We start from the raw sequence: 57,671 nt of genomic DNA on the forward strand, positions 1-57,671 counted from the left end.
GCCGAGGCTGGCGGGCAATCCGCTCTATCACTGGAGCCATTTGGAGCTGCAGCGCCATTTTGGCATCAAGGAGCGCCTCAGCGGAGACAATGCGGAAGAAGTGTGGCACCGTTGCAATGAACAGCTTGCCGATCCTTCCCTTCATGCCGCCGGCATTTTGCGGCGGTTCGATGTTCGCGTAGCCTGTACGACCGATGATCCGGCGGATGGGCTGGAGGCGCATCAGAAGCTACGCCGAACAGGCGATAGCTTTACTACCGTAGCGCCTACATTCCGGCCGGATCGGGCGCTGGACATTCAGGCTATGGATTTCGCGCAATACATAAAGGAACTGGAGCGGCGGGCGGGGCTCCGGATCGAAGATTATGACGACCTAATTCAAGCGCTAGGTCTTCGGATGGATGAGTTCCACCATAACGGATGCCGGTTAGCGGATCACGGCTTCGGAGATTTTCCGTATGAAGCCGCCACGGAGCGGGAAGTCCGGACGATTTTTGCTAAAGTACTTCAAGGAGAGGCCATAACAGCTCTGGAAGAACGGAAGTACCGCACCTTAACTTTGCTGCGTCTGGGTGAAATGTATAATGCGCGCGGGTGGGCCATGCAGCTGCATATCGGTGCCATACGCAATAACAACGACCGGATGACCGGGCGTCTTGGCAAGAACAGCGGCTTCGACTCGATTCTCGATTATCATCTGGGCGCGGCCTTAAATGCTTTTTTGAATGAATTGGACAAAATGAACCGTCTTCCTAAAACGATCGTCTACAGTTTGTATCCTTACCATTACGAGCTTATCGCCACAACGATCGGAAATTTTCAAACCGGGGAAATCGCCGGGAAGCTCCAGTTGGGCGCGGCATGGTGGTTTCACGATCAGAAAGAGGGCATGCTTCAGCAGCTCAAGGCGCTATCCTCGACCGGGGTGCTCAGTACCTTTGTCGGCATGCTGACCGATTCGCGCAGCTTCATGTCGTTTCCACGTCATGAGTATTTCCGCCGGGTCCTTTGCCGGCTGCTGGGTGAATGGATCGACGAGGGGGAGCTGCCCGCCGATTACGATTACATCGGGGAAATGGTCCAAGACATCTGCTTCCACAATGCACAGCGCTATTTCGGCATCCCGGTGAACGAAGCTTGATTTGGGTAAAAATCGGCGCGATCTGCACATGGAATGCAGCGGCATCGTTTGGTACTTTGATGATAGCGTTATCATCAGGACAGGGAGAGGGTGCACAATTATGATCACTAAGGAACAATCGGGGGCTTTTTATACAGGGCAATACCGGAATCTGCTGGCGGAGTACGGCTATGGCGAGCAGGAGATCACCGAACGGTTGGAACAAACCTGGCAGGAGATGTTCGAGGGAGACGAAGATACGCGAATCTATCATGAATCCGGTGAGGATATGGGTTACATGATGGATACGGGTAACCTGGATGCGCGTACCGAAGGAATGTCTTACGGCATGATGATGGCCGTCCAAATGGATCGCCAGGATGTGTTCGACCGGCTCTGGAAATGGACGATGACTTATATGTATATGACGACCGGTGAAAATGCAGGCTATTTTGCCTGGTCCTGCGCTACCGATGGCTCGCGGTTGTCGGACGGGCCGGCGCCGGACGGGGAGGAGTATTTCGCGATGGCGTTATTTTTCGCGTCCCACCGCTGGGGGGATCGGGAAGCGCCGTTCGATTACGGTACTCAAGCCCGGGATTTGCTTCGGACATGTATTCACCGGGGTGAAGACGGCGTAGGTTACCCGATGTGGAACCCGGATAATAAGCTGATCAAGTTCATTCCGAACTGCGAATTTTCCGACCCGTCATATCACTTGCCGCATTTTTACGAATTGTTCGCATTGTGGGCCTATCCGGAAGATCGTTCGTTCTGGAAAGAGGCAGCCGAAGCCAGCCGCGATTATTTGAAAAAGGCTTGCCATCCCGTTACCGGTCTAGCTCCGGAATATGCCCACTATGACGGGACACCGAACCATGTGCGGGGCTTCGGACACTTCTTCAGCGATTCTTACAGAGTGGCCGCCAATTTGGGGCTGGACTGGGAATGGTTTGGGGCGGATGGTTGGGAACGGGAAGCGGCGGACCGGATTCAGGCGTTTTTCGCGGATAAACAGCCGGACAATTACCGCAGATACACAATTGAAGGAGAACCCTTCGAGGAAAAAGCGCTGCATCCCGTCGGACTTCTTGCCACGAATGCAATGGCTTCGCTTGCGGCAGAAGGGCCAAACGCTCGGGCGAGTGTGGAACTGTTCTGGAACACGCCACTACGGACAGGGGTGCGCAGATATTACGATAACTGTTTATATTTGTTTGCCTTGCTTGCCCTAAGCGGAAATTTCCGTATCTGGATGCCGTGATAGTCTATAGAAAACGGAGAGCGGGAGCCTATGGCTCCCGTTTTTTTCTGTTTAGTTAGGAATCCAGTCTGATAGTGGCGGCTAGATACTCCCAGGTTGCAGGCTAAGTTTTTAATTGTTGATGCGCTTTAACGATTAGGGCCGAGATGTCGACGATTCGCTTACGCTCATTCATCGCCCGTTTACGCAGCACCTCGTAAGCCTCCGCCTCGGAGATCCGGTTTATTTCACACAAAATCCCTTTAGCGTGATCGATCCACTTCCTTTCCTCCAGTCGGGATATGAGTTGTGTTCGCTCCTCCATCCATTGCCGGCGTTCCAAGAAATGCTTGGCACCGAGATGAAGCGCCCAATGAAGCTCATTGGCGGACATGGAAGGAGTCAGGATGCCGTCAACCGGAATGTCGTCCTCGCCCTCACCCTCATTCTTACTCGATGCTAAGGACGAAACAGCTGTCATTTCACTGCACCACCACATTAAGGGGACAGCCTTCAACTTTGCCGTTAGATTGGCCCAGACACGGATGCCAGGAATAGGCATTTGAAGGACGACTGCGTCCGCCTCCCTGATCTTCCGGCGAAAATCCCTCTCCACACTGGAGGCCAATACATCGTATCCGTAAGCTTTCAGTATGCGTTCAGGCTCGCAAAAGGGAGCGGAAGCACTCGGAGGAGACGCTTTTTCTCCTATCGGGGAGGTCTGATCGCGGATAATCAGCAGGAAATTCATCGGAAGGATGCCTCCTCTTTATTTCATTGGCCGATTTTCATTTCGAGATCATTTGAAAGGCAACAAACCTAACATGGAATCAACCTGTAGGAAACTTTCTTTATATTTTCTCGCTATTTTTCTGAGTTGGGAATGAATCATCAAGCCAATAATTTGTACTTTATGTTATAAAATGTGACATGATTTCCAGTGAATTATTAATTTGTGTTATATATATTGACATGGATTAAATTGTTGGTTATATTAACCTCAATAAATTAAATTTAATATTCTTTACGGACACAATGACGTGTCGGTATGAAGCGGCAACGGAGCCTGTCTTCGCAATTTAGGGATCAGCATGAAGGGTATATTTTCATGTCTGTTCCCAGGCGGAGCGGGCTTTTTCTGTTTCTTATTAGTTCGCGGGAAGAGGAAAGATCGGGAGGAGAGAACCGGATATGGGTGAGAAAAAGAGATTGGTACTGGTAGGAAACGGGATGGCGGGTGTACGTACGATTGAGCATGTGTTGAAATTGGCGCCGGATACTTATGATGTTACTGTCTTCGGAGCGGAGCCTTATCCGAACTATAACCGGATTATGCTGTCATCGGTACTCGCGGGCGGGTCCAATATGAAGGACATCGTGATCAACGACTGGGATTGGTACAAAGAGAATGGGATCCGACTCTACACTGGGGACGCTGTTACCCGAATTGATACCGGGAATAAGAAGGTCATTTCCAAAGCGGGCGTGGAAGCGGGATACGATGAACTGATTCTGGCGACAGGCTCCAATCCGTTTATTCTCCCGATCCCCGGAGCGGATAAGGAGGGAGTGATCGGATTCCGGGACATTCAGGACTGTAATCGGATGATGGAAGCCTCAAAAAAATATAAAAAAGCCGCCGTTATCGGAGGCGGGCTGCTCGGATTGGAAGCGGCCAGAGGACTGCTTCATCTCGGGATGGATGTAACGGTGATCCACATTCACTCTTATTTAATGGAACGTCAGCTGGATGAGCCTGCGGCCAAAATGCTGCAACTGGAGCTGGAAGCCCAAGGCATGAAATTTATAATGCAAAAACAAACGGCCGGTGTACGGGGAGATCGTCGGGCCGAGGGACTTGATTTTGCGGACGGCAGCTCCCTGTTGGCCGATTTGGTCGTGATGGCCGTAGGTATTAAGCCGAATGTGGCGCTGGCGAAAGCGTCAGGCCTGAAAGTGGAGCGCGGAATTGTGGTCGATGATTATCTGGAAACGAGCATGCCGGGCATATACGCTGTCGGCGAATGCGCGGAGCACCGGGGGATCGCCTACGGACTAGTGGCTCCATTGTATGAACAGGGCCAGGTCCTTGCCAAACGGCTGGCCGGGGTGGAGACGCGCGGGTATGAGGGTTCTGTCACCTCTACGAAATTGAAGGTATCCGGGGTGGATGTGTTTTCGGCAGGGTTCTTCCAAGATGTGCCCGGAACGCGGTCGCTGCGGATTCAAGATGATCTGGACGGAACTTATAAGAAGATCGTATTGCAGGACGATAGGCTGGTCGGGGCTGTCTTGTTCGGAGATACCACAGACGGAGCTTCCCTGTTCTCGAAAATTAAGAATGGGGAGTCGGTTGCCGGAAAGGAAAAGGAGCTTCTGCTCGGATTTCCTGCGGGAGGTGCCGGTGCTGGAGGAGAATCCCAAGCGGCAAGATTATCGGCTATGGCCGACGATGAAATCATCTGCGGCTGTAACGGTGTCAGCAAGGGCACGATTGTCGAAGCGGTGAAAGGCGGTTGCAGTACGGTCGGTGAAATTAAGACCTGCACGAAGGCCTCCGGCTCCTGCGGCGGCTGCAAGCCGCTGGTGGAGGGGCTGCTCCAGTTGTATGGAGATGGAATATCCGGTGAACCGGTCAAAGAAGGAATCTGTGGGTGTACCTCTTTGGGCCGCGAAGAAATCGTGGAGAGCATCAGAACGATGGGCTTGAAAAGTGTCAAAGAGGTCATGAACGTACTGGAATGGCACCAGCCGGAAGGCTGCTCCAAATGCCGGCCCGCCTTGAATTACTACTTGGGGATGCTATGGCCGACGGAATACGTAGATGAGAAGGAGTCCCGATTCGTAAATGAACGCTACCATGCCAATATCCAAAAAGACGGCACCTTCTCAGTTGTGCCCCGCATCTATGGCGGCGTGACTTCACCGGCCGACCTTAAAAAAATCGCGGAGGTTGCAGAAAAATATGATGTTCCGATGGTGAAGTTTACCGGAGGACAGCGGATTGACCTGCTTGGGGTGAAGAAAGAAGATTTGCCTAAAGTATGGGCGGAGCTGGATATGCCTTCCGGCCACGCCTACGGCAAAGCATTGCGTACGGTAAAGACCTGCGTAGGTTCGACCTTCTGCAGGTTCGGCACCCAGGATTCGATCGGTATGGGAATTCGGCTAGAGAAAGCTTTTGAACGGCTTAACACGCCGGGGAAGGTGAAGCTTGCCGTTTCCGGTTGTCCGCGTAATTGCGCAGAGGCAACGATCAAGGACTTGGGCGTCGTGGCCATCGATGGAGGCTGGGAGATCTATGTCGGCGGAAACGGCGGCGTGAAAGTAAGGGCGTCGGATTTGCTCTGCACGGTGAAGACGGAGGATGAAGTCATGGAATGGACGGCCGCCTACTTGCAGTATTACCGGGAGCAGGCCAGCTGGAACGAACGTACGGCACAGTGGGTGGAGCGTGTCGGGCTCGGTACGATCAAGGCGGTGCTGGAGAACCGCGAGGAACGGGAGAAGCTTGCCGGTCGGATCGAAGAGACGCTAAGCCGCACGACAGACCCTTGGAAGGAGATTATCGAAACTGAGTCGCTGCGCAAAAACTTTGAGCCGTTGGCCAGTGTTCAGCCGGTAATCGGATAACCGATTGGCGGCTCGAGGAACGAACGGGCTTGTTACGGGAAGTGTTATCCATATTGTATAGGAGGGGAACGGCGATGATAACGAAAATTAAGGTGGCCCAATTGCAGGAGATTGATGGGCAAGGAGCGCGTACGCTTGCGGTCGGGGATAAGGAAATCGCCGTATTCCGGCTTAGCGACGGGAGTGTTCGGGCAATCGAGAACCGTTGTCCTCATAAAGGGGGGCGGCTTTCGGAGGGGATGGTGTGCGGTTCTTCGGTTCACTGCCCTCTTCACGATTGGAAAATCAATCTGCACACGGGCCGAGTTCAAGAGCCGGATCATGGAATGGTAACCGTTTATGAGACCGAAGTGGACGCCGAGACCGGCTCCGTATATATCACCGTGGATTAAAGAAGGAGGATGAGACCGATGGATTATGTAAAGCCTGCCGAAGTGCTGGAATCGATGGTTGAGGCAGGGGCGAACAAAGCTTCGTTGACTGTTTCTCAGATGCTTGTCAAAGGGTTTCTGGCCGGAGCGATTTTGGCCTTTGCCACGACGCTTGCTTTTACCGCTACGGCACAGACTTCGCTGGGGATGGTGGGAGCGCTGATTTTTCCCGTCGGTTTCGTGATTATCATTCTGCTCGGGCTTGAGTTGGTGACCGGCAGCTTTGCGCTCATCCCGCTCGCGGTTCTGGAACGAAAGACAACATTCTCAAGGATGCTGGCGAATTTCGGCTGGGTCATTCTCGGTCATCTGCTGGGTTGTGCTGTATATGCGGTTCTGTATGGCCTGACCATTACGAAAATGGGTACCGATATGAGTCACCCCATGGTGCAGACTCTGATCCAGGCCAGCGAGACCAAAACGATCGGTTATGCATCCATGGGTTTGTCGGGCATGGGGCTGGTAGTTATCAAGGCGGTGCTGTGTAACTGGATGGTCACGCTGGGAGCGGTGATGGCGTTGACCTCACGTTCTACGACAGGAAAAATTGTGGCGATGTGGCTGCCGATTCTAATCTTTTTTGGCCAAGGCTTCGAGCACGCGGTCGTCAATATGTTCGTCATCCCAGCGGGAATGATGTTGGGGGCGGATGTCAGTTTGTCCGATTGGTGGCTGTGGAACCAGCTTCCCGTTTTGGTCGGTAACCTTGTAGGCGGCGTGTTGTTTACGGGACTGGGATTGTATGTCTCTTATAAAAAGAAAGCTGCTTCCAGCTCCAAGCTTGCGGTTGTTCGCAGTACCCCGGAAGTGCCGGATCATCGGTTGACTCCGGCGGCGGCCCCCGGAACGGGGGATGGGGTATGATCCGGCCGGGGTTGGTAAGCATCGTAGGCGCGGGTCCTGGCGACCCTGAATTAATCACGGTCAAGGCGCTCAAAGCTCTTCGCGGGGCGGAAGTGATCCTGTACGACCGCCTCGTGAACGAGGAATTGCTCTTGTACGCCGATGCCCGGGCGTTGCGGATTTATTGCGGCAAGTCGCCGGGACAACACGCGATGACGCAGGAGATGATTCAGCGGCGCCTGATCGATTACTCCCTGGAAGGAAAACGGGTAGTTCGCCTGAAGGGCGGCGATCCGTTCGTCTTCGGGCGCGGCGGGGAAGAGGCGCTGGCACTGGCCGCCCGCGGAATTCCGTACGAGGTGATCCCGGGTATCACCTCGGCGATCGGCGCGGCGGCAGCCAGCGGCATCCCGCTGACACATCGCGGCATAGCGGCGTCGTTCGCCTGCGTAACGGGCAGCCGCTGCCCGGGGGGAACGGATGGGCCGGGCGGAGGCGGACCGCCCATCCGCTGGGATTTGCTGGCCCATGCCGTCGATACGCTGGTGATCTACATGGGAGTGGGCCAGCTGCGGGAGATCCGCGCCGAGCTGCTGAAGCACGGCAAGGCCGGCACCACGCCGACGGCGCTGATCGAGAGCGGCACGACCGGCCGCCAGCGTACGTTCGTCAGCACGCTGGCGGAAGTGCATAAGCTGGCCGCCGCCGTCCAGCTGAGCAACCCGGCACTGATCGTGGTTGGCGAAGCAGCTGCGATCCGGGAGCAGCTTCGCCAGCTTCAGCATCAAGCGGCGGTTAGGATCGGTTAGTGAAAAAATAGACTCAAAATGCATCTGTGTACAAGACGCATTTTGAGTCTATTTGTGTTTGCTGCGAAAGCTTATCCGTTTTTGATTTCGGCCAGCAGTTCGTACGAACGGAGGCGGGCCTTGTGGTCGTAAACCTGGGCGGCGACGATCAATTCATCGGCCTGGGTCTCCTGTATAATCTCCTCCAGCCGGGCGCGTACCGTCTCGGGCGAACCAATGGCGGCGAAGCCTAGCTGCCGTTGAACGAGCGCTTTTTCCTGCGGTGTCCAGATCGACTCCATGCTGTCGACCGGGGCGCTAAGCTGCCCGGTCCGGCGGCGGATCAGGTTCAGGAACTGCTGCTCCTGAGATGTCGCCAGCCTGCGTGCTTCAGCGTCGGTATCGGCTACGATGACATTAACGCCGGCCATCGCATACGGCTTCTCCAAAAATTCCGACGGCCGGAAATGGCCGCGGTACAGATCGAACGCCGGCAGCAAGTAATCCGGCGCAAAATGGCTGGCGAAGGCGAACGGCAGGCCTAGCGCGGCGGACAGCTGGGCGCTGAAGCCGCTGGAGCCGAGAAGCCAGATCGGGACGTTCAAGCCTTCGCCGGGAATGGCCCGGACCCGCATCGACGAGCCGGATACGGGCTGGAAATAATCGCGGAGCTCGCGCAGCCGCTCCGGGAAATCCTGGCCGTCGCTGCCCGGGCCGCGACGCAGCGCTTGCGAGGTCAGCTGGTCGGAGCCCGGCGCCCGGCCGAGGCCGAGGTCGATCCGGCCCGGGTACAGCGACTCGAGCGTGCCGAACTGCTCGGCGATCACGAGCGGAGAGTGGTTCGGCAGCATGATGCCGCCGGAACCGACCCGAATCTTGCTCGTTCCGCCGGCGACATGGCCGATCACCACGGACGTAGCCGAGCTTGCGATGCCGGGCATGCTGTGGTGCTCGGCAAGCCAGAAGCGGAGATAGCCCCATTTTTCGGCATGCTGAGCGAGGTCGAGCGTATTTTGCAGAGATTGAGTCGCCGTGCTTCCGGCGGTAATCGGTGCAAGATCCAATATGGACAGGGGAATCGTGGACAGCCGTCTGTTATTGGAATCGGTAGCGGAATGGAGACCATAATTAAGATCAGACATGAATTCGATACCTCCTGATAAGTTAGTTTTGCTAGTGAACAGCGGGATCATACTTTAGGTTCCGGTTTAAGGAAAGGTATGCACTCTTCACGAACTTTAGATCACTATCATACCAAAAGTAACTGGAGAATTGAAAGTTATGGGCTGGAACCAAAGGCAAATGCCTTGTTTTTAGTGTTGTGTTGGTGTTGTTTGGCGCAGTTGCACAAAGTTTGAGTGCTTGCATCCCACGCGTACGTGTCTATATGGGGCAAAACTCCCCTTATGAACAAATTTAACTGTAAAACCTGCAGCTATTTTTTTGATTAGGGAATGATTGAGAAAAATAACTGTAAAACCTACAGCTAATTTAGCATGTTTTACAGTTTAGCAGGCTAATCGGGGGAATTAACTGCAGGTTTTACAGCTAATTAGTTATTTTGGCCTGAATCAGTGAAATTAACTGTAGAATATCCAGTTAATTTCTCCTGAGGCAGGGATAATCATCCGTGAGTTCCAACTTTGTACGAACCGGGTCGGCCTAGGATTTGCGCCAGTTCCAAAGTAATCTAATTACTCGATGTAACTATCCCACTCCCGAGCTACCTTACCGCCGCAACAAGTAACTATCCCGCTCCCGATCAACCTCGCCGCACCAAGTAAATGTCCAACTCGCGATCAACCTCACCGCATCAAGTAACTATCCCACTCCCGAACAACCTCACCGCATCAAGTAACTATCCCACTCCCGAACAACCTCACCGCCACCAAGCAACTATCCCCTCACCCGAAGGACTTGTCCCAAGTGTGTCCGGGGATTTTCGCCTCTATCTTAAGTCGGCTAACGAATTGTTAAGCAAGCTCCCAAATGTCCTGCATACCGGGCGACCTTGCGACAACAAAAAAACGGCCCGCCAAGCACCAAGTGCTTTCGAGCCGTTTTTCGCCAATCCTTTTTCTTTTACTTATTCTCTCAATCCATTCGGTTCGATCCACCAACCCATTCTCTCCAATCCGCGAGAGCGGATCGGGAGGGATCAGCCTTTCACCGCGCCGGCGACAACGCCTTTGACGATGTATTTTTGCAGGAAGATAAATACGACGATGGATGGCAGGACGGCCATCACCATGGCGGTCATTGCATACTGCCAGTCCGAGGTGTACTGCCCGACGAAGGTGTAGGCAGCCAGGGTCAGCGTTTTGGTGTCCGGCGAGCCGTTGACCATCAGGAGTGGAAGCAGGAAGTCGTTCCAGATCCACATGACGTCGATGATGATGATCGTGGTCGTTACGGACTTGAGCAGCGGGAAGATTACGCTGAAGAACAGCCGGAATCCGGATGCGCCGTCGATAGTGGCACTTTCGTCGATTTCCTTAGGGATGCCTTTTACGAAACCATGATAGATGAACAGAGCCAGCGGTGCGCCGAAGCCCCAATACATGATACCCAGTCCCCAGGTACTTTCAGAAAGATGCAGGTTTTTCGCCATTTGGAGGACGGTCAGCATGATGGACTGGAACGGAATAAGCATCGGCATAATGCACAGGAAATAGATGATCGAGCTTGTTCTGGATTTCGTCCGTGCCAGTTTATAAGCGGCGATGGAGGAGACCAGAATGATCCCTGCCAGGCCCAGGATCGTAATCACGGCGTTGTTCAGGAACAGCCGCGGGTAGTTGATGAAATTCCAAACGTACGAGTAATTCTCGAACACCAGGGATTTCGGAAGCGCGATAACGTCGGTCATGACCTCGGAGAAGCTTTTTAAGGAATTGATTATGGTCAGGAACAACGGATACAGGAATATCAAGGACAAAATGACCATCACGACTTCAAGGACGATGCGTCCGGCTCTGTTGGTTTTCATTAGGCCTCAACCTCCCTGCGTTTGAAGATCGTCAATTGAATGACGGTGATGACGAGAACGGCCACGAACAGAATAAGCGCTTTGGCTGTGCCGTATCCGTACAGATTGTTCTGGAAAGTGTCGCGGTAGATATCGTAAGCCACGGAATAAGTAGTTCCGCCGGGTCCGCCTCCGGTCAACGACAGGATGACGTCGAATACTTTGATCGAGTTGGTCAGCGCCATAAATACGGAAATCGTAATGGATGGTGCCAGCAGCGGCAGCGTAATATTGAAGAACCGGCGAACCGGGCCGGCCCCGTCCACGGTGGCCGCTTCTTTCAAGTCATCCGGTACCGATTGTAAACCGGCAATGTAAATAACAAGATAGAAACCGATCGATTGCCATAAGGAGACGAACAGTACAGAAATAAACGCGAGCCCCGGTTCACCGAGCCAACTGAGCTGGAAAATGCCCCAGCCGGTGCTTGCCCCCAACGATTCGAAGCCTTGCATAAAAATAAATTTCCAGATAAAGCCGACAATGACCAAGCTGAGAATGTACGGAATAAAGAAAGCGGCTCTCAGCCAGTTCGTCGATTTCAGCTTCATGTCCAGCACCAAAGCCAGCAGAATGGCCAGTACATTAACCAGAATGATATAGAGAACGGCATATTTCACGGTGAACCAGGCGGCGTGAGTGAAGTTCGCGTCTCCCATAAAAATTTGCTTAAAGTTGTCAAGTCCGACAAATTTAGGATGCTTGGAGATCCCGTTCCATTTGGTCAGGGAGTAGCGAATCGTCATAATGAACGGATAATAAAATACAGCGATTACACAAATCAGGATCGGTAGCGTAAATGCTCCGAATTCAAGTCTTTCGGCCCGTCTTCTCCCTTGTTTAAACATAAATGCACCTCTTTTTTCCCGGCGATCACGTAGCGTCGCCTATGGATTTCTTTATGTCGGGTTCAAAGTTGACTTTTTGAACATCGTCTATAATGTATTATAGAGCAGGGAATAATCCGCCCTAAATGGATTTAAGAAAACAGTTAAGGGTAAAAAGGTGAACTGTAAAAGAGTGAACACGAAGCTTTACGCCGAAGGATGAGTGCCATGATCGAACGCATAAGAAGAGCTTTCAGAAGCCTGATCGACATAATGTCGGGCCGGCTGGTCAATAAGCTTATTTTGTTTTTTTCCACGATAATTATCCTCGTTGTCGGATCTTTGACCATAATTTCCTATCAGATCATCCAACGGGAATCCGTCGACCACAATATGTCCAGTACGGCAAACAATTTAAAGCTGGTCAATCAGAACCTGGAGGATTATTTGGCCGGGATCGAGCAGCTGTCGCTGCCGCAAATCCGGTATGACGACCTCATCCGGGCTATCATCAATGAGGATGAGGATTACGCCTCCAAAATGTATTTGGAGGATTACCTGCGGAACCTTTTTTATTCACGCAATGATTTAAACAGTATCTACATCTACCTGATTGGCCAGGGAAAATACTATTCAATTACCCAGGAGGCTTACGATACCAAGCTGAAGGTTAGCTATGAGGCTCAAATCCCTTATCAGGACTGGTACAAGCATGCCATGGAAAGTCCGAACAACCGGTCCTACCAATCCTTTGCCGACTTGAATGAGAACCCGGGGTATTCCGCGATTACCGACCCCGGGTTTATGGCTTATCACCGCGTGATCCGGTCTATCGCTTCCAGGGAGCCCAGGGCGGTTATTTCTTTTTATTTGAAGCCAACCATGAAGAATGAAATTATGAAGGATATCCCGTTTGAGAACGGGGAGCATCTCTTGTTCCTGGATCCCGACAACGTCCCGTTTCACTCGGACGACCTGGAATTCTATAACCGCATGAAGCAGGCGGACTTGCTGCCTCGATTGGAGCAGCAGAAGGAGCGTGAGCCGATCACCTGGACTACGGGGGATAAGAAGTACCTGATCGTGTACAACGTCGGTGAACAGGACGGGTGGAAGCTGATCAAACCGATTCCTTACAGCAACATCTACGAGGCGGCGCGAAAAACGCGGGACTTGAATTATCTCATAGGCTTATTGTTTCTTTTAATATCCGTAATTCTTGTGACGTTGATCTCTAACGCGATAACTCAGCCCCTTAAGAAGCTGTCCCGCCAAATGAGGCGTTTCAGCGAAGGGAGCTTTGATGTGACGGCGCCGGTGAAGGGACGTGACGAGTTGGCTTATCTGTCCCGGCATTTCAACCGGATGGTCACCCGCACCAACGACTTGATCAATGAACGGTACAAGATGAAGCTGGTGGAGAAGAACGCGATCCTGAAAGCGCTGGAAGCCGAGATAAATCCGCATTTCTTGTATAATGCGCTTCAGGCCATTTCCACCAAAGCCTTAAAGAGCGGGGATGATGACGTTGCGGAAATGGTGGACGCGCTGGCCTTCACGCTCCGATATTGCATAAGCGGGAAAGACATCGTATACGCTAAGGAAGAGCTGCGGCATATAGACCGTTATCTGGCTCTGCAAAAGGCGAGATTCGGCAGCCGGCTCGAGGTTGAAGTCGAGTGGGACGAGTCGTTGATGGAGTTGCAAATTCCAAAACTGTCAATCCAATCGTTAGTTGAAAATTCGATCAAGCACGCAGTTGAAAAGGTGTCGATAGGAATCACGATCAAAATTAGCGCCGGGCTGGAAGAGAGTCATGCGGTAATCCTAGTGGAGGATAACGGCCCCGGTATTTCTCCGGCTCGTATGGAACAAGTATTGCAGTCCTTCCGCACGGAATGGGAGGAGCAAGAAGGAGAGAATATCGGACTGAAGAATCTGAACACCCGGCTGAAGCTGCTGTATGGGGAAGAGGCCGGTTTAGAGATAGAGAGCGGAGAAAACGGAACGAAAATGAGGATGCTGATTCCGCGGGGAGGCCAGAGTCATGTATAAAGTGCTCATCATTGATGACGAGGAGCCGCTGCGCGAGGCGATTTCAATTCTTGGCGATTGGGAAGGGCTGCAGGTTGACGAGGTGTTGGAGGCGACGGATGGAGTGTCCGGGCTGGAAATGCTGAAGGCGCACAAGCCGGATCTGGTAATCGTCGATATGAAAATGCCGGAGATGAACGGGGTGGAATTCCTGCGGATCGTAGAATCGGAATACCCGGAGCTGCTGACGATCGTCATAAGCGGGTACAACGATTTTGAATTTACCAGGCAGGCCATTCACTCCAAGGTGGTCGATTATTTGCTGAAGCCGATTAACCGGCAGGATTTGAATCAGGCGCTGCGCAAAGCGATCGGGCTTTTGGAGGCGAAGCGGCAGGTTCGAAGTGAATCCATTACCCGCAATATCGCCTACAATATGTCGCTGCCGAAGCTGAAGGAAAAAATTTATTTATCGATTATAGAACGCAGTTTGAAAAAACAGAGCAACAAAGCCTTTCTGGCGCTGATCGGGGCGGAGGACGAAAACCTCCGTTACGGAGCGTTTGTGCTGCGCATTCTTAATATGGAGTCGATCCGCGACAGCCGCTTTAACTCCGATACCGAGCTGCTGTATTTTGCCGTCGCCAATGTCATTAACGAGATGTCGGACGATCGTCTGCAGTGCTTCAGCTTCGCGAATCCCAAGCAGGAGCGGGAAGTCATAGCCGTCTATACTTCACGTGGCGGATATCCTCAAGAGCTTCTGTTTCAATCGGAACAATTATTAAAAAAAGTGGTGTCGACCTTAAGCTCGCTATTCGGCATTATCTCGGCTGGCGGGGTGGGGACGCCCTGTTCCGACGCCCTGGAGCTTGCCGATTCTTATGAAGCGGCCAGTTCCTCGGTGCAGGCGGTCGATCTGTTGAAGCTGACAGGTAAGGCGGTTATCGGTCCTCAGGACAAGCTGCCGAACCGGGATGTTCATTCCTTGACGGGGCGGGTATCGATACTGCGCAGTACACTGGAAGCCGGGAACCTGAATCAGGCAAAAACCATACTCGGAGAATTTATTAAGAAAGTAAGGACTTCCGGGCTGTTCAGCTTGGGGGATGCCGATCGCATGATCCGCGAGATGGTGGTGCTTTTTAACGATATCGCGCTGGAACTGGGCGTGCCTGCCGACAAAATGCCTTCTTCCGGAGGAGAGCGGGCACTTCGGTCCTTCCGTTTGCAAACCGATTTCGCTACTTTCGATGAATTCGAGAGCCTGCTCATGCGAATACTGGAATACTACAGCGAGCAAATCCGCAAGTCGATAGCCGGGGATCGCTCGTTCAACGTGGATGATATCAAGGAGTATATTGATAACCACTATTTTGAGGATATTAAGATTTCCATGTTTACGGAGAAGTACTTTCTCAGCCGGGAGTATCTGATGAAGCTGTTTAAGCAGCAGTTCGGTTACGGAATTCATGAATATGTGCAAAAGGTTCGGATGGACAAGGCCCAGCAATTGCTTGACGATTCATCCCTGAAAATTCAGGACATTTCAGAGATGCTCGGGTACAAGGATAAGAACTATTTCAGCAAAGCCTTCCGGAATTATTATTCCGTTTCGCCGTCCGAATACCGAAATCAACGTGCCGGAGAGGGCAAAAAGTGAACTGGATGACAACTTCACTTTTTTACCCTTAAATCATCACTTATCTACATTTTTATCCTGCTGCCTTTTCATTAGAATAAGGACCATAGCAGGCAAGGCCTCTAGACAACATACACAAGAAAGCGGGGTTTGAATTTATGAAAAAGAAGATTTGGGCCGGCCTTTTCAGCTTGACTCTGATCATGGGATTGTTATCCGCTTGCAGCGGAAATAACGGTGCCAATGAAGGGGCAAACGGAGCAAATACCGGAAACAACGGTGCCGCTAACGACAACAAGAAAGTTACGATCAACATGTTCACCGCTTCTCCGGAATATACGAATGCGTTTAATGCTTACATCGAAGAATACAAAAAGGTAAAACCGAACGTTACGATTAATCTGGAAATCATGCAAGCCGACTACAACACGGTGCTGAAGTCGAGAATCGCAGCAGGCAGTACGCCTGACGTATTCCAGACGACGGCAGGCGGGGACATCGACACCTATGCCGAGTACAGCGCAGATCTTACCGATGAGCCGCTGACGGCAGCCATGACCGACGCCGTTCGCGCCAACATGAGCTCCACGGACGGCAAGGTGCTCGGACTTCCGGTTAAGGGCAATCTGTTCTCGCTGGTTTACAACAAGAAGCTCTTTGACGAAGCGGGAATTACGGAGTTCCCAAAAACAACAGCTGAAATGGACGACGCCATCGCCAAGCTGGAAGCCAAAGGAATTACGCCTTTCGCCAATGCTTATAAAGAATGGTGGGTATGGAAACACATTTTCCAACATTTTGTTGATGCCGCCGCTCAAGACGCAGGCGTGACTCCAAAAGAGCTCGTTGACAAGTTCATTGCCGGTGACGCAAAAATCAAAGATTATCCGGTTCTCTACAACAACTTCTTCGCTTATGTAGACACTACGATTAAACATGGTACGGATAAGCCGCTCGAACGCGACAGCAACGCGCAAGTCAGCGACTTTGCTTCGGGTAAAGCCGCGATTCTGAACGGTAAAGGCGCATGGGATGAAGAAGCGATCAAGAAAATTACGCCGGACATCCAAATCGGCATCGCAGGTTACCCTGTCAGCGACAAGGCCGAGCAATCCATGATTATTACCGGTGCCGACCAAGCGCTGCGGATTAACAAAGATTCCAAGGTCGCTAAAGAAACGATCGAATTCTTTAACTGGCTGTACACTTCGGAATACGGGAAAAACTGGTTCTCCGGCGTAGCCAAAGTAATTCCTCCAATCAAGGATGCTCCGCTTCCGGATTTGGATATGCCGAAACAAATGGACGAAATTTTGAAGACTCAAGCGTCGGGCGATCTGGCCATCAACTACTCGCTGGATACGTTCCATCAAAAATTCGGTGAAATTATGCAAGCTTACATCGGCGGCAGCAAAAACAAAGACCAAGCCGTTACTGAAATCGAGCAAGCTTGGGTGCAATTGGGCTCTGCTCAATAACACAAAGGCCGCTTCAACTAAAACGCAGCACCGGGCGGTGCTGCGTTTTGTTTATTTTTGGATACGGTAGTTATAGAATTAGCTTCATAGGATTACGTCACCTTTACGGAGGATTACAAAGAAGGCAGGTGTGAACGACAATGTCCCAAATTTATAATTTTTCGGAAAACGGACTTTATCTGGTTCTCGAAGTAACTGGGGAGAAGGATGTGCGGCTGCTTCATTTCGGGGCAACTCCCTATGATGAGCAGACAGTGACTGAAGCGCAAAAGCCGGGCTTCCGGCTGATGGAACTGCAGCTTACCGGAGAAGACCGCGCAGAATATCACGGAAGAACGCATCGGGCGACCTATCCGGGCCTGCGCATGCAATATGACGGTCATGAGGATACCCGGAATTCAATCGGGCGCAAGCTGGAAATCAGCTTGAAGGACCCGGTGACTTCGCTGCGGGCGGTCCAGCATTTTCAATTCTATGACGGAATTCCGGTAGCACGGGTCTGGGCGGTCTTGAGTAATGGCGGAACGGAAGCCTTGGGCGTGGAGTACGTTTCCAGCTTTGCATTGACCGGGATCGATAAAGAAGGACAAGCCTCCCGGGATGACAAAATGAAGCTGTTTCTTCCGCACACCGGCTGGCAGAGCGAGCTTCAATGGAGATCCTACCGGCTTCCTGAGCTCGGATTGTCGCATTTGACGGACCGGACTTCCAAGCGGGTGTCCTGCAGCAATACCGGTTCCTGGTCGGCTGCCGAGTATATCCCGATGGCGGTCCTGGAAAACGAGGAAGCGGGATCGAGTCTCTTTTGGCAAATTGAGCATAACGGCTCCTGGCACTGGGAAATCATCGATCAGTATAATCATCTTAATTTGCTCATCAGCGGCCCGACTGAGCATGATAATCACTGGTGGGTTCAGCTTGAGCCTGGAGAACAATTTGTAAGTGTACCGGTTGCTGTGGGGACGGTAAGCGGAGGCTTTGAGCAAGCGATCGGGGCGTTGACCCGGTATCGGCGGGTGATTCGCCGACCCAATGAAGATAACCGTAAGCTGCGCGTCATCTTCAACGACTATATGAACTGCCTGTGGGGCAGCCCGACAACGGCCAAGCTGCTGCCGCTTATTGATGCTGCGGCTGAGGTAGGGAGCGAGTACTTCTGTATCGATGCCGGCTGGTATGCGCCGGGTGAATGGTGGGATGGCGTAGGAGAATGGCTGCCGTCCGAGGAACGATTCCCTGAGGGAATCAAATTCGTGCTGGATTACATCCGCACCAAAGGAATGATCCCAGGTCTATGGCTGGAGCTGGAGGTCATGGGCATCAACAGTCCGAAGCTGAAGGATACGGATGACAGCTGGTTTTTCATGCGGCATGGCAAACGGGTTAAGGACCGGAGCCGCTATCAACTGGATTACCGCAATCCGCAGGTGACCGCGCATGCGACGGAAGTGATCCGCCGCCTGGTCGAGGATTACGGGGTCGGCTATATCAAGATGGACTATAACATTAATGCGGGAATTGGGACCGAACAAGAAGCGGACAGCTTCGGAGACGGGCTTTTGCAGCATAACCGCGCCTATCTGGAATGGCTGGACGGAATCTTCGCCCGCTACCCGGATCTGGTCATCGAGAACTGCTCCAGCGGAGGTATGCGGATGGACTATGCCATGCTTAGCCGGCACAGTATTCAGTCCACCTCGGATCAGGAGGACTACGTCAACTATGCGGCCATTGCGGCGGCATCGCCTTCCGCATTGACTCCGGAGCAGTCGGCGATCTGGTCGTATCCGCTGCGGGAGGGCGATGACGAAGAGGTCGTGTTCAACATGGTGAACGCGCTGCTGCTTCGGGTTCATCAGAGCGGACATCTTGCCGAGCTGAGCCCGCGGCGCCGGGAGCTGGTCAAGGAGGCGCTCGACTACTACAAAACGATCCGCTGCGATATTCCGGAGGCGCTGCCGTTCTGGCCGCTCGGCCTGCCGACGCAGCAGGATGAATGGGTCAGTTTCGGACTCCGTAAGGATGACCGCGTGTATCTGGCGGTCTGGCGGGTACGGTCCGAAGAGTCGGGCAGTCGGGCGGAGAAGGTCATCCCGCTGAATTGGCTGAAGGGTAAGCAGCTGGATGTACATTGTGCTTATCCTCAGGGCTTTGCGGGTGAGTTTCATTGGAACCCGGCGGACGGGGAGTTGAAAGTCAGCTTGCCGGCCGTGAAGACGGCGAGATTGTTTGAAATCCGCATAAAAGAATAAGCGGAATGAAGAAAGGACCGTATTCACAACCTATGGGGGAATACGGTCTTTCGTTTGGGTTGACATGAAACCAATTGGTTTCATATAATGAAATCACGAAATGAAACCAAATGGTTTTTAATTTTAGATTTCTGGTTTGTGTGTTCTGGTTTTGATATCAATCTGAAGGGAGAATTTATATTTATGGAACATAACGCAAACAGCACATTGCCGGACATCCGGCATACGATTTTATTGCATGCAACGGCAGAGAAGGTCTGGGAAGCAGTAGCAACTGCGGAGGGGTTGTCCTCCTGGTTTATGCCGAATGATCTTAAGCCGGTGGTCGGGCATGAGTTTCATTTGCAGGCAGGTCCTTTCGGGGAGTCCCCGTGTAAAGTAACGCTAGTAGATCCTCCGAACAAGTTGTCCTTTAATTGGGGCAAAGACTGGACGCTTACTTTTGAACTGGTGGAAATAGAGGGGCAAATTGAGTTTACGGTGATTCATGGCGGCTGGACGGCGGATCATGTTACGGAGTTCGGCGAGCCTCATACAATCGTGCGCGACCGTATGGACCAAGGCTGGGGCGGGTTGGTCAACAAGCTGTCCGCCTACGTCGGGGGTTGACGATGCCGGCCGCCGCGCCGAAGCAGGATGTGTTCCAGGCGGTCGCGGATCCGACCCGGCGCGAATTGTTGAGCCTGCTCGGCGACCGCGAGCTGCCGCTAAAGGACCTCACCGGCCATTTTCCGATGAGCCGGACTGCCGTCTCCAAGCATCTGCGCGTTCTTACGGATGCCGGATTGGTAAGGGAACGGAAGGTTGGCCGGGAGACCCGTTATCGGCTTGACGCCGATCCGCTGCAAGAGCTGAAGCGCTGGCTGTCCTACTTCGATCGCTTCTGGGAGAACAAGCTCTCTATGCTGAAGCATTATGTCGAAGCGGACTCGGACAGCGGCATGGCAACGGAAGCGGCCGCTCCTCTCCGTCTGGCCGAGGCAGGGCCTTCGCCCTCGTCTTTGCAGGCTCCGGCTAATAAGGCAACATTGCCGCAATCGGACAACGAGGAGAGATCCGGGGAGTGAATAGCTCCGCGACTGAATCTTGGCCTGCCAACGAATTAAATTAACGGGAAAATCTACAGCTAATTGGTCCGTATATGCTCCATTAGCCGAATTAGCTGCAGAACCTACAGTTATTCCGAGCGTATTTAGCCCAAAGTAATAAAAACACAAAAAATAACTGGAGGTTTTCCAGTTATTTTTTTTCTTATCTAGAGATCGGGTGAAATTAACTGCAGAAATTCCCGTTATTTTTCTTAAAGCCGACTTATGCGCCGCCTATGTACATAATCCTTCTAGTGTTCTGCTAGTTACCCTTCTGCAACAGTTTCTGAAGAAACATATCCACGGCTAAAGTGGGGGAAGCCTGCTTGTTTCGGATCAGGGAGAAATTGCGCTGCAAAGGAGCGCCGTTGGTTTCGATTTCGAGCAGCTCACCAGCGGCAAGCTCTTTGCGGACGACCCAGCGGGAGAGCAGGGCGATGCCGAGACCGGCGGCGACCGCTTCCTTTACGCCTTGGCTGCTATTGAAGACATAGGAATGTCTCATGCTCAGGCTGCGCTCCTGCAAGAAACGGTCGCTGAATGCCCGCGTGCCGGAGCCGCTTTCCCGCAAAACCCAGACCCTGTCCTGCAGATCAGACGGTTCCGCCCGGCGAAGCGAGGACAAGGGATGTTCGGGAGCAGCGACTACGATCATTTCATCCTTCATGTAAGGCGTAACCTGCAGATCGGATTGATCGGGAACTTCGCCTTCCACCAGACCGAGATCGAGTTGGCTGAGCCGGACGCCCCGGGTGACCTCCTCCGTATTGCCGATCATGACTTGCAATTCCACTTCCGGATAGGCTGCGGCAAACTCCGCCAGCGGACGCGGCAAAATATATTCCCCGATCGTAAAGCTGGCACCGATATGAATGGAGCCGGTCACAATCTCATGCAGCAGCCGGATTTCCTGCTTCGCATCTTCATACAATGCCAGAATCTGCTTCGCCTGGCGATACAAGATCTCGCCTTCCTCCGTCAGCTTCACATGCTTAGGGGAGCGGTTCAACAGCTGGGCTCCGAATTCATTTTCAAGATTGCGGATATGCATGCTGACCCCCGGCTGGGACAAGTTTAGCAGTTCGGCCGCCCGGGAGAAATGGCTCTGCTCGGCCACCGTTACAAATACGCGAAGTGTTTCCACGATCAAGTCCTTCACTTCCTCTCTCACTCCATTTTATCTCTACCCCATGATCGCAACAATCCAATCATTAGTATTTCTGATGATAGGGATAGCTGATTCGTATTTCACTTTCCTGGCCTGCGGAGATAACATGAACGTACAGACCGCGCGGATCCTTTCTAACTCAACAGGCTTGGAGTGAACAACATGGCACAAACGGTACAGACATCCATGAAAGCACGACCGTATAAACGGAGTCAAAAATCAGGTTTTGTGCAGGGACTTGGCTTGACCTTGCTGCTTGCGGCGGCAGCTAAATGCTTGTCGCTAATTCCGTTTTTAAATATTATGGGCCAGCTTGTAATTGCGATTATCCTGGGCATGGTTTGGCGGGCCGTGTTTGGCGTTCCGGTCAAGGCTGCGGGAGGCGTTTCATTTTCGAGCAAAAAATGTCTCCGCTTCGGAATCATTCTTCTCGGCATGCGGCTGAACTTAGGGGATATCGTCCGGGCCGGACCCGGTGTGTTCGTCATTGCATTACTTCATATAACTGTAACGCTGCTCGTCGTATACGGGCTTGCAAAATGGCTCAAAGTTGACCGCAAGTTAGGTGTGCTGACGGCCTGCGGCACCGCAATCTGCGGAGCGGCCGCCGTTGTGGCCATCGCCCCGCAAGTGGATGCGGGAGACGAAGAGACGGCAATCAGTGCCGCGATCGTAGCCATCCTTGGAACGATGTTTACGCTGGCCTATATTTTGCTCTATCCGATCCTGGGGCTTACCCCTGAAGGATACGGGGTTTTCTCGGGCGGGACGCTCCATGAAATTGCGCACGTTATCGCAGCGGCCGCTCCCGGCGGGGAATCGGCTGTCGACCTGGCGGTCGTGGTGAAGCTCACCCGTGTAGCGATGCTGGTTCCAGTGGCTCTTTTAGTGGGAGCCTGGATGCAGCGCAAAACCCCTCGGCGTTCGCGCCAAGAGGACCAAGGGGAAACCGCGCGAAGTGGAATTGTCGGCACCATCCCCTGGTTTATATTCGGCTTTCTTCTGATGAGCGGCATAAATACTTGGGGAATCGTTCCTCCGCAGGCGGCAAGCATGATCGTAACTGCGGCCTATCTCCTGATCGCCATGGCGATGGCCGGTTTGGGGCTGGGCGTCGATTTCTCGGCATTTCGAAAATTAGGCATCCGGCCTTTCTGGGCCGGACTGCTCGGTTCGCTGGTGCTGTCCGGGCTCGGGCTCGCGACTGTCCATCTCTTCGGATTCGCGTAAACATACCGTTATTTTTGTTCAAGCCTCCCTCAGGTATATAATGGAGAAGTAGTCTGCTTCTGTTATGCCAGCCATCATATTTCGAGGAGGTTGTAACGATGAAGTACGCGAATTTAGGAAGAAGCGGTTTGAAAGTAAGCCGTCTATGTTTAGGAACGATGAATTTCGGACCGAGTACCGAGGAAAAGGAAGCGTTCAAAATCATGGACGCGGCCGTGGATGCAGGAGTGAATTTTTTTGACACCGCCAATGTGTATGGCGGAACGCCGCACCGGGGCTGGACCGAGGAAATTATCGGACGCTGGTTTGCCCAAGGCGGCGGAAGAAGGGAAAAGGTAGTGCTTGCGACAAAGGTTTATGGGGGAATGGGTGACCCGAATGAGGACCCGAACGGCGGCGCAGGACTGTCCGCCTATAAGATCCGCCGGCATCTCGAAGACTCATTGCGCCGGCTTCAAACTGACCATATCGAACTGTATCAGATGCATCATGTAGACCGGAGCGTATCCTGGAGCGAGCTTTGGAACGCTTTTGATATACCGTTAAAGCAAGGCAAGATCGGTTATGTCGGCTCCAGTAACTTTGCCGGCCGCGATCTGGTCAAAGCGCAGTATGAAGCGAAAGATCATCGTCTGCTTGGGCTTGTCTCCGAGCAGCACAAATACAGCCTGCTCTGCCGCCTGCCGGAGCTGGAGGTTCTCCCGGCCGCCGAGGAGCTTGGCATCGGCGTCATTCCATGGAGCCCGCTCGACGGAGGCTTGCTCGGCGGCAACTGGAATCCGCAGCCGGGCTCGCGGACGGCAAAGCAGAGCGAGCGCCAGGAGAAGCTGCGCCCGCAATTGGAGCGCTTCACAGCCCTCTGCAAGGAGTTCGGCGAGTCGGAGGCGAACGTGGCGCTCGCCTGGACGCTGGCCCATCCGGCGGTGACCGCGCCGATCATCGGGCCGCGTACGCTCCAGCAGTTTGAGGATACGCTGCGCGTCGTTGAACTGGAGCTGAGCGAGGATACTTTGAAGGCGCTGAATGAGATTTTCCCGGGACCGGGCGGAGAGGCGCCAAAGGCATACGCCTGGTAATCTCAATTTAGATAAGCAGTTAAGGGCTACCCACCGTAATATGGGAGCCGTAACAGCCGACATAAATTTATGCTGCAACAATAGAACAAATCCCGATAGGCTCCGCCGGAAAGGCGAATGCTTATCGGGATTTGTTCGTTTATCACGTATATTCGAGGAGGTAACAGTTAGCTTGTTATCCGTTCATAACGCTGCCGCCGTTGGCGCCGAGCACCTGGCCGGTATAGATGTTCGCATCGTCCGAGGCGAGGAACAGCACCGATTTGGCAATCTCCTGCGGGAATGCGAGCCGGCCGAGCAAATAGCGGGCATCGTTCTTGTCGCTTTCCTCCAGAGAGGAGCGAACATCGGTGAACGTGCCGCCCGGAGCGACAGCATTCACGAGCACATAAGGGGCAAGCTCCCGAGCGAGCGACTTAGTGAAGGCGGTCACTCCGCCCTTGGCCGCAGCATAGTGCGACAGATCGGCTGCGCCTTGGCTGGCAAGGTCCGAGGTGACGTTGATGATCTTGCCGGACTTCTGTTCCAGCATCCGGCGGGCCGCTTCGCGTGAAGTATAAAAGGCGCCGTAAAGATGAATTTTGATCATCCGGTCCCATTGTTCGTTCGTCATCTCCGTCAGGCTGGAGGTTTGAGCGATCCCCGCATTGTTGACGAGGATATCGATCCGGCCGAACGCGCTGTCCAGCGCGGCGAACATGGATTGCACCTGAACAGGATCACTGACATCGGCGTTGTAGATTTCGGCCCGTATGCCGTGGGCTTCCGCTTGCCGCTGAACGTCGGCGGCTTCCTTATCATCACCGTAATAGTTGATGAACAGGTGGTGCCCCGCTTTGGCGAGCTCAAGTGCGATCGCTTTGCCGATTCCCCGGCTGGCGCCGGTAATCAAGGCGACCTTAGGTTTTGCTTCATTGCTGATCATAGTAATCGGTCTCCTTTGACTCTAAATAGAAAATGAAACGGGTTAATATTTCATAAGGACCAATATATCATTGATTTTCATGGGGAGGGAGTTATTTTTTATAAATAATTGTTAAAATCGAAGGTCTTGTGGAATTAATCACGAATCGCTTGACGACGATAGGGGATAGATGGAGAATACTAAAGGGCTGAACAACATGAAATGTTTACCTAAGAAGGGAGAGCCACATGAATAAATTTTTCAAATTAAAACAGCATGGCACCAATGTGAAAACCGAACTGCTGGCAGGGCTGACCACCTTTCTGGCCATGGCGTATATTCTGGTCGTCAATCCCGCCGTCTTGCATGCCGCCGGGATCCCGTTCGACCAGGTGTTCATGGCAACGGTCATCGCTGCCGTCGTCGGCACGCTGTTCATGGCGCTGTTCGCAAATCATCCGATCGCCATTGCTCCGGGGATGGGGCTCAACGCTTATTTCACCAGCGTGGTCGCATCTACCGGCTTGACTTACCAAATCGTGCTCGGCACCGTATTTATTGCCGGGGTTCTGTTCCTGCTCTTAAGCCTCACCCGGCTCAGAGAAGCGCTGATCCGCGCGATTCCCGACTCGCTGAAGTTCGGAATCACTGCCGGTATCGGCCTGTTCATCGCCTTTCTCGGCCTGAAAATGTCCGGCATCGTCGTCGCCAGCCCGGACAACCTCGTCACCTTTGGCGATCTGCACCGTTCGGTAACGCTGCTGACGATTTTCGGCGTCTTCGTTACGCTTGTGCTCATGGCACGCCGGATACCGGGTGCCCTGTTTATCGGTATGGCGCTGACCGCGTTGATCGGCTATTTTACGGGTCAGCTCCATTTTGACAGCGGCCTCGTTTCGGCGCCTCCGACGCCGGTCTTCTTCGACATGGACATTGCCGGTGTCTTCACTCAAGGCTTATACTCCACCGTATTCGCCTTCTTGCTTGTGACGCTGTTCGATACGACCGGCACATTGATCGGCGTGGCTGAACAAACCGGCACCATGCAAAACGGGGAATTCCCGCGCGCCAAATCGGCGTTGCTGGCGGATGCAACGGCTACGACAGTCGGCTCCATGTTCGGCACGAGCCCGACGACCGCGTTCATCGAATCGACTACCGGCGTCGCTGCCGGCGGGCGGACGGGCCTGACCTCGCTGGTCGTGGCGGTTTTGTTCCTGCTGTCGATGTTTGTGTCGCCGCTGATGGGGGCGATTTCCTCCTTGCCGGCCATCACCGCTCCGGCGCTCATCATCGTCGGGTGCTTTATGATGGAAGGATTGGCCCGCATTCAATGGAAATCGTTTGACGAGGCTTTTCCGGCCTTCGCCATTTTGCTGATGATGCCGCTGACAGCAAGCATCGCGACCGGTATCGCCGTCGGGTTTATCACCTATCCTGTGATGAAGCTGGTTAGCGGAAAAGGACGTGAAGTTCATCCCCTGCTTTATGTATTCGGGGTGATCTTTATTATTCAGCTGGCATTCTTCCCGGCGCATTAAAACGGATACAATGAATAAAATTTTGTCACCAGATTTAACCTCATTGTGATCCTTTTCCCTTTGGCGGGTCATATAATGAATATAGAAGCAACACGCTATGTTTCATTGTTTGGGAAATGGTTATTTATACTAAAAGGCATAATCCCGGAGTTAGGCGAAAGAACATTCGCGATCATGCCGAAGACCGGAAAGGCGGGAACTAAGCAATGAGAAAATTAATGACGGTTTTGCTCCCCATATTCCTTGTCGTCGTAATGTCTTCGCTAACTACGTCCAGCTCTGGAGCCGCCAAGTCGGATAAGTCGCCGGATGTTGTCCGGGAATCGCAAAATTTAACGGTCTATATCGATCAGTTGGAACTTCGGCCGGACGGCGGTGTGCTCACGGTTGATCCTATAGAATGGTACTCCGGGAAGGAAGCCGAGGACGTGTTCGCCAAAATGGAACCGGATGCCGGCATCGACGGTCCGCCTGACGGCTATTATATCGTAAATGAGGACGACCGACTGGAGCGCTATCCGGTCGCTGCGAATGCCCAGGTCCTTATGCAAATCTATGATCATACAGGAAATCCCGAGGATGTCGATATTTCGTGGAATGAACAAATAAGCTTGGAGAAGCTGTTCAGCCTATTCCAGAACACCGGGGTTCTCGATGTAAGAGAGTTTCCGTATCATTTGACGATAGAGAACGGGCAGGTAACAAGCATCGTCCAGCAATACGTGCCTTAAGCAAGTATATTATTAGCGTGATTATGAAAGAATATAATGATAAGAATAGAAATCCCCTTTCTAGTAGACAAGAATATGAAGACATCTGTCAGGATGGTCTTCCTTGTTGAGTGGAAGGGGATTTTTCATTAGATATTGCTTACAACCGACGCTTGAACATGCAAAAATGTATTCGGTAATAAACCCGAATTTATTTCAGGCAAGTCATTGCCTATGGACAACTCTAAATGAGGATGGTATTTTCTAGGAAACAAAGAAGAGAGGTGTGAGAGATGGGAACTTTAAAGAGGTGGTTATCCGGAGCATTGTGCCTCGCCTTACTTCTATTTATCAATCATCCTGCTTCATTATATATAAGCGAATCCAATAGTGTATTTGCTGACGCAATGGGAACGGTCTACTATGTGGCTACGTCGGGAAATGACAACAATCCGGGAACTTTGTCGGCGCCCTGGCGAACTATCCAGAAAGCGTCGGATTCTGTCAGACCGGGTGATACCGTGTATGTTCGAGGTGGTGTATACAACGAATTCGTAAACATCAAAGTTTCCGGGTCGGCGGAATCCGGCCGGATTACGTTTCGAAATTATGAAAAGGAAACCCCGATTATCGACGGGACAGGGCTCTCGTTATCACGAAGTCAGGCCTTGGTGCAGCTTTCTAATGTTAATTTTGTTACAATCGCCGGCTTTGAAATTCGAAACTTATCCACGTCCAGCTCCTCAGCAGATCCGGCCGGTATTCGGGTAAAGGACGGAAGCAGCCAGATTGAAATACTGAATAATAATGTTCACCATATTGAGAATACCTCCAAAGATGGAAACGGGCACGGCATCCACGTACTTGGGAATACATCCAATGCAATTACAGGATTGGTGATCAGCGGAAATCAGGTCCATCATCTGATAACTGGAAAGAGCGAGTCGCTGACATTAAGCGGCAATATCGACGGGTTCTCGGTAACCAATAACCGGGTTTATGAGAATAACAATATCGGCATTGAACTAGCCGGATTTTATGGGGCTTGCTCTGGTTCATGCGTGGATCAGACTCGAAATGGGGTAGTTTCCGGGAATATAGTCTATCGCATCGATTCTTCCGGGAATAAGGCTTATGGAACCGGGATTCACGCTGCAGGTGGAATATACGCTGATGGCGCGACAAAGGTGATCATCGAGAGAAACGAGATTTACAATAGTGATTTTGGGATTGAACTTGCCAGTGAAAAGCGAGGAAAAACGACCAGCGGCATCGTTGTCAGAAATAATTATATTCACGACAACTACGGCGCCGGACTGATTATGGGAGGCTCAAGCTCGAGCAACGGCGGAGCGTCGCAGAACGTAATTGTGAACAACACTTTCGTGGAGAATGACAGTTTGGGACAAGGATATGGAGATATCACTCTGCAATGGAACAATACTGACAATCAGTTCAAAAACAACATTATTTTTAGTAATTCACGAAAGCTGTCGGTTAATAAACTGAATAGCAGCGGATCGAATAATCAATTTGATTATAATCTGTACTATAACTCGACAGGAACGGCGGGAAGCCAGTGGAAATGGGTAGGAAAGAGCTATAGCTCGCTGGCTTCCTACAAACAAGGTACGGGAAATGATACCCGTTCCTTGTTCGGAAATCCGCTGTTTGCGAATAAGGCGGCCCATGATATTCAGTTGAAAAAGGGGTCGCCTGCCATCGATAAAGGGTCGGCATTGAATCCAGGAGAACATGATCTGACGGGATCCGTCAGAATTCGGGGAGCAGCCATCGATATCGGAGCTGTAGAGTTCTCTGGGTCGAATATTGGCACTCCCGCTCCATCAATTACGATTGACGGCGATGCAGAGGACTGGAGCAAGATTCCAGTACATTCTACAGGATCTGGTAAAGCTTCGTCGATGAAGGCAGCAAAGGATGCCTCCTCTTTATATATTCTTGTTCAAGGGAGCGAGTTAACCACCAAGAGCCAGTTGTTCATTAATGCGGATAATAATATAAATACGGGATTTAAAGCGCCTTATTGGAAATCGAGCGGAGCGGATTATCTTCTCGAGAACGGCAGATTGTACCGGTATAACGGTTCGAATGGAACGGTTTGGAAGTGGGAATTTTTGAAGAGCTACTCGGATTCGCCCAATTATTTTCTCTCGGACGATCTATTGGAAGTCTACTTGCCTTGGAGTGACCTTGGAAAACTCACACAAAACAGTATTGTAAAAATAGGCTACGTATGGAACGACTCCGATAAGTATAAGTTGCCCAAGAGTGGAGATATGACCGCGGTTCAAGAGATTCTCAAATGAAACTGCTTTGCTCGTAAAACAGTTAAATGGACCTGAATAAATTGGCCCGGTTTTGGACGGATCAGGATATGTCTTTTTTCTGAAATCCGTCTGGAGTCGGGTTTTTTTAGTTAAAAATTGGTAGTGCATATTTAACATCTATGATATTATATGGATTCAAAGACAGTGACAAATATTACAAAATTGAAGATTTCAGTTGACGATCTCAGTAAGAAGAGGTGGTAGAATGAAAGTTTTAGTAACAGGCGGATATGGCTTTATCGGATCCCATGTTGCGGAAAGGTTTCATAAAGAGGGTTACGAGGTCTTTATTATCGATGACCTGTCATCCGGTAAACTGAACAATGTTAACTTCAAGCACCGGGGGTATCAGTTATCCGTCGAGGATCAAAAATGCGAGGAAATCTTCTCATCAAATCGATTTGATGCCGTCGTTCATCTGGCCGCACAGGTAAATGTGGCTACCTCTGTTGAGAATCCCAGGCAGGATGCCAAATCGAATGTCTTAGGTCTGATAAACATGCTCAGTCTGGCAAGTAAATATAGCGCCAAGAAGTTTATATTTGCCTCCTCAGCCGCGGTTTATGGAACAAGCGAGGATGTCCCTCTGCCGGAATCAGCACCATGCAACCCTATTTCGCCTTACGGAATGAGCAAATGGGTGGGCGAAACTTATTGTCAGAAGTGGAGAGATCTGTACGGCCTTGAAACGCTGTGTTTCCGGTTTTCCAATGTATATGGCCCGCGTCAGAACAGCATTGGAGAAGGTGGAGTAATTTCGATATTTGCAGACCGGATCATTGCAGGGCAAAACATACATATCCACGGCGATGGGGAGCAAACCCGGGATTTCATCTATGTAGAAGATATAGCCGATGCTATTTACAGGGCGTCGTATTCGCAGCTTATGGGCGTATATAACCTATCTACCCAAACAGAGACTTCTGTAAACAGTCTGATCAGATTGTTTGAAGAATTGCACGGGACGGAACCCGATCTGATTTATCAAGGTGCCAGAACCGGAGATATTCATAGGTCCGTGCTCAATAACGAAAATATTAAGAAGGATCTTGACTGGACGCCAATGTACGGGCTCAGGCAAGGTTTAACCAAAACGTACGAATGGTTTAGACAGCAACACTCCGCATCCCTTGAAATTACACACCAAGCACCAAACCCCACATCACGTACTCGCTATTTTATCCAAGTATTCAAACCCTATCTTGAGAATTTACTCGCTTTCATTTTGATATCTTGGCTCACTTTAAGTCAGTGGGATATGGCCTATTCATTCATTGACATCAAGATGTTCTACATAACCATCATCGGAATTATGTATGGCAATCGTCAGTCGATTATGGCTGTTGCGTTGTCCGTTTGTTTGTTGACCTATCAACGGCTGCTCAATGGGCATGAACTCGTCTCCATGCTGTACGATACGGACTTTTTCTTTCAAATTGCCATTTATTTATGCATCGGCCTCGTGGTCGGTTATGCGGTTGAACGCAAAAACGGTAAGATTGCCTCCCAAGATATCGAAATTAAAGAGCTTGGCGAGAAATACGAATTTCTTAACGGCGTGTACCGGGAGGTCCGGGAAGTTAAGAACGAGCTGCAACAGCGAATTATGAATAGCGGGGACAGCTTCGGCAAAATTCACTCGATTACTAAAGAATTGGACAGTTTGGAGCCGGATGAAATCTTTGTCTCCACGGTCAATGTGATCGAATCTATTATGAATACACGAGCCGTGTCTATTTATATCGCAAATTCGAATCGCGATTACTTAAGGCTGGTGGCGCATTCCATGAATATTGGTGAGGAAACGGCAAAATCGCTGAAAGTGGAGGAACATGATTATGTCGGTCGTGTGTTTCTCGGCGACCAGATTTATGTCAACCGGGAACTCAAACCTGGTGTTCCACTAATGGTCGCTCCGGTTCAAAGACGCGGCGAGACGGTAGCCATCATTGCATTGGACGATATTCCGTTCGAGAATTTTTCTTTGTATTATCAAAACTTGTTCAAGATTACGGTGGAACTGGTATCCTCCTCTCTATCGAGAGCGTTCTCTTATGTGGAGGCGACTGAAAGTTTGCGTTATGTGGAAGACTCTTCGATCCTGACGAATGAAGTGTTTCAGTCGATTCTGAGGAATAAGAGAATGGCCAAAGAGAAGCTTAACATCAATTACTCACTTCTGGTCCAAAGCGGTCACGTTGATTCACTCAGAGACTTTTCACATAAGCTTAAAGGCCTGCTGAGGGAAACGGATTATATCGGACTCGGAGCGGCGAATGAGCTGATGATTCTGTTATCGAATACGGGACCTGAGGACGTTGCACGGATTTTGGAACGGTTCGCGGAACGGAATATATTCTTGAAAATACTTGAAGAGGAAGTTACCTATGGTTGAGTGGCTGCTTATCGTATACATACTCATCTCGGGTATCTTGTTATGGGCGCGCTATCGCCAAACACCGCGTAACTGGATTCTGAGGTGGGTACTTGTCGCCGCATTCCCTCTGATCGGGTGGTTGTTTCCGGTGTTTTGGCCCAAATCATGGTTACGGCCGGCGAGTCCGGAGCAAATGGAGGAATTGTTCGAGCATGACGGGAAGGGGCAGCAGTTATCGGCGATCCAAATGGAGTTTAATTCCGCGGAGGAACTGAACGTGGTCTCTATTGAGGAGGCGCTATTGGTTAATGAGCATGCAGACCGGCGCAGAGTTATGATTCAAGTGCTGAAACAGGACGCCTTTAAGTACATGGATATTCTTAAAAAGGCAATCAGTAATGAAGATACCGAGACTTCTCATTATGCTGTGAGCGCCGTAATGGAAATCAAAAGAAAGCTGACTCTTTCCATGCAGGAGCTCTCCGTCCAATATGAATCGAATAAACAGGATCCAGCAGTGCTGCAGGCATACGGAGAAGTGCTGGATCAATATATGAATAGCGGGTTTCTGGATGAGAAGACGCTGAGAAACTATAGAGTCTCCTATATTCAAGTCCTGGATGAATTGATCGGAATTGATCCGGGGATGGAATCGGCTTATCAAGGGAAAATGGAGTCGGAGCTGGAGCTTGGGCTCTTGCGGGAAGCCGAGCGTACCGCGCAGTTGTACCTAGAGAGATTCCCGCAAAGCGAGGAGGCGTATCTTGGCTTGGTAAAGATTTACTATCATATGCGATCCTATGATAATGTACAAACCGTTCTGGAGTTACTGAAGAAATCGCCGCTTACACTTTCCAATCGGGCTTTAACGCTGGTGAGGTATTGGTCAGGAGGCGCCTACAGTGAAAGACGGATTTAATTTAAAACGAAACGTTTACGTCATCTTGGCTGCCGTTATCGTGTTGGCATTGGCGCTGCAAATTGCCCGTTCCCAGTATGTTCTGCAATTCAGCCGCAATGGTAGTATGGCGGAGGAACGGCAACTCCGCGTGGCGACTGCAGAGGAGATTCAGGCGCTGGAGTTCTCGGGTCCGGATTACTGCATCTTCTATGATTCCGAGGATGAATACAGTGTAAGTGTCAAGAATAACACGAGCCGGATGCTGCAGTACATGAAGAAGAAAACAGCGGTTACGGACACATCCTCAGGCTCAGCGATCCGTCTAGAGGGCTGTGTGGCTGCTATCATAACGAATCAACAACTGGATCCGATCGGAAACATATTGGCTGTTTCTGATTATGTGCAACAGGGTGGTTATGTGCTGTTTACAAGCCAGTTGGAGACAGACTCTGCCTTTTATCAATTATATCGGAAATTAGGCATCGTTTCGGTGGGGGGGACTTATCCTGCTAAAGGGATTGAGCTGAATTCCAATATATTAATCGGAGAAAAGGGCTATAAGTCGAATGATCCCTATTTCGTAAACATCTCTAACGTGGTTGAAATCGACGGGAGATCAGAATTACTGGCGTCGGCGATGGACGGCAATCCGCTGATCTGGAGAACGGAATACGGCGACGGCGCATTCCTGGTTATGAACGGGACGATGCTGCAGGAGAAGGTGAACCGTGGGTTATTCTCAGGGGCGATCAGCATGCTGGAACCGGATTATATTTACCCGGTTTTTAATTCTAAGCTGATCTATATCGACGATTTTCCTTCTCCCATCCCGGAAGGGAGCGTGCCTTCCATCTATGACGTCTATCACAAGGATATCAAGCAATTTTATAGGGAGATCTGGTGGCCTGACATGCTGAAGGCTGCCAAGAGAGCCGGGTTAAAGTATACGGCGGGAATTATTCAATCTTATCAGAACGATGTGGAAGGACCTTTCCAATATCCTGCGGACGAAGATCGTTACAATTTGATTTCGTACGGGCGGGAGGTCATTAAAAGCGGTGGTGAAATTGGAATTCACGGCTATAACCATCAGTCCCTGCAGATGGATCTGCGAATTGCGGATTATTACGAGTATAAGGTCTGGAAGTCCCAAGAGAAGATGGAGCAAGCCGTAGCCGAGGTGCTGGAATTTGCGCATCGCGCCTTTCCTAATTACCAGATTATGTCCTATATTCCTCCTTCCAATATGCTGGATTCGGTAGGACGCGAAGCCTTGAAGCAGGCTTGGCCCAATTTAACGGTCATTTCTTCTTTGTACGAAGAAGATATTAACAAGGTGTCTTACGTTCAAGAATTCGAGGTCGCTCCGGACGGAATTATTGAAATGCCGAGAATTTCTTCAGGTTATATGGATTCTCCATTCGAACAGTGGGCGGAGGCAAACGCGATTACCTCTCTCGGGTTCTACTCACACTTTATTCACCCTGACGATATCCTCGATGAAATGAGAGGCCAAAGTTTATCGTGGGAGGAATTGTATAAGGGATTTACATTGAAATTGGAGCGACTCCGGACGACTTATCCGTGGCTCCGGGCCATGACTTCCACAGAAGCTGCCTTGGATATGGAGGATGTACTGGGCTCCACAGTGAGTTGGGAGAAGGGCGCAAACAGCATTAAGGGAGAAGTATCCCACCTTGAGCAGGATAATTTCTTCATTTTGCGGACTGAGCGCCGTATAGGCCGGCTTCAGAATTGTACTGTAACAAAAATCGACGATCAGGTATTTCTAGTGACAGTGACCGAGGACAAATTTGAAATAGGATTGGGCGATTGAACATTATGAGAATTTGTATAATAGCCGAGGGATCGTATCCCTATATCACCGGAGGGGTGTCCAGCTGGATTCATAGTTTGACGTCGCAGTTGGCGGAACATGAATTCATTATTTATTCGATTGGGGCACAGAGCAAAAATCGGGGAAAATTCAAATATCAGCTTCCGGCCAATATCATCGAGGTGAAGGAAGTGTTTCTGGATGCCTATCTGGATGAAACGGGCGAATGGGGAAGCCGATTCCGGATTAGCAAGCAGGAAGAAGAGATTTTGAGTTCGCTAATCAGCGGCAGGGCGACAGTGGATTGGGGGGGATTTTTTGATTTGATTCGCTCCCGCCAATTTCACCATACGGCTGATTTTTTGTCCAGTAAGAACTATTTCGATATGGTTGAGGAGATTTGCCGGACGGAGTATGAACTGGTGCCGTTTACCGAAATGTTTTGGACGATTCGTTCGATGATCCTCCCGCTTTTTCTTACGATTCGAAACGAAGTTCCCGAGGCGGATATCTATCATAGCGTCTCGACCGGTTATGCAGGTGTTATTGGAACGCTGGCCAAGCATCTGTATGGAAAACCGCTTATTTTGACGGAGCACGGCATTTATTCACGGGAACGGGAAGAGGAAATCATTAAGGCGGATTGGGTAAAGGGATATTTTAAAGATTTATGGATCAAGTATTTCTATACCTTGTCGAGCAGTATTTATGAAGCGGCGGACCAAGTGGTTACCTTGTTTAACCGCAATAAGGAAATTGAAATGGAACTTGGCTGCGACGGTTCGAAGATCGCCATCATTCCGAATGGAGTCCACATAGATAGCGGCTATACCAATAATCAAAATTCGGATGAACAAACGATAAGAATCGGGGCTGTTGTCCGCGTTGTTCCGATCAAAGACATCAAGACGATGATCCAAAGCTTTGCTTTGATTAAACGCGAGGTGCCGAATGCCACATTGACCATCATGGGTCCAACAGAAGAGGACGACACCTATTTCCAAGAGTGTCTTCAAATGGTGGAATCTCTTCAGGTTAAGGATATCGAGTTTACAGGTGAAGTCAAAGTGAAGGATTATTTGGGGCATATGGATATTCTCCTGCTTTCCAGTATTAGCGAAGGACAGCCTTTGGCTGTATTGGAGGGCATGGCCAGCGGCAAGCCGTTCGTATCCACAAACGTGGGTAGTTGCAAGGAACTTCTCTATGGAGTTGATGACGGCATCGGGCCTGCCGGTTTCGTAGTACCCGTCATGCATTATGAATTTATGGCCCAGCGGGTTATCGAACTTTGCAGGAGCCGGGAACTTCGGGAAGAGATGGGGAGAAACGCGTTACAAAGAGTGACGCTTCATTATCAGCACCACGACTTTATTGAAAATTACCGAAATTTATACGCTTCTTTGAAGGAGGTGCGTTATGGCCGGCATCGGGTTTGAATTAAGAAAATTGTTTCGTGAACAAGGACTTCTCAACAACGTAAAGGCCTATGCCTTCTCAGCCTTAACTACTGTCGGGCCCATGATCCTAAGCATGTTTCTGATTGTAGTGCTGCAACGGTTGATGACCTTCAATGAGGCGAGCTACTTGGATTGGGAATTGTACATTGCCACGGTGCAATACGCCTTCATATTCTCGATTATTATTACGAGCGGTTTATCTATGGTATTGACCCGGTATATTGCGGATATGATCTTCCAAAAGAAATATGACCGGATCCTATCGTCTTATTATGGGGCCTTAGCCGTGTGTCTTCCTTTCAGCGGATTAACGGCCTGGCTCTTTCTTCGGGGCGTAGCGGCGACTCAGGGTTATAAATTAGCCGCGTATTTATTTTTTATGATTCTGGTAGTGATCTGGTTTCAGTCGGTTTATTTGTCGGCTCTCAAGGATTACGTAAGAATAGTGCGAACCTTCGCTGTTGGAGTGTTAGTCTCGGTAGTCGCAGGCTGGATTCTGCTAAGTTATACGGAAATAAACCCGGCAACGGCGGCATTGGTCGCCATTGATGTTGGATTCGTGCTAATCGCACTGTTGTCATCCTTTCATTTTGAACAGGTATTTCCAGCGAGACAGGAGCGGCTTTATTTTGCTTTCTTCTCGTATTTTAGGAAGTATCCGTCCTTGTTCTTTATCGGCACATTTATGTATGCCGGGATCTATGTTCACTGCTTTGTGTACTGGTTTAGCTCTAAGGGGACGCTGGTTAGAGATCAATTTTGGACGTCGCCGTTTTATGACTTGCCGGTATTTTATGCTTTTGTTTCGGTCATTCCCACCTTGGTCACCTTCGTGGTCTCTGTGGAGACCCGCTTTTATGAGAAATTCAGAACGTATTACAATCAGGTAATTCATGGCGGAACTTATCAGGAGATGAGCAGGGCCAAGAAGGAGATGCAGAGAACCTTGATGCTGGAAATCAGCTTTCTGACCGAAGTGCAGTTGTTGTTTACGATAATCTCGCTTGCGCTGGGAATGAAATTCCTGCCGGGAACGGGATTTACGATGGAGCAGATCGATATCTTTACGATTCTGGCCCTTGGTTATTTCCTATTCATCATCATGTTCGTCCTATTGCATTTGTTAATGTACTTTGATGATCGCAAAGGAGTTCTTTGGATTAGCCTATTGTTCGTCGTTCTGAACGTGGCCATTTCTTATGCGACTTATAAAACAGACAGTGACGGATTAGGGATGTTTATCGCCTCCTTTTTAGGGTTGGCTGCGGCGATCTACAGGCTGATGCAAGTGCTTGGCAATATTGATTACTTTACCTTCTGTATGCAGCCCATGCACACTATGCGGCCAAAGAACCAGACATTCCGCAAAATTCCCGGAAAGTCGCTCTCTATTATTGTTTCGGTCTCGCTACTCGCTGTTTTGCTGAGCGCTTGTACAGCAACATCATCAATTGATTCCGGCACTGTCTCGGGCGAAGCGGTAGCAGCCTCCGTCGTCGGGTCGGAGAAGATGGAGCAGGATATCAGTCGTCTTCAAGAAGATAAGCGGGTTTATGAACGGGATGAAGATTCTTCGATAAAAGCGTTGTATGTAACGGTTCTGCCGCAGAACCAGGAGAAAGCGAAGACCGGGCTCAATTGGTATGCATTGAATCGGATTACCGATCATTACAGTCAGGATAATATGAAGGTCATTGTTCAGGAGGGGGCCGTCGACGGCAGCGGACCGCAGCAGGGGATGTTCGGTTACGGAATCAGCGAGTTCAACGGCAAAATTAGTCTGCGTGGTAATACGGCTCGGTATGCTTCGCAGAAGTCTTATAAGATTCGCCTGAATGAAGAAGCGGGAACCTGGTTGAACCAGCGGACGATTAATTTGAACAAACATGCCTTTGACTTCTCAAGAATTCGCAATAAACTGACGTTCGACCTCTTGGAGAAGGTTCCGGATATCACCAGTTTGAGAACTCAATTCGTCCATCTGTATGTGAAGGACTTATCCGAAGGGGCTAATCCTGGCGGCTACGAAAATTACGGACTCTATACTCAAATCGAACAACCGAATGAAATGTTTTTAAAATCGCATTGGCTTGACCCTTACGGTCAGCTTTATAAAGTAGCCTTCTTCGAATTTTTTCGTTACCCGGATCAAATCAAAGAACTATCGGACCCAGGGTATGACAAGGCAGCTTTTGAGTCGATTCTCGAGATTAAAGGATATGAGGACCATGACAAGCTTATTGCTATGCTGAACGATGTCAACGATATGTCGATACCTATTGATAAAGTTATTGAAGAGCATTTTGATTTGGATAATTACCTGACCTGGCTGGCCGTAAATATATTGACGGACAATATGGATACGGACGCGAATAACTTCTATCTGTATTCTCCTTTAAATTCGGACAAATGGTACTTTCTCCCGTGGGATTATGACGGGGCTTGGGGTGTCCAGCGAATGGAGAAGAGTATCAGTGATTACCAGAACGGGCTCAGTAACTATTGGGGAAGCGTACTTCACAATCGTTATTTCCGAAGTGAGGCTCATATTCAGCAGCTCAAGGATAAGATCGAAGAAGTGTCCAAATACATTAATAAGGATACGGTGACGGCCCAAATGGAGCTTTATGAAGGTACGGTCAAACCTTATTTGGAAAGCGCACCTGATATTAAGTTTCTGCCGCAAATGACGAGCCGACTATCGGAGGAGATGGAGTATATCGCCCAGGTTCCGGAGATGGGGAAAAAGCTGTTTCTAGAAGATTTGGAGAAGCCTAAGCCATTTTATTTGGACGATGTGAAGACCGAAGCCGACGGTAAACAGACGTATAGTTGGGGGTTGTCTTATGACTTCCAAGGGGATGACCTTCTATATGACTTATCCGTAGCTAAAGACCCTGAATTTACTCAGGTTGTCACTACTAAAAAGGACCTTTCTAATAATACTGTCACGCTGGACGGGCTGCCGAAAGGAATCTATTACTGGAAGGTAATCGTGCGTGATACTCAGGGGCATTCGCAGATCGCCTTCGACAAATATTTCGATACTGAGGAACAGCCCTATTATGGAATAAGGGAATTTGAGGTGGAATAACTGTGCAATTTCAAGGAAGAAAGCTGCGTCATGAATTCAAATATTATTTGAACACACACGAATACCTTTCTCTCAGCCAAAAGGCCGCGGCGTTGCTTCGGATGGATAGCCATTCGCCCGGCCGGGAGGGCTACGGCATACGCAGCCTGTATTTCGACGGGGTTCATGACCATTCGTTGCACGATAAGAACAATGGAGTTTTTGCGCGAGAGAAGTACAGGATCCGCATATATAACGGAAGTAAGGACCATATTTCTTTGGAGCGGAAAAGTAAGTACGGTGATTATGTTTGTAAGGATGCAGCCCGGCTAACACACAGGGAATACGAGTCTATCATGAACGGAGACGCAGAAATTCTCTCAAAGAGGGAAGAAGCGTTGGTACAGCAATTTCGGACAGCGTTGGTGCATCGAGCGTTTCGCCCCGTTGTAATCGTCGATTATATTAGGGAAGCTTATGTATACGATCTGGGTAATGTAAGAATTACCTTTGATAAAATGCTATCGGCAGGTGTTAATACCGTAGACTTGTTTGACGACGCCATGGTGTTAAGAGAAGCGATTATGGGCCCGCTGACCATTATGGAAGTGAAGTACGACTCATTTTTGCCCGTTCATGTCCGTCAAATCATTGAGACGGAAAAACATGTCCGTTCTTCTATTTCAAAGTATGTCATTTGTCGGGAAGCCCGGTATCGGCACTTTAAAGAATAATTACAGGGGGAAACAAAGTGGGAGATAACCTGAATTTTGATAACATTATCAAAAAGAGCGTTCTAAATCTGGAGGCTTTTCGTAATATATCTTATATTGACGTTTTTTTAGGACTTCTATGTGCTTTTATTATCGGGATGTTTATTTTTTGGGTTTATAAAAAGGCATTTCGAGGAGTTGTATATAGTTACAACTACAATGTATCCTTTGTTCTAATGACGATGATTACAGCATTGGTCATCATGACGATCAGTACGAATATCGTGCTTTCGCTCGGAATGGTAGGGGCCTTGAGCATCGTGAGATTCCGGAACGCTGTAAAAGACCCTCTGGATATCGTATATATGTTTTGGGCTCTTGCGGCAGGAATTGCATCGGGGGCGAAGTTGTATCCGATTGCCTTATTCGGTTCGTTACTAATTGGAGTGACCTTGTTATGGCTATCTCGCCGCAAAATCAGAGAGCAGCCTTTCCTGCTGATCATCCGCCACACAGAAGAGGCTGCGAATGAGGTTAGGGAGCAACTGCGCAAGTTACCGTATCGCCTAAAGTCAAAAACGGTAAGAAGGGAATTTACCGAACTTACGGTTGAACTGCGACTTAGGGACGACAATACGGCGTTCCTTCATTCGATTTCCGATATTAATGGAGTTCAGGATGCTTCTTTGATCAATTATTCCGGTGATTACGCTCAATAAGGCAGATAAAACTGCTGAAAATCATAATTTTTCACAAAACAGTACCCTTATAATTCCCAAAGGTGTAATATGGAAGTAAGAAAATCTAGTTCTTTATTACTATTTTTGGAGACGTGAATTAGATTATGAACAGGGAACAAGAAATTCACCGGCGAAATGTATTGATACTGAAGCTGCTGTGGGGCTTCTATGCAATTTCTCTAGTGGTAAATCTGGTTGTGGACCAGAGCATCTATGTCCTATATCCCCCCGTCGGCCTGGGGCTGGGTATTGTTTTGCTGCTGCTTGTGGCAAGCAAACGTTTCTCGGAACTGACGATGTTTTTGATGATTACTTCGTTATATGTGTTTTTGCTGGCGCTTACTTTAAACTATCCTTATTTGGTCAACTTCATTTTTCTAGGCCTGATTCCTTTGTTTGCTTTAATATATCTTGATTATCGGGCTGTCTTACTCGCTGGTGCTTTGTACCTTGCAACCGCTATTTATATGTTCAATGTGCTGCACGATGAAATGTTTGCGGGAGTTGACCGCAGCGATATTGCCTATGTCGTCGTTTTTGGATTGTTTGCAACCGCATTCTGTCTCTATTTCACCAAATTCATCAAATCTCTCTGGCTGAAGGCAGAACAGAGCGGCAGTCAACTCCGCAACATTTTGGAGAATGTTGAAATCGCCACCTGGTCATATCATTTGAGCGGAGGCGTCATGCAGCTGTCCGAAGGTATCATTCATATTACCGGAATGCCTGCGGAAGCTTTTGAGGGCGACTATCGGATGTTGACAGATATTGTATTGCCTGAGGACAAATCGCGGATTATGAAGGCCCAAAAAGAAATGGTTTTGGACAAGAAAAGCGTTACGGTAGAATGTCGGATTGTCCGCAGCGATGGAGAGTACCGGTGGACGCAGATCCGGGGGAACCCCTTTTTTAACAGTACCGGGCATCTTGAGCGATTAGCGGGAGTTATAATAGACATAACAGAGCGGAAGAGGCTGGAGGAACAGGTAGAATACCTGGCCTACCATGATGAACTGACCGCCTTGCCCAACCGGGCCATGTTCAATATGCGGTTTGAACAATACATAAATGAAGGTATGAATCCTCTAACGATTATGTTTATCGATCTGGATAACTTCAAAGAGGTGAATGATGCTTTTGGCCATAGTGCTGGTGATTTACTTTTGAGGGGAATTGCCGAAAGATTGACCGGACATATTCGGGATACCGATATGGTATGCAGGCTTGGTGGAGACGAGTTCTTACTGCTGCTAACCCACAGCGATTCGACGCATGCGTCCAAGGTAGCAGAGCGGATCATTTCAAGTCTTTCCATTCCTTTCAATTATCAAGGCTATTCACTCATCGCTACGCCAAGTATAGGGATTTGCGTATATGAGGGCGGTCCATGTGATTTGGACCAGCTTATCCGGGAAGCCGACGAGGCGATGTATGAAGCGAAACGGGAAGGTCGCAACCGGTATTTTATACATTCGGCTCTTTCCAGTATGAGTTCATATCCTTGAATTATCAATTGACCCAGTTTTAGCTCAGCAAGTTGAGCTGAAACTGGGTCTTTTTGGGTTGGGTCGTGCTAGATCATATGCATTATTCTAGTTCGCGCTAAGCCACGCTATGCAGATGAGAAATTGATGCGATAGTGCAGCTATTATTCCCGAATTGGGCCGTAAGAGAAGAATTTCTGCATTTATACAGGATTTCCAAGCACAACCGCAGTAAAAGGAGCCATTTTAATAAAAATGATGTATTTTTGCAGAAATGCTCTACGATACAAGAATTAATCGGATTGAAGGATGTATAATTGCAGTATTTATCCTCCAATTCTACTCCATAATCCGGTTTATAATCTCGACAAGGCATGGGGCTGTAGCTCGTATCTGACGACATATTTTCCTTCTGCTCCGGTTACAGGAGAGAGTAGCCCTTCCAAACATAGAGAATGCAGAATTCGCACTGCTGTTCGATGGTTCACACTTAAATGGGTTTCCACATCGATAGGACGAACAGGACGCGCAAGAAGACAGGCCAACCGTAGGGTTTCTCGTTCCGCTACAGTTCTGATACTGACGGGGGAAGTTTCCGGGTGAAAACGACTTAGCACCATTCTTAGTAAAGTAATACATAGGTCAGGCCGATGAGCGACGTCGTCGTAGGCAAAAGAGATAACATGAAACCCCAAAGCCGTCAGAAATGTTTCCCTATTCAATTCATAACAATACTTTTGCCTGTCCATATCCCGAACATGCGCCCCGAAACCCTTGATTTCAATGACTAGCTTTATATGCTCGGTGAGAAATACAAAATCGCAGAAATAGGAAAATCCACGCCAATCCAGTACTTCGTATTCCGGATGCAATCCGGAAAAGTCTCCCCGTAGTGGCCACCAGACGTTGCTGCAAAATAGTTTTTCAGCTTCACGGTGACCTCGCTCCAAGCGGCCTTTACGTTCTCCGGTCCGACTTTGTAAATGATGCTTAACATAAGCTGCATGTGCGGTCTCAAAACTCATACGATATCCCTCCTAAAAAAGATAAAACGCCCCATCTTCACTCTTATGGAATGAATCGGGGCGTTCTTCGCCATTTTGGATTATTATATTGGATTATTCTATCGCTCCCCATTATTCTTGCGGTCATAATAAATCGCGCCGAGCCACTGACTGGCGGCGAACAGCACAAACATTCCAAGCACGAGCAGGAAACGGTTGTCCCCTTTGCGTAAAATAAACTGCATGAGGAACAGAACCACGGCGATCTCCGTCCACATCAGTCCCCGCTTGCGGAGCGCCTTATAATCATAGGTGCCCGTTCTTAATTTACGCAGATTGATCCAGGCGAGGATTACTAGAATAAGGAAAAAGATCAATGAGCCGATAAGATCTTCTCTTTGGAATGAACCCATTAGCTGATACCTCGCTTTATTGTAGGATGAGTGCCGTTGTAAGCATTGTATCTTATGAGAGATAGCCCCGCAATTCAGTATTCATGGGATCTGGATCAAAGCAGATCCGTCCCATTGCCGAACGAACGAGGAGAATTCCTGACTAGGCAGCGGCTTGCTGAAATAATAGCCCTGGAATTGGTCGCACTCCAGCTCGGTCAAGTATCTAAGTTCATCCGGCGACTCGATCCCTTCGGCCACGACCCGCAAATCCATATGATGGCCGAGCTCGATGACCGCACGAACGATGGATGACTTCTTCGAATCCTCCACCAGGCCTTGAATGAAGGAACGGTCCAGCTTCATTTCGTTGATCGGCAGACGGTCCAATTGACTGAGCGAGGAATAGCCGGTACCGAAATCGTCCATCGAGATATGAATGCTCATCTTGCGCAGGTCTTCCATGACCTGTACACCGTACTCGACATTATGGATCAGCGTGCCCTCGGTAATCTCCAGGACAAGGCATTCCGGCGCCAGGCCCGTTTCATTAAGGATGCGGGTAATCATCGGAATAAGATTGCTTTGATAAAAATGTCTCGCCGATATATTTACCGCTACCGGAAACTTGGCGAGTCCTTGGGATTGCCACGATTTATTTTGCCGGCAGGCTTCGCGAAGCACCCATTCGTCGATGTCGAGGATGGTTCCCGAGTTTTCCGCCAGAGGAATGAATTTCGCCGGCGAAACGACGCCAAAGTCCGGGTGCATCCAGCGGATCAGCGCCTCGGCGCCGATTACTTCGCCGCTTCCCGCATCGATCTTAGGCTGATAATACAGCGTGAATTGCCCGCCGTGCAGCGCACTTTTCAAATCGTTCTCGAGCTGCATATTTTCCGCGCGCTGATTTTCGATCAGGCTGTCATAAAAATGGTAGAATCCATCGCCCTGTTCCTTTGCAACATACATAGCAATATCCGCGTTGCGCATAATCTGATCCATTTCGTCGCCGTCGAACGGAAATACGCTGATCCCGACGCTTACGGACATATATAAGCTTCTTCCGTTAATATCAAATGGCTCATCCAGACAGTCACAAATGACTTGGGCGGTCCGCTGAACATCCGAAATATTCTCATAATGCAGGACGAACAGGAACTCGTCCCCGCTTAGCCGGAATACTTTGCATTGTTCGGAAACGATGCCGGAAAAGCGGCCGGCGACCTTATTCAGGAGTCTGTCTCCCACGGTATGGCCCAGCGTGTCATTGACCTGCTTAAAGCGGTTCAAGTCGGCAAACATCACGGCAAAAGGCAAAGTGCGGTCAGAGTTGTCAAGATCCAGCGATTTGGTGTACTCCAAAAAGTGCAACCGGTTAGGCAGGCCGGTCAGCTCGTCATAGTAGGCGAGGCTGTGCAGCTTCTTTTCCGATTGCTGCAGACGGTTGGTTTGTTCTTTTAACAGCAGATTGTTATGCTCGGAATCCTGGACCATATGTACAAGCTTGATCGACATTCCCCGGAAATTGCGGATCAGCGACCGAATCTCATAAATCCGGCTTTTTGGCCATTCCGTCTTGTGGGCGGTGAATAGTTTTCCCGGCAGATTCGTGGTCAGTGCCGTCAGTCCAGTCAAACCCCGTAACAGCTGGCGGTTTATGATTTGGCCAACAATAGCTGCGCTAATAAAGAAGAGAATCAGGAACGCAAATTGGCCTGTGTACTGCCCGTAGACTTGCTCTTGATAATGCCGCATAGGCACCAGAACCGTCAGGTGCAAGGGCAGCGGGCCCAGATCCGTATTGTAAATATAGTCGGCTTCATGCCATTCCTGATCAGGCAGAATCCGGGCCTTTTTCTCAGGAACGTGCAAGTAAAAGTTATCTTGAATTTTATAGTCCGAATCGGCGGGTTCAAAACGAGCCAAAGCCGCGGCATTGTCGTTGTTTCCGCTATCCGCGAGCACTTCCCCGGATAGGCTGGTAATGATGATCCGATATTGGTCTTCGGACGCGTACCGCTGGGCAAGAGTTTGCAAATTTCGGGCTTCCGGCGTGTCCGGGGATGTTAGCTGCATAGTATTCGCTTCAAAGTTTCGTATTTCCTCGTAGATGTGTCTCCCGGTGTTTGAGGCAAGCTGAAGCGAATAGTTGGACAACGAGGCATACGTATTCCAGCTATTATTGACGATGTAGAACAGAAAGGGCAGGGCGATCGAAACGATCATAATATGGAAAAGAACCGTGCTGAAATAAAGCGGTCTTTGTTGAAAGGCTAAGCCCTTTTTTAGCCGTCGATTAGGCAGGTACCTCCACAAAATATCCGCGAACAGAACATTGAACAATCCGTTGGCCGCCAATATAATGACCATCAGACCAATTTCTATAGAGATGGTTTGATAGGTAAGATAATAAACGCACAGCATGGCAGGGGCACCGATTAACAGCCAAAACAGGCCGTCCGCCAGAACTATCCGGTCCCGCTTGGACCAGCGCATCAGCAAGCCGAGTACGATCAATTCCAGAAGGAATATAGCTTGGGAATACGGCTTGTCCCAAACAAATATGGATACGGCATAAACGGCGGTCGCAGCGGAGAATCCGTAAATGGTTCCATAATACCGGGTGAGCAGCAATAGTACCATATTCGTAAAAGTCAGCGATAATCCGAAGATAAGGTGCAACTCGTGAGACTCACAAAACAGAGCGAGCGCTAGTCCTGCCAGAAATAAAGCCGGCAGAAGTAGAGACGATAATCTCTTTAGCGTCATACCTGACGATCCCCCTATAGCGAAAAGTGGTGAGAGTAATGGTTAGATTCAGGTGAGTAGGAGATAAGAGGTACAAAGTGTTACGATGCAGTGCTTAGTACCTAACTTCTTTCTACACAAACCCGGAATATCCTTTATTTTCTGACAATTCAAATGGAAAACACTTCCGATTGGGATTGTCAAGGACTTTTAAAACAGAAGATATTTCAAAAATTAGATATCATCTTTTTAAGATAAGTAAAAGGATGATGGAGATGGCGATACGAAAATTTTTCAAACTGGTGGAGATTCAGACAAAAGCGGCCAGCATGATCCCCTTTTTGTTGGGAACGGTCTACGCCTTGTTTCGTTTTCAAGAATTCCAGGTCGGACACTTCGTTCTGATGCTGCTTTCACTGCTAAGCTTTGATATGGCTACAACCGCGATCAACAACTATTACGATTTTAGAAAAGCTTCCAAAAAGCACGGGTATGGATATGAGGTCCACAACGCGATCGTCAAGTATAAGATGAATCCCGGTGCGGTGGTTGCCATTATTGTTATTTTGCTGAGCATAGCCATTGGGGCGGGGATCGCTTTGTTTTTGGAAACAGGACTGCTGATTCTCCTGCTTGGCGGATTGTCCTTTGCGGTCGGAATTTTGTATTCGTTCGGGCCGATCCCGATCTCCCGCATGCCGCTGGGCGAAATTTTTTCCGGGCTGTTCATGGGATTTGTCATTATGTTTATCTCGGCTTATATCCATGTGGAGGAGAAGTTGGCTTCTCTGACTCTTGAAAATGGGACCGTTCTGCTGCAGGTTCAGCTTGTGGAGGTGATACTGATTTTCCTCGTCTCTATTCCTGCGATTCTGGGGATTGCAAATATCATGCTGGCGAACAACATTTGCGACCTGGAGGAGGACATTGAGAATAAACGCTACACGCTGCCGGTCTACATCGGACGCAATCATGCTTTGCGGCTGTTCCGGATTCTGTACTATGCGGCTTACGCTGATATCTTGGTCTTGTTATTCTTAGGCGTATCTCCATTCCTACTAGTGCTTGCGTTGTTGACGTTGATCCCTGTCCGTAAAAATATTCGCAAATTCTCGGAGGTGCCGACCAAACAATTTACCTTTGCGTTATCGGTGCAAAACTTTGTTCTAACTAACCTAGCGCGCATCGCGGTATTGGGACTTGCGGTTCTGATCACGATGTAACTTACTTACAGCAAGACCGACCTTGGTTTGAAATCTGCGAGAAGATGCGGATGACTTGGGTCGAGTCCATATCGAAGCTAATACCGGGAGACCGCTGTTCGTGCGGTCTTCCGGTTTTTTGTAGTAAAATGAAAAGATAGCTTTGCTTGAGGTTATACGGATGGAAAAAAAGTAAAGGAGATGGAGAACATGGGCGAGGAACAGCAGGGTGACAGAAAGAGGAAAATCACCTTCGGCATCATGGGCGGAGGCTGGCGGGCCGAGTTTTATTTGCGGATTGCGCAGGCGCTTCCCGAGGAATTCGCAGTCAGCGAAATCTGGATGCGCGACGAAGCCAAAGCGCGGGAAATGGAAAGCCGCTGGGGTATTAAGACAACCTCCGATCTGGACGGGTTTCTGGGCCGGCGAGACTTTTCATTTGTTGTATTGACCTTATCCCGAAGCGTAGCGGCGGAGTACATAGCAAAGCTGGCCGGAATGGGGATTCCGGTACTCACGGAGACGCCGCCTGGGGGAAGCCTGGATGAATTGCTCCGGCTGCACGATAAAGTCAGCAGCACCAATCTTGTACAGGTGGCCGAACAGTTTATCTACCAGCCGATGCATGCCGCAAGGCTGGCGGTAGTCCGCTCAGGAATGCTGGGCGGAATCTCCCACGTCCAGGTATCGGCGGGCCATGGATACCACGGGATCAGCCTGATCCGGCACCTGCTCGGAGTCGGCTTTGAGGACGCCGAAATTAACGGTCGGCAAATCGTCACGCCGCTGACGCAAGGTCCGAGCCGCCGTGGCTTGCCGGAGCGAGAAACACTGGCCGACTCCAAACAGGACTTGGCCTTGCTCAGCTTCGGCGGGCGCAGTGCCCTGTTTGATTTCACCTACGACCAGTACTTCTCCTGGATCCGGCGGAATAGGGTACTCGTCCGGGGGCACCGCGGCGAGCTCGAAGGGCGGGAGGTCCGCTACCTTCGAGATTTCCGGACGCCGGTGACGATGGAGCTCCGGAGGATCGACGCCGGTCAGGACGGCAACCTCGAAGGTTATTTCCATGAAGGAATCCTTGCCGGGGCCGAATGGATGTACCGGAATCCCTTCCCCTTGGCCCGTCTAAGCGACGAGGAAATCGCCATCGCCACCAGCCTGCGAAACATGGGCGAATATATCGAAGGCGGACCATCCTTCTACAGCTTGGCGGAAGCCTCGCAGGATCAATATTTGAGCCTGCTTATGGCGGAAGCGATTAATACCGGAAAGACAGTTACCTCTGTCCGGCAACCGTGGGCGATAAAGGCGGATCGCGGTTAAGGAATATGCCAAATCAATCATCAGAACGATAATATTCTAAATTAGTACTGAACTAGGTATGAGCAAGGACAGAACCAAGTAAGATCCAAGTACGAACCAAGTACGAACTAATGCCGAACTAATACGAATCAGGTTCTAACTAGCTCCAAACCAGATCCAAACCAGATCCAAACCAGATCCAAACCAGATCCAAACCAGATCCAAACCAGATCCAAACCAAGTCTTAATACGTAACCGAACCTAGAAATAACCAAATGTCCTCTCGAGGCGAACAAAACTGACAAAAATGTCTTTCAAATAGTGGACACGGTTCAGTAGAAGACATATGCTGCTCCCCTTCAATGGATGTCTGTATATGGTAGGTGATCGAGGATTGGATGCTAAATATAGTAGTAAATAATCGAGGAGCCATTTTAGGCTTGTGTCCACCTTCAGGTGGACATTTTCCTATTTTGTCCTCTACAAGAGAACAAATTGAGAAATAGTCTATGAAATATGCTAAATGTTGATGAGAGTCCCTGTAACCTTCGTAAAAAAAGCTAAAAAACCAGCCTCCGCAGCAACACCGCGGGGGCTGGTTTTCGTAGAGAGTTCTAAAAGCGTCTTTTTGATTTCGGGGCGATCATGACGCCGGCGCCGATTACGATCAAGGCGATTGCAAGCAGAGGCTGGCCGAGAATCATCCGGTTATACAGTGTTCCGAGCGAGAAGACGGCGAAGAATAGCAGGGAAAGCGCGCCCAGAATATTGATTGGGATCAGCAGGTATTTGTTGCGGTTTCCAAACCAATAGAACTCAAACAATCCGATAGCAGGGGCTAAGATAAAGCCTGGCCACAGATACTGCCAGCTGTCGAACAGGGTGGATAACTGGCAAACCAGTCCGACGGTAAACAGGATGCCTCCCGGAATCAGCAGTCCGATGGCTCTCCGTTCCGTTAAGGAGAAGTAGAGCCAGTGGAAAAACAGTCCGAGCGGTATGATGAACATGGTAGGCCAGAAATGCCCGAATAATGAGCCCGTGCTCATTGCTTCCTTACGGAAGAAAAATAAGTAGCAGCCGAGCAGGATCAGTACGGGGCCGATCCAAGATCTTTTATTCATGCGTATCGTATCTCCTTCGTCTATGTATTCATCTTCTCACAGCATACTATAAAAATTGCCGGGTATCTTCAGTCTATGGGGAAGTAAAAACCTGGACTTTGGTCCAGTTCGTGGCTTTCTAAAAATTCCCCGCTCGTCTATGAAAAAGATCATGTATAATTGAATAGTGATATTTTTAACACACTATAACATGGGAGCGTGAATTAACCGGTGAACATATGGACAACTTTCAGGAAAGCATCCCGGTTTCAAGTGATTCCCGTGATGCTGGTTCCTGTATTTCTCGGCGCGCTGGGGGCCTTTATGTGGAAAGGCGTGTTTCACCCGGTGCTGTTTGTCATTACACTGATTGGTGCGGGGGCGGCCCATCTGTTCTCGAACATGATCAATGATTTATGGGATTACCGAAATGGAGCCGACGTCGCGGCCAAAGAAACACCGGAGGTGATCTCGACGAACTCCGGTTTTCTGTCCGGCGGACTGATGTCCGAGCGGACCTTTTCGGCGATTACCTGGTCGCTGCTGGGTCTGGCCGTATTGTGCGGCGTAGTATTGAGCGTGTTCAGCGGCTGGCCGGTACTGGTCTTTGGTGGCTTGGGCGGGTTAATCGCTTATTTTTACGTGGCTCCTCCGATCCGGTTTGGATACCGGGGCAAAGGGCTGAGTGAAGTGGCTATTTTGCTGTCTTTCGGCGTGCTACCGGTGATGGGGGCTTATTATGTGCAGACACAGGATTTAAGCATCGATTCCGTGCTGCTCTCCATGCCGATCGGCTTGCTGACGACGCTGGTGCTGTTTAACCACCACTTTTTACATTGGCAGGCGGACAAGCAGGCCGGGAAAAATACGCTGGTCGTCGTCTGGGGCGAAAAGCGTGCGCTGAACTTCTCGAAAATGATGCTTTTTCTGGCCTATGCCTTTCTGATTCTTTGCGCGGTGATCGGGACTTTGCCGCTATATTCTCTGCTGGCGCTGCTCACCATTATCCCCGTGTATCGGGTGTATGGCCGGCTGAAAGAGCATAATCCTTCCGCGGCCTACTTGCCGCTGATGGGGGCATCATTGCAGGCCTCGATCCGTTGCGGGTTGATTATGATGGCGGCCCTGTTGGTGCAGGGCTTGATCCAGCTTTAATGCTATAACAAATCACATTTACAAAGATCACTTCTAAGAGAGAGGGCGACAATTCATGGAACAACAAAAAGTATTCGGCGATTTTCATACGATATTGAATGAGGGACAAGTTTGGAAAATAGGCGGATTCCCGCTGCCCGACGGGTCATTTTGGGAATATCGCGAGCCGGAGGCCGTAGTTATCGTTCGTAACGGTATTCTGTACTGCCGTGCTCCGCTTAGCCGTCAGAACCATCAAATTCAAATTTTGGACAATGCCAAGCATATGTACTATTCCGTGGAGGACGTCGTAGTTCCTGAGTCCGGCGAGGTCAGCTTTGAACTGCAAATCCGTGCCCGCTCGCAAAATACGGCGCCTGGCGATTTGTACGATGGCTATGTATCGTTGAACCTGCTTGACTTCACGACCGGCGCGGCGCTCGATTTCTTTGCGGGCAACGACAAATATGCAAGCGTCTATGCCGTTTTGCCTTTCCCGGGCGTGGAAGTGCCGGCCAGCGACAAGACGAAGTATTTTTGCGTGTTTAAGGAAGATACGGACTTCAAAGCGCGGGAATTCAACACTTATAAAATTACTTACAATCGCGGGAACGACGAAGTTGTCTTCTTCGTGAACGGCACGGAAATTCGCAGAGAGAGCGGGGTACCGATCAAATTCAACCGGTTTACCATCGCGCTCGGAATTATGACGGAAAAAGACCTTACCCCGGAAGGCAGCGTATCGGTTCACGGTCAAACCGTAATTGCGGAATGGTCGCCTGTAACGGTAACGATTAAGGAATAAAAACCTGCCCGTTGTCAAAGGCTAGAAACGGGCAGGATGCCTGCTTCAAATGCAACAGGATGAAGTTGACATCGGGAGGTTACAGACATGGCGAGCAAACGCGAGCAGCACAACCGGCGGGTCGGCAACGGCAGCAGCAACGCCCAAAATGCTTCAACAGGCAACGGCGGAGAAGGCCGGGCAGGGCGACTTAGCCAAATCAAGAATCATGCTAGCCCGGGGGATGACGTTCCTAATGAGTACATCTCCGGCGAGGATCTTTACGATCACTAAAATTATTAATTTGTCCTGAAGAATCAAAGGAGCCGTCCGCCTCAGTAATGTGCTGAAGGGGACGGCTCTTGTTTAATAGTGCAATTTATTTCTGGGTTCCATGCTGTTTGGTTGGCAGTTGGCCGGCGGGATTTCCTTTGCCCCGTTTCCGGTTGCGTTCGTCCTTGTCCTGCTTATCATGGACTTTTTCGACAAACTCATGCAGGTTCTCCACAGAATTTCCTCCTTCGCAAGAGCATGATGAAATCTCTTGCGTTACTATGCCACAATCGGGACGGTTTCATCCCGAATGGAGGGGGCTTGGAGCCGGAGCTTTACTTCGCTCCGGCATGGCTCTCTTCGCCGTGCCAGAGCTGGCGGAAGCTGGGGCTCACGGCGAGCAGCTGCTCCGCCGTGCCTTCGGCTTCAATCGTGCCGTCCTTGAGCACGATAATGTGGTCCGCGTGCGAGAGCGCGGCCTTGCGGTGCGACACGACGAGGCAGGTGGCCTCGCCCCTGTCGCGGAAGAGCCGCTCCCACAGCTTACGTTCGGTTTCGACGTCGAGCGCGCTCGACAGGTCGTCGAACACGTACAGCTGTGCGTCGCGCACGAGCATCCGGGCGGCCGCGGTCCGCTGGACCTGGCCCCCGGAGAGCTTCACCCCGCGCGGCCCGACCATCGTGTCGAGGCCGTGCTGGAGCTGCGCCACGTCATCTTCCATGACGGCGGCGTGCAGCGCCTGCTCCAGGCTGCCGTCGGTGCCCGGCAGCCCGAGCAGGATGTTGTTCCGCAGCTTGTCGCTGTACAGGCGCGGAATCTGCGCCGTATACGCGCTCTGCGGCGGAACGAAGAAGTCCGCCGGCGTCTCGACGCGCCGGCCGTTCCAGGCGATCTCGCCGCCTTCGGCCGGCAAGAGGCCGAGCAGTGCGCGCAGCAGCGTCGTCTTCCCCGAGCCGATCATGCCGGTGATCACGGTAAACGATCCGCGCTCAAGGCGCAGATCGATCCCCTGGATGCCCCGGCCCGTCTCGGGGTAACGGTACGTCAGGCCGCGCACCTCCAGGACCTGCAGCGGGTCCGCCTGTACCGTCCCCGCTACATCGGCGCCGAGTCGGTCCTCCTCGCGCCTTGCCTTCGCCGTCGTCCGCATCGCATCGCCGACGGCCGCCTCACCGCTCGCACTCCGGCCGCCATCACCCTGCTCGCGCACGCCCCCAGCGCCCGCAGTTTCCGCTGCGGCCGCCCGCCGCTTGCCGAGCCCGATGAAGGCCGGCGCGGTCAGAATTCGGGCGGACGCCCCTTGCAGCATATCCTTCAGCCGTCCGAAGCTGATAGCCATCTGCTTATAATAGGTCATGAAGTTGCCGACATTCGAAATCAATTGGGTGACGAAGGTCAAATAGTAGATGAACAGAGACAGGTCGCCGACCGTAAACGAACCGCTGCGCATTTTATAACCGGCAAGCACGAGAATAAGGCCTGTGCCAAGATTTACGGAGTTCGTGAACACCGACGACAAGGCTTCGGTAATCAGCTTGTCTTTGACCATCGATTGGCGGCGTTCATCGCTTAACCGTTCAAAACGACGTACGATCCGCGTCTCGGCACCGGCGACCTGGATCGCCTGAACGTTGGAGAACATCTCGCTGATCGAGCTCGTGACCTTGGCCGTCGCGGCCCGGCTCGCCGCACGGTACTTCTGGACGCGCGTCGTGGCGATTTGCGCCGCCGTGACGACCAGAATCAGCGGCACGAACACGAAGAATGTCATCTGCGCATCGATAGAGATCAGAATATAACTCGAGACGATTACGAATCCGATCAGCCCGAACATATCGACCGACCAGCTCATCGCTTCTTCCGTATGATCGACGTCATCGCGGAAGTTGCTGATCGCTTCCCCGGGAGAACATGGAATCGCTTTGGCGCCGGGCTCTTTCAGGACATGAGCCAGCATGTTTCTCCGCAGCAGGGTGCTGATCCGGAACCGGAAGTTGGCGTCCGTCCAGAAGCCGCCGGCGATCAGCGCGATTCGGGCTAGCGCGGCGCCGACCAGCAGGGCGGCGATCCCCCAGATTCCGTACGGGAAATCATAAGTGCCCTCAAGGTGGTCAAAGAAAGCCTTCGTAATCAACCCTGGCAGCAGCGGGGCCATATGTATGACCATCCATGCAAACAGGTTGGAGAAATAGAAGACAGGGCGATAAAGGAGTAATCTCCAGAAAAAATGTCTTGTATTCATGCCAGCACCTCCTCAAGCCCGACGGCCAGCATCCGGCTGAACCGGGACTGCGGATCGCGAGCCAGTTCAGCCCGAGGGCCGTTCTCCACAATCTGCCCGTTCTCCAGAATTAAAATCTGATCGGCCCGTTGTACCGTCGATAGACGGTGAGCGATCATAATGCACGTCCGCTCCTCCAGAAGCCGGCTGATCGCCGCTTCGATCCGGTTCTCCGTCAACGGATCCAGCCGTGAAGAGGCTTCATCCAGAATGACCAGCCCCGGGTCGCTCAGGAATACCCGGGCGAAGGCGAGCAGCTGGGCTTCGCCGGCCGACAAGCTTCCTCCGCCGGAGGCCAGCACCGTGTCCAGGCCATCCGGAAGCGAAGCGAACCACTCTTCCAGGCCCAGCTCTTTCAGGACGGAGAGAATTTCAGCATCGTTAATCTCTTCATCGAACAGGGAGAGGTTGTCGCGCACGGTACCTTCCATAATCTCGATATTTTGCGTTACCATAGCTACGCCGCTGCGCAGTTCATGGAGCTTGCAGTCCCGGATATCGACTCCGGACAGCTCAATTGATCCCTCTTGGGGATCATAGAAGCGCAGCAGCAGGCGGGCCAGCGTCGATTTGCCGCTGCCGGTTCTGCCTAGAAGTCCGAGCGTTTGGCCCGGTTTCAGAGATAAGTCCAAATGGCGCAGCGTCGGCTCGCCATCCGCCTCGTAAGAGAATGTCAAACCGTTAAATTGCACGGACAGCGGCCCTGCGGGAAGCGGGGCTCCCGGGCCGTCGGTGATCTGCGGCTTCGTGCTAAGCAAATCGCGGACACGGATCAGGCTGGCATCGGCTTTTTGCAAATCCTCAAGCTGGGTGCGGATCTTCTCGATTGGCTTTGCCAGCAGCTCCGTATAATAGAAGACCAGATAGACGGATCCGATCGTGAGCTCGCCCCGTTTCCAGAGCCAGGCGCAGACGAGGAAGGCGGCGGCATTCCCGAGGGCGAAGACGAAGATGGTAGTGCTCCACATCATCCCGAAGCCCATGAAAGCCCGGATGCGTACGGGCAACATCCGCCGCGACAGGTCGTAAAAACGATTCATGACATAGCCGGCCGCCCCGTTGGCGCGGGTATCTTCCGTTCCTTCCAGATGCTCGCCGATAAAGCCGTACAATTCGGCGTTCTGGGCGCGCCATTTCGTCCAAACCGGTACGGTGAACTTGCGGATCCATTGGATGGCAAAAACAGCTCCTACCACGAATAGGGACATCGCTGCGCCTATCCAAATATTTTCACGGAATAACAGAAGTAAAATGCCTAACATGAGTAAAATGTTGCCTAGCAGGTGGATCATAAAGCTGGAGAAAAAGTTGGCTAACGCGTTGACGTCGCCGTCGACCCGTTCTATCAAGGTGCCTGAGGTGTTAGATTTGTGGAAGGTCATGTCGAGCGAGAGGCAGTGTTCAACGAGATCGGCCCGCAGCCGATTGGTCGTTGTCCAGCCCAGGTTCTCGCTGTAATAGGCCGCGCATACGGAAATCACTTGCTGGATCAGGGAGAATCCGATAAAGATGGCGGCAGCATAATAAAGCGCATTCAAACTGCCTTCGCCTTGAGCCGTATCGATGAAATAACGGATTACCTGCGGATTCACGAGCTGCAGGGCGATGGACACCAGCAGCAGCACCGCTAACCAAATCAGCAGCCTGCGTTGAGTAAATACGTACCGGCCCAGCATTTCCCGGTAATGGCCCAAGGATTTCGTCCTCGTCCTTCGTTTGTTGTTTTCGTTCGGTTCATTTGATTGTTCAGCCAAGCCGGACACCCCTTCCATTCATGCATCGATGTACATTCAATCTAGGAGCGTCAATTTTATGCCCGTTCCTAAGAGGTAGTCAAAAAGTCATCTTTTGATCACGAAGTTCATCTGGTTGCATATACGGCATCGAATCTTGAAGTCAGGCGGGCCTTCCAGTGCTCACGTAGGTTTTGCCTACGCTCCGCTCCTCAGTCCCTCCTTCATCCAACCTTCTCGGTGCTGAAAAGTCGACTTTTTGAACACGTACTAATATTCTCCAATTTATTTTATACAAAAACATATGTTCGTACAATAGGATTTCAGCAGCAAAATAAAGAGTCTCTTATAATAAATTAAATTTTAAAACGGTTGACAGTGTGAAAATACGCACGGTATAATTCAATCTAATTGATAATGAATATCATTATTAATTATTCATCGTCTGTCCTGCCGGCAGCGAATCACTTGGGCTTCCTCCAGGCCAGAGGGGGCAAAGTAAGGACGATCTCATAATGAAGAAAACTCTCACCATTCTAATAGCACTATTAATCGTACTCTCTATTACATCCCTGTTTATCGGAGCTTCCAGCATGTCACTGTTTGACCTGTTCGGGCCGGAAGGAGGGGAAGCTTGGGAACTGCTGTGGATCAGCCGGATTCCCCGGCTAGTCAGCATCATTATCGCCGGAGTCAGCATGAGCATCGTCGGTTTGATCATGCAGCAACTGACCCGGAACAAATTCGTGTCGCCGACGACGGCGGGCACGATGGACTCCGCCAGCTTCGGCATTATGGTGGCCCTGCTGCTGTTTACATCGGCGGGAGCGCTCGTCAAAATGTCCATAGCCTTTGTCTTCGCCCTTCTCGGAACTTATATATTCATGGCAATTCTGAACCGGGTGAAATACAAGGACACGATCTTTATCCCGCTCGTCGGGTTAATGTTCGGCGGAATCGTCAGTTCGGCAACTACTTTTTTTGCGTATAAATACAATTTGATTCAGAGCATGTCCGCGTGGCTGTATGGGGATTTCTCCATGATCATGCAGGGCCGTTACGAGCTGTTGTTTATCAGCGTGCCTCTAGTGGCGGTTTCCTATATTTACGCCAACAAGTTTACGGTCGCGGGCATGGGCGAGGAGTTTTCCGTCAACCTCGGTTTGAATTACAAGCAGGTCGTCAACATCGGGTTAGGTTTGGTCGCGCTCGTTACTTCGGTCGTCGTGCTGACGGTCGGGTCGATTCCTTTTCTGGGATTAATTATTCCAAACCTGGTCACGATATTCCGCGGCGACAACCTGAAGGGAAACCTGACTTACACGGCTTTACTGGGCGCAGTCTTCGTTCTGGCATGCGACATTCTGGGACGCTTGATCATCTATCCGTATGAGGTGTCGATCGGACTGACCGTCGGGGTAATCGGAAGCGGTATTTTCCTGTATCTGCTGTTGAGGAGAAAGACATATGAGCAATAAAACCAAACTATGGATCCTTGCCGGCATCGCCGTTCTGCTTGCTGTCGTCTTTATGACGATCGAGGCGGGCGGACATTGGGATTACATACTGCCAAGACGGGGCAGAAAACTGATCGCCATTCTCCTTACAGGAACAGCCATTGCTTTTTCGACCGTGGTGTTCCAGACGATTACGAACAATCGGATCTTGACGCCGAGCATTATCGGCCTGGATTCACTGTATATGCTCCTTCAAACGGTGATCGTTTTCCTGATCGGGGG

The 57,671-nt window shown here is 50.5% G+C and carries 45 protein-coding genes (2 of these 45 running past the window's edge); 32 read left to right on the top strand and 13 right to left on the bottom strand.

All coding sequences use genetic code 11. From position 1 onward, the window contains the following. Both uxaC and KJS57_RS02135 read left to right on the top strand, forming a co-directional pair. Window positions 1-1,141: the 3' portion of a glucuronate isomerase gene (gene uxaC, locus KJS57_RS02130; RefSeq protein WP_213653593.1), read on the top strand. 275 nt of this gene lie to the left of the window's left edge; the window shows 1,141 of its 1,416 coding nt (coding positions 276-1,416); its start codon lies beyond the left edge, outside the window; it ends in the stop codon at window positions 1,139-1,141. Between the two features lie 100 nt (window positions 1,142-1,241). Further along, window positions 1,242-2,384 (top strand): family 8 glycosyl hydrolase, encoded by a 1,143-nt coding sequence (locus tag KJS57_RS02135; RefSeq protein ID WP_213653594.1) that lies wholly within the window; start codon window positions 1,242-1,244, stop codon window positions 2,382-2,384. 103 nt (window positions 2,385-2,487) lie between these two features. Here KJS57_RS02135 and KJS57_RS02140 read toward each other — a convergent pair whose 3' ends face one another. Further along, on the bottom strand, window positions 2,488-3,114 hold the full coding sequence (locus KJS57_RS02140) for an ANTAR domain-containing response regulator (RefSeq protein ID WP_213653595.1): 627 nt from the start codon (window positions 3,112-3,114) through the stop codon (window positions 2,488-2,490). 440 nt (window positions 3,115-3,554) lie between these two features. Here KJS57_RS02140 and nirB point away from each other — a divergent pair, with 440 nt between their 5' ends. The 4 genes from nirB to cobA all read left to right on the top strand — a co-directional run bounded on the left by nirB (window position 3,555) and on the right by cobA (window position 8,079). After that, window positions 3,555-5,996, top strand: coding sequence for a nitrite reductase large subunit NirB (gene nirB / locus KJS57_RS02145; protein ID WP_213653596.1), 2,442 nt, complete (start codon window positions 3,555-3,557; stop codon window positions 5,994-5,996). Window positions 5,997-6,070: 74 nt separating this feature from the next. After that, window positions 6,071-6,388, top strand: coding sequence for a nitrite reductase small subunit NirD (gene nirD, locus KJS57_RS02150; RefSeq protein ID WP_211023067.1), 318 nt, complete (start codon window positions 6,071-6,073; stop codon window positions 6,386-6,388). An 18-nt stretch (window positions 6,389-6,406) separates the two neighbouring features. Continuing rightward, window positions 6,407-7,291, top strand: a complete 885-nt coding sequence (locus KJS57_RS02155) for a formate/nitrite transporter family protein (protein WP_213653597.1) — start codon at window positions 6,407-6,409, stop codon at window positions 7,289-7,291. After that, window positions 7,288-8,079 (top strand): uroporphyrinogen-III C-methyltransferase, encoded by a 792-nt coding sequence (cobA, locus tag KJS57_RS02160; protein ID WP_213653598.1) that lies wholly within the window; start codon window positions 7,288-7,290, stop codon window positions 8,077-8,079. The genes KJS57_RS02155 and cobA overlap by 4 nt, the downstream gene beginning before the upstream one ends. A 71-nt stretch (window positions 8,080-8,150) precedes the next feature. Here cobA and KJS57_RS02165 read toward each other — a convergent pair whose 3' ends face one another. The 3 genes from KJS57_RS02165 to KJS57_RS02175 all read right to left on the bottom strand — a co-directional run bounded on the left by KJS57_RS02165 (window position 8,151) and on the right by KJS57_RS02175 (window position 11,934). Next, on the bottom strand, window positions 8,151-9,200 hold the full coding sequence (locus KJS57_RS02165; RefSeq protein ID WP_213653599.1) for an LLM class flavin-dependent oxidoreductase: 1,050 nt from the start codon (window positions 9,198-9,200) through the stop codon (window positions 8,151-8,153). A 1,016-nt stretch (window positions 9,201-10,216) separates the two neighbouring features. Further along, window positions 10,217-11,047: a carbohydrate ABC transporter permease gene (locus KJS57_RS02170; RefSeq protein WP_211023063.1), complete on the bottom strand. Its 831-nt coding sequence runs from the start codon at window positions 11,045-11,047 to the stop codon at window positions 10,217-10,219. Beyond that, window positions 11,047-11,934 carry a carbohydrate ABC transporter permease gene (locus KJS57_RS02175; protein ID WP_211023062.1) on the bottom strand — a complete coding sequence of 296 codons (888 nt, stop codon included), beginning with the start codon at window positions 11,932-11,934 and terminating at the stop codon, window positions 11,047-11,049. The genes KJS57_RS02170 and KJS57_RS02175 overlap by 1 nt, the downstream gene beginning before the upstream one ends. Window positions 11,935-12,141: 207 nt before the next feature. On the opposite strand from KJS57_RS02175, the gene KJS57_RS02180 reads away from it, so the two are divergent. The 6 genes from KJS57_RS02180 to KJS57_RS02205 all read left to right on the top strand — a co-directional run bounded on the left by KJS57_RS02180 (window position 12,142) and on the right by KJS57_RS02205 (window position 20,386). After that, window positions 12,142-13,968 (top strand): sensor histidine kinase, encoded by a 1,827-nt coding sequence (locus KJS57_RS02180; protein WP_213653600.1) that lies wholly within the window; start codon window positions 12,142-12,144, stop codon window positions 13,966-13,968. Continuing rightward, window positions 13,961-15,610 (top strand): response regulator transcription factor, encoded by a 1,650-nt coding sequence (locus tag KJS57_RS02185; protein ID WP_213653601.1) that lies wholly within the window; start codon window positions 13,961-13,963, stop codon window positions 15,608-15,610. Before KJS57_RS02180 ends, KJS57_RS02185 begins: the two co-directional genes overlap by 8 nt. A 137-nt stretch (window positions 15,611-15,747) precedes the next feature. Next, window positions 15,748-17,067, top strand: coding sequence for an extracellular solute-binding protein (locus KJS57_RS02190; protein ID WP_213653602.1), 1,320 nt, complete (start codon window positions 15,748-15,750; stop codon window positions 17,065-17,067). A 140-nt stretch (window positions 17,068-17,207) separates the two neighbouring features. Beyond that, window positions 17,208-19,319, top strand: a complete 2,112-nt coding sequence (locus KJS57_RS02195; RefSeq protein ID WP_213653603.1) for a glycoside hydrolase family 36 protein — start codon at window positions 17,208-17,210, stop codon at window positions 19,317-19,319. A 183-nt stretch (window positions 19,320-19,502) separates the two neighbouring features. Continuing rightward, on the top strand, window positions 19,503-19,928 hold the full coding sequence (locus KJS57_RS02200; RefSeq protein ID WP_213653604.1) for an SRPBCC family protein: 426 nt from the start codon (window positions 19,503-19,505) through the stop codon (window positions 19,926-19,928). A 2-nt stretch (window positions 19,929-19,930) separates the two neighbouring features. Beyond that, complete coding sequence (locus KJS57_RS02205) at window positions 19,931-20,386, top strand: ArsR/SmtB family transcription factor (protein WP_213653605.1); 456 nt, start codon at window positions 19,931-19,933, stop codon at window positions 20,384-20,386. A 283-nt stretch (window positions 20,387-20,669) separates the two neighbouring features. Here the strand turns inward: KJS57_RS02205 and KJS57_RS02210 are convergent, their stop codons facing one another. Beyond that, complete coding sequence (locus KJS57_RS02210) at window positions 20,670-21,557, bottom strand: LysR family transcriptional regulator (protein WP_213653606.1); 888 nt, start codon at window positions 21,555-21,557, stop codon at window positions 20,670-20,672. A 204-nt stretch (window positions 21,558-21,761) separates the two neighbouring features. Between KJS57_RS02210 and KJS57_RS02215 the strand changes: the two genes are divergently transcribed. Continuing rightward, window positions 21,762-22,805 carry a YeiH family protein gene (locus tag KJS57_RS02215; protein ID WP_244861376.1) on the top strand — a complete coding sequence of 348 codons (1,044 nt, stop codon included), beginning with the start codon at window positions 21,762-21,764 and terminating at the stop codon, window positions 22,803-22,805. Between the two features lie 98 nt (window positions 22,806-22,903). Further along, window positions 22,904-23,881, top strand: a complete 978-nt coding sequence (locus KJS57_RS02220) for an aldo/keto reductase (protein WP_213653608.1) — start codon at window positions 22,904-22,906, stop codon at window positions 23,879-23,881. Between the two features lie 175 nt (window positions 23,882-24,056). Here the strand turns inward: KJS57_RS02220 and KJS57_RS02225 are convergent, their stop codons facing one another. Beyond that, window positions 24,057-24,806 carry an SDR family NAD(P)-dependent oxidoreductase gene (locus KJS57_RS02225; protein ID WP_211023053.1) on the bottom strand — a complete coding sequence of 250 codons (750 nt, stop codon included), beginning with the start codon at window positions 24,804-24,806 and terminating at the stop codon, window positions 24,057-24,059. A 227-nt stretch (window positions 24,807-25,033) separates the two neighbouring features. Here KJS57_RS02225 and KJS57_RS02230 point away from each other — a divergent pair, with 227 nt between their 5' ends. The 11 genes from KJS57_RS02230 to KJS57_RS02280 all read left to right on the top strand — a co-directional run bounded on the left by KJS57_RS02230 (window position 25,034) and on the right by KJS57_RS02280 (window position 41,993). Continuing rightward, window positions 25,034-26,326 carry an NCS2 family permease gene (locus KJS57_RS02230; RefSeq protein WP_211023052.1) on the top strand — a complete coding sequence of 431 codons (1,293 nt, stop codon included), beginning with the start codon at window positions 25,034-25,036 and terminating at the stop codon, window positions 26,324-26,326. 206 nt (window positions 26,327-26,532) lie between these two features. After that, the gene (locus KJS57_RS02235; RefSeq protein ID WP_213653609.1) at window positions 26,533-27,057 is read left to right on the top strand and encodes a hypothetical protein; all 525 of its coding nucleotides are present in this window, start codon (window positions 26,533-26,535) and stop codon (window positions 27,055-27,057) included. A gap of 272 nt (window positions 27,058-27,329) precedes the next feature. Next, window positions 27,330-29,366, top strand: coding sequence for a right-handed parallel beta-helix repeat-containing protein (locus KJS57_RS02240; RefSeq protein ID WP_213653610.1), 2,037 nt, complete (start codon window positions 27,330-27,332; stop codon window positions 29,364-29,366). A 226-nt stretch (window positions 29,367-29,592) separates the two neighbouring features. Next, a complete protein-coding gene (locus KJS57_RS02245; RefSeq protein ID WP_213653611.1) occupies window positions 29,593-31,782 on the top strand; it encodes an NAD-dependent epimerase/dehydratase family protein in 2,190 nt (729 codons plus the stop codon). Continuing rightward, the gene (locus KJS57_RS02250; protein ID WP_213653612.1) at window positions 31,775-32,683 is read left to right on the top strand and encodes a tetratricopeptide repeat protein; all 909 of its coding nucleotides are present in this window, start codon (window positions 31,775-31,777) and stop codon (window positions 32,681-32,683) included. The genes KJS57_RS02245 and KJS57_RS02250 overlap by 8 nt, the downstream gene beginning before the upstream one ends. Continuing rightward, window positions 32,667-34,502, top strand: a complete 1,836-nt coding sequence (locus KJS57_RS02255; protein ID WP_213653613.1) for a DUF2194 domain-containing protein — start codon at window positions 32,667-32,669, stop codon at window positions 34,500-34,502. Before KJS57_RS02250 ends, KJS57_RS02255 begins: the two co-directional genes overlap by 17 nt. Before the next feature lie 5 nt (window positions 34,503-34,507). Beyond that, a complete protein-coding gene (gene pelF, locus KJS57_RS02260) occupies window positions 34,508-35,941 on the top strand; it encodes a GT4 family glycosyltransferase PelF (protein WP_213653776.1) in 1,434 nt (477 codons plus the stop codon). Next, window positions 35,922-39,056, top strand: coding sequence for an exopolysaccharide Pel transporter PelG (pelG, locus tag KJS57_RS02265; RefSeq protein ID WP_213653614.1), 3,135 nt, complete (start codon window positions 35,922-35,924; stop codon window positions 39,054-39,056). The genes pelF and pelG overlap by 20 nt, the downstream gene beginning before the upstream one ends. A gap of 2 nt (window positions 39,057-39,058) precedes the next feature. After that, complete coding sequence (locus KJS57_RS02270) at window positions 39,059-39,769, top strand: polyphosphate polymerase domain-containing protein (protein WP_244861348.1); 711 nt, start codon at window positions 39,059-39,061, stop codon at window positions 39,767-39,769. A gap of 17 nt (window positions 39,770-39,786) precedes the next feature. Then, a complete protein-coding gene (locus KJS57_RS02275) occupies window positions 39,787-40,467 on the top strand; it encodes a DUF4956 domain-containing protein (RefSeq protein WP_213653615.1) in 681 nt (226 codons plus the stop codon). A gap of 125 nt (window positions 40,468-40,592) precedes the next feature. After that, window positions 40,593-41,993: a sensor domain-containing diguanylate cyclase gene (locus tag KJS57_RS02280; RefSeq protein WP_213653616.1), complete on the top strand. Its 1,401-nt coding sequence runs from the start codon at window positions 40,593-40,595 to the stop codon at window positions 41,991-41,993. Window positions 41,994-42,328: 335 nt separating this feature from the next. On the opposite strand, the gene KJS57_RS02285 is transcribed toward KJS57_RS02280, so the two are convergent. From KJS57_RS02285 to KJS57_RS02295, 3 genes are all read right to left on the bottom strand, one after another. Next, on the bottom strand, window positions 42,329-42,997 hold the full coding sequence (locus tag KJS57_RS02285) for a DUF559 domain-containing protein (RefSeq protein WP_211023002.1): 669 nt from the start codon (window positions 42,995-42,997) through the stop codon (window positions 42,329-42,331). Between the two features lie 98 nt (window positions 42,998-43,095). Next, window positions 43,096-43,389, bottom strand: a complete 294-nt coding sequence (locus KJS57_RS02290; RefSeq protein ID WP_213653617.1) for an FXYD domain-containing ion transport regulator — start codon at window positions 43,387-43,389, stop codon at window positions 43,096-43,098. 81 nt (window positions 43,390-43,470) lie between these two features. Further along, window positions 43,471-46,137, bottom strand: coding sequence for a putative bifunctional diguanylate cyclase/phosphodiesterase (locus KJS57_RS02295; RefSeq protein WP_213653618.1), 2,667 nt, complete (start codon window positions 46,135-46,137; stop codon window positions 43,471-43,473). Window positions 46,138-46,391: 254 nt separating this feature from the next. Here KJS57_RS02295 and KJS57_RS02300 point away from each other — a divergent pair, with 254 nt between their 5' ends. After that, the gene (locus KJS57_RS02300; protein WP_213653619.1) at window positions 46,392-47,339 is read left to right on the top strand and encodes a 1,4-dihydroxy-2-naphthoate polyprenyltransferase; all 948 of its coding nucleotides are present in this window, start codon (window positions 46,392-46,394) and stop codon (window positions 47,337-47,339) included. Between the two features lie 189 nt (window positions 47,340-47,528). Further along, window positions 47,529-48,644: a Gfo/Idh/MocA family protein gene (locus KJS57_RS02305; RefSeq protein ID WP_213653620.1), complete on the top strand. Its 1,116-nt coding sequence runs from the start codon at window positions 47,529-47,531 to the stop codon at window positions 48,642-48,644. A 593-nt stretch (window positions 48,645-49,237) separates the two neighbouring features. Here KJS57_RS02305 and KJS57_RS02310 read toward each other — a convergent pair. Beyond that, a complete protein-coding gene (locus tag KJS57_RS02310) occupies window positions 49,238-49,747 on the bottom strand; it encodes a hypothetical protein (RefSeq protein WP_213653621.1) in 510 nt (169 codons plus the stop codon). 210 nt (window positions 49,748-49,957) lie between these two features. On the opposite strand from KJS57_RS02310, the gene KJS57_RS02315 reads away from it, so the two are divergent. The 3 genes from KJS57_RS02315 (at window position 49,958) to KJS57_RS02325 (ending at window position 51,938) form a co-directional block, all read left to right on the top strand. Continuing rightward, window positions 49,958-50,881 (top strand): prenyltransferase, encoded by a 924-nt coding sequence (locus KJS57_RS02315; RefSeq protein WP_213653622.1) that lies wholly within the window; start codon window positions 49,958-49,960, stop codon window positions 50,879-50,881. Window positions 50,882-50,936: 55 nt separating this feature from the next. After that, the gene (locus tag KJS57_RS02320; protein ID WP_213653623.1) at window positions 50,937-51,665 is read left to right on the top strand and encodes a DUF6081 family protein; all 729 of its coding nucleotides are present in this window, start codon (window positions 50,937-50,939) and stop codon (window positions 51,663-51,665) included. Between the two features lie 87 nt (window positions 51,666-51,752). Then, window positions 51,753-51,938: a hypothetical protein gene (locus KJS57_RS02325; protein WP_211022994.1), complete on the top strand. Its 186-nt coding sequence runs from the start codon at window positions 51,753-51,755 to the stop codon at window positions 51,936-51,938. Between the two features lie 85 nt (window positions 51,939-52,023). Here the strand turns inward: KJS57_RS02325 and KJS57_RS02330 are convergent, their stop codons facing one another. The 3 genes from KJS57_RS02330 to KJS57_RS02340 form a co-directional block, all read right to left on the bottom strand. Then, window positions 52,024-52,152: a DUF4023 domain-containing protein gene (locus KJS57_RS02330; protein WP_211022993.1), complete on the bottom strand. Its 129-nt coding sequence runs from the start codon at window positions 52,150-52,152 to the stop codon at window positions 52,024-52,026. 100 nt (window positions 52,153-52,252) lie between these two features. Continuing rightward, a complete protein-coding gene (locus tag KJS57_RS02335; RefSeq protein ID WP_213653624.1) occupies window positions 52,253-54,160 on the bottom strand; it encodes an ABC transporter ATP-binding protein in 1,908 nt (635 codons plus the stop codon). Then, window positions 54,157-55,875 carry an ABC transporter ATP-binding protein gene (locus KJS57_RS02340; protein ID WP_244861377.1) on the bottom strand — a complete coding sequence of 573 codons (1,719 nt, stop codon included), beginning with the start codon at window positions 55,873-55,875 and terminating at the stop codon, window positions 54,157-54,159. The genes KJS57_RS02335 and KJS57_RS02340 overlap by 4 nt, the downstream gene beginning before the upstream one ends. 572 nt (window positions 55,876-56,447) lie before the next feature. On the opposite strand from KJS57_RS02340, the gene KJS57_RS02345 reads away from it, so the two are divergent. Both KJS57_RS02345 and KJS57_RS02350 read left to right on the top strand, forming a co-directional pair. Next, a complete protein-coding gene (locus tag KJS57_RS02345; RefSeq protein WP_211022990.1) occupies window positions 56,448-57,410 on the top strand; it encodes an ABC transporter permease in 963 nt (320 codons plus the stop codon). Further along, window positions 57,400-57,671, top strand: partial view of an iron chelate uptake ABC transporter family permease subunit gene (locus KJS57_RS02350; RefSeq protein WP_211022989.1) — the start only. Its footprint extends 679 nt past the window's final position; only the first 272 of its 951 coding nucleotides appear in the window; it begins with the start codon at window positions 57,400-57,402; the stop codon falls past the right edge of the window. The genes KJS57_RS02345 and KJS57_RS02350 overlap by 11 nt, the downstream gene beginning before the upstream one ends.

Source organism: Paenibacillus vini (genome assembly GCF_018403325.1).
GTDB lineage: Bacteria > Bacillota > Bacilli > Paenibacillales > Paenibacillaceae > Fontibacillus > Fontibacillus vini.

Coding starts and splice junctions, on each gene's coding strand:
- KJS57_RS02135 (WP_213653594.1), top strand. CDS start 1,242: ATGATCACTAAGGAACAATCGGGGGCTTTTTATACAGGGCAATACCGG.
- KJS57_RS02140 (WP_213653595.1), bottom strand. CDS start 3,114: ATGAATTTCCTGCTGATTATCCGCGATCAGACCTCCCCGATAGGAGAA.
- nirB (WP_213653596.1), top strand. CDS start 3,555: ATGGGTGAGAAAAAGAGATTGGTACTGGTAGGAAACGGGATGGCGGGT.
- nirD (WP_211023067.1), top strand. CDS start 6,071: ATGATAACGAAAATTAAGGTGGCCCAATTGCAGGAGATTGATGGGCAA.
- KJS57_RS02155 (WP_213653597.1), top strand. CDS start 6,407: ATGGATTATGTAAAGCCTGCCGAAGTGCTGGAATCGATGGTTGAGGCA.
- cobA (WP_213653598.1), top strand. CDS start 7,288: ATGATCCGGCCGGGGTTGGTAAGCATCGTAGGCGCGGGTCCTGGCGAC.
- KJS57_RS02165 (WP_213653599.1), bottom strand. CDS start 9,200: ATGTCTGATCTTAATTATGGTCTCCATTCCGCTACCGATTCCAATAAC.
- KJS57_RS02170 (WP_211023063.1), bottom strand. CDS start 11,047: ATGAAAACCAACAGAGCCGGACGCATCGTCCTTGAAGTCGTGATGGTC.
- KJS57_RS02175 (WP_211023062.1), bottom strand. CDS start 11,934: ATGTTTAAACAAGGGAGAAGACGGGCCGAAAGACTTGAATTCGGAGCA.
- KJS57_RS02180 (WP_213653600.1), top strand. CDS start 12,142: ATGATCGAACGCATAAGAAGAGCTTTCAGAAGCCTGATCGACATAATG.
- KJS57_RS02185 (WP_213653601.1), top strand. CDS start 13,961: ATGTATAAAGTGCTCATCATTGATGACGAGGAGCCGCTGCGCGAGGCG.
- KJS57_RS02190 (WP_213653602.1), top strand. CDS start 15,748: ATGAAAAAGAAGATTTGGGCCGGCCTTTTCAGCTTGACTCTGATCATG.
- KJS57_RS02195 (WP_213653603.1), top strand. CDS start 17,208: ATGTCCCAAATTTATAATTTTTCGGAAAACGGACTTTATCTGGTTCTC.
- KJS57_RS02200 (WP_213653604.1), top strand. CDS start 19,503: ATGGAACATAACGCAAACAGCACATTGCCGGACATCCGGCATACGATT.
- KJS57_RS02205 (WP_213653605.1), top strand. CDS start 19,931: ATGCCGGCCGCCGCGCCGAAGCAGGATGTGTTCCAGGCGGTCGCGGAT.
- KJS57_RS02215 (WP_244861376.1), top strand. CDS start 21,762: ATGAAAGCACGACCGTATAAACGGAGTCAAAAATCAGGTTTTGTGCAG.
- KJS57_RS02220 (WP_213653608.1), top strand. CDS start 22,904: ATGAAGTACGCGAATTTAGGAAGAAGCGGTTTGAAAGTAAGCCGTCTA.
- KJS57_RS02225 (WP_211023053.1), bottom strand. CDS start 24,806: ATGATCAGCAATGAAGCAAAACCTAAGGTCGCCTTGATTACCGGCGCC.
- KJS57_RS02230 (WP_211023052.1), top strand. CDS start 25,034: ATGAATAAATTTTTCAAATTAAAACAGCATGGCACCAATGTGAAAACC.
- KJS57_RS02235 (WP_213653609.1), top strand. CDS start 26,533: ATGAGAAAATTAATGACGGTTTTGCTCCCCATATTCCTTGTCGTCGTA.
- KJS57_RS02240 (WP_213653610.1), top strand. CDS start 27,330: ATGGGAACTTTAAAGAGGTGGTTATCCGGAGCATTGTGCCTCGCCTTA.
- KJS57_RS02245 (WP_213653611.1), top strand. CDS start 29,593: ATGAAAGTTTTAGTAACAGGCGGATATGGCTTTATCGGATCCCATGTT.
- KJS57_RS02250 (WP_213653612.1), top strand. CDS start 31,775: ATGGTTGAGTGGCTGCTTATCGTATACATACTCATCTCGGGTATCTTG.
- pelF (WP_213653776.1), top strand. CDS start 34,508: ATGAGAATTTGTATAATAGCCGAGGGATCGTATCCCTATATCACCGGA.
- pelG (WP_213653614.1), top strand. CDS start 35,922: ATGGCCGGCATCGGGTTTGAATTAAGAAAATTGTTTCGTGAACAAGGA.
- KJS57_RS02280 (WP_213653616.1), top strand. CDS start 40,593: ATGAACAGGGAACAAGAAATTCACCGGCGAAATGTATTGATACTGAAG.
- KJS57_RS02285 (WP_211023002.1), bottom strand. CDS start 42,997: ATGAGTTTTGAGACCGCACATGCAGCTTATGTTAAGCATCATTTACAA.
- KJS57_RS02290 (WP_213653617.1), bottom strand. CDS start 43,389: ATGGGTTCATTCCAAAGAGAAGATCTTATCGGCTCATTGATCTTTTTC.
- KJS57_RS02295 (WP_213653618.1), bottom strand. CDS start 46,137: ATGACGCTAAAGAGATTATCGTCTCTACTTCTGCCGGCTTTATTTCTG.
- KJS57_RS02300 (WP_213653619.1), top strand. CDS start 46,392: ATGGCGATACGAAAATTTTTCAAACTGGTGGAGATTCAGACAAAAGCG.
- KJS57_RS02305 (WP_213653620.1), top strand. CDS start 47,529: ATGGGCGAGGAACAGCAGGGTGACAGAAAGAGGAAAATCACCTTCGGC.
- KJS57_RS02310 (WP_213653621.1), bottom strand. CDS start 49,747: ATGAATAAAAGATCTTGGATCGGCCCCGTACTGATCCTGCTCGGCTGC.
- KJS57_RS02320 (WP_213653623.1), top strand. CDS start 50,937: ATGGAACAACAAAAAGTATTCGGCGATTTTCATACGATATTGAATGAG.
- KJS57_RS02325 (WP_211022994.1), top strand. CDS start 51,753: ATGGCGAGCAAACGCGAGCAGCACAACCGGCGGGTCGGCAACGGCAGC.
- KJS57_RS02335 (WP_213653624.1), bottom strand. CDS start 54,160: ATGAATACAAGACATTTTTTCTGGAGATTACTCCTTTATCGCCCTGTC.
- KJS57_RS02340 (WP_244861377.1), bottom strand. CDS start 55,875: ATGCTGGGCCGGTACGTATTTACTCAACGCAGGCTGCTGATTTGGTTA.
- KJS57_RS02345 (WP_211022990.1), top strand. CDS start 56,448: ATGAAGAAAACTCTCACCATTCTAATAGCACTATTAATCGTACTCTCT.